This is a genomic window from Chloroflexota bacterium (assembly GCA_020850535.1).
Lineage (GTDB): Bacteria > Chloroflexota > UBA6077 > UBA6077 > JACCZL01 > JADZEM01.
This window is the reverse complement of the sequence record JADZEM010000022.1, coordinates 1-57,671: the sequence shown is the minus strand read 5'-3', so window position 1 is coordinate 57,671 and position 57,671 is coordinate 1. Positions and strand designations below refer to the sequence as shown.

Annotated in this window: 49 protein-coding genes (1 of these 49 running past the window's edge); 27 read left to right on the top strand and 22 right to left on the bottom strand. The window is 69.1% G+C overall.

Features of this window, described 5'->3' with window-relative positions; genetic code table 11:
- The 4 genes from IT306_04195 to IT306_04180 all read left to right on the top strand — a co-directional run.
- Positions 1-159 carry the 3' portion of a c-type cytochrome gene (locus IT306_04195; GenBank protein ID MCC7367598.1) on the top strand. The gene continues 288 nt to the left of window position 1, outside the view, so 159 of the gene's 447 nt are visible here — the last part of the coding sequence; the start codon falls outside the window, past its left edge; its stop codon occupies positions 157-159.
- 19 nt (positions 160-178) lie between these two features.
- On the top strand, positions 179-760 hold the full coding sequence (locus tag IT306_04190) for a DUF1802 family protein (GenBank protein MCC7367597.1): 582 nt from the start codon (positions 179-181) through the stop codon (positions 758-760).
- Positions 761-874: 114 nt separating this feature from the next.
- On the top strand, positions 875-1,864 hold the full coding sequence (locus IT306_04185) for an aldo/keto reductase (protein MCC7367596.1): 990 nt from the start codon (positions 875-877) through the stop codon (positions 1,862-1,864).
- 479 nt (positions 1,865-2,343) lie between these two features.
- Entirely contained in the window at positions 2,344-3,327 is a 984-nt protein-coding gene (locus IT306_04180) for a glycosyltransferase family 2 protein (GenBank protein ID MCC7367595.1), read from the top strand.
- Positions 3,328-3,379: 52 nt separating this feature from the next.
- On the opposite strand, the gene IT306_04175 is transcribed toward IT306_04180, so the two are convergent.
- From IT306_04175 to IT306_04145, 7 genes are all read right to left on the bottom strand, one after another.
- A complete protein-coding gene (locus tag IT306_04175; protein MCC7367594.1) occupies positions 3,380-4,660 on the bottom strand; it encodes a glycosyltransferase family 4 protein in 1,281 nt (426 codons plus the stop codon).
- 285 nt (positions 4,661-4,945) lie between these two features.
- Positions 4,946-5,857 carry a transglutaminase family protein gene (locus IT306_04170; GenBank protein ID MCC7367593.1) on the bottom strand — a complete coding sequence of 304 codons (912 nt, stop codon included), beginning with the start codon at positions 5,855-5,857 and terminating at the stop codon, positions 4,946-4,948.
- A gap of 10 nt (positions 5,858-5,867) precedes the next feature.
- On the bottom strand, positions 5,868-6,893 hold the full coding sequence (locus IT306_04165; protein ID MCC7367592.1) for an alpha-E domain-containing protein: 1,026 nt from the start codon (positions 6,891-6,893) through the stop codon (positions 5,868-5,870).
- Positions 6,893-8,389 carry a circularly permuted type 2 ATP-grasp protein gene (locus IT306_04160; protein ID MCC7367591.1) on the bottom strand — a complete coding sequence of 499 codons (1,497 nt, stop codon included), beginning with the start codon at positions 8,387-8,389 and terminating at the stop codon, positions 6,893-6,895. The genes IT306_04165 and IT306_04160 overlap by 1 nt, the downstream gene beginning before the upstream one ends.
- 61 nt (positions 8,390-8,450) lie before the next feature.
- Positions 8,451-9,368 carry a transglutaminase family protein gene (locus IT306_04155; GenBank protein MCC7367590.1) on the bottom strand — a complete coding sequence of 306 codons (918 nt, stop codon included), beginning with the start codon at positions 9,366-9,368 and terminating at the stop codon, positions 8,451-8,453.
- 69 nt (positions 9,369-9,437) lie between these two features.
- Complete coding sequence (locus tag IT306_04150; protein ID MCC7367589.1) at positions 9,438-10,448, bottom strand: transglutaminase family protein; 1,011 nt, start codon at positions 10,446-10,448, stop codon at positions 9,438-9,440.
- 187 nt (positions 10,449-10,635) lie between these two features.
- The gene (locus IT306_04145; GenBank protein MCC7367588.1) at positions 10,636-11,265 is read right to left on the bottom strand and encodes a DUF47 domain-containing protein; all 630 of its coding nucleotides are present in this window, start codon (positions 11,263-11,265) and stop codon (positions 10,636-10,638) included.
- Between the two features lie 612 nt (positions 11,266-11,877).
- Between IT306_04145 and IT306_04140 the strand changes: the two genes are divergently transcribed.
- The 5 genes from IT306_04140 (at position 11,878) to speB (ending at position 16,363) form a co-directional block, all read left to right on the top strand.
- Positions 11,878-13,353: an NCS2 family permease gene (locus tag IT306_04140; protein MCC7367587.1), complete on the top strand. Its 1,476-nt coding sequence runs from the start codon at positions 11,878-11,880 to the stop codon at positions 13,351-13,353.
- Between the two features lie 440 nt (positions 13,354-13,793).
- Positions 13,794-14,273, top strand: coding sequence for an arginine decarboxylase, pyruvoyl-dependent (locus tag IT306_04135; protein ID MCC7367586.1), 480 nt, complete (start codon positions 13,794-13,796; stop codon positions 14,271-14,273).
- Between the two features lie 6 nt (positions 14,274-14,279).
- Positions 14,280-14,627, top strand: a complete 348-nt coding sequence (gene speD, locus IT306_04130) for an adenosylmethionine decarboxylase (protein ID MCC7367585.1) — start codon at positions 14,280-14,282, stop codon at positions 14,625-14,627.
- A complete protein-coding gene (gene speE, locus IT306_04125) occupies positions 14,620-15,552 on the top strand; it encodes a polyamine aminopropyltransferase (GenBank protein ID MCC7367584.1) in 933 nt (310 codons plus the stop codon). Before speD ends, speE begins: the two co-directional genes overlap by 8 nt.
- The gene (gene speB / locus IT306_04120; protein MCC7367583.1) at positions 15,509-16,363 is read left to right on the top strand and encodes an agmatinase; all 855 of its coding nucleotides are present in this window, start codon (positions 15,509-15,511) and stop codon (positions 16,361-16,363) included. Before speE ends, speB begins: the two co-directional genes overlap by 44 nt.
- A 200-nt stretch (positions 16,364-16,563) precedes the next feature.
- On the opposite strand, the gene IT306_04115 is transcribed toward speB, so the two are convergent.
- Together IT306_04115 and IT306_04110 are read right to left on the bottom strand one after the other, a co-directional pair.
- The gene (locus IT306_04115) at positions 16,564-17,574 is read right to left on the bottom strand and encodes a methyltransferase domain-containing protein (protein MCC7367582.1); all 1,011 of its coding nucleotides are present in this window, start codon (positions 17,572-17,574) and stop codon (positions 16,564-16,566) included.
- A 92-nt stretch (positions 17,575-17,666) separates the two neighbouring features.
- A complete protein-coding gene (locus IT306_04110; GenBank protein ID MCC7367581.1) occupies positions 17,667-18,086 on the bottom strand; it encodes a response regulator in 420 nt (139 codons plus the stop codon).
- A 273-nt stretch (positions 18,087-18,359) separates the two neighbouring features.
- On the opposite strand from IT306_04110, the gene IT306_04105 reads away from it, so the two are divergent.
- From IT306_04105 to IT306_04080, 6 genes are all read left to right on the top strand, one after another.
- The gene (locus tag IT306_04105; GenBank protein ID MCC7367580.1) at positions 18,360-19,565 is read left to right on the top strand and encodes an amidohydrolase family protein; all 1,206 of its coding nucleotides are present in this window, start codon (positions 18,360-18,362) and stop codon (positions 19,563-19,565) included.
- A gap of 17 nt (positions 19,566-19,582) precedes the next feature.
- Entirely contained in the window at positions 19,583-20,110 is a 528-nt protein-coding gene (locus IT306_04100; GenBank protein ID MCC7367579.1) for a GNAT family N-acetyltransferase, read from the top strand.
- A gap of 74 nt (positions 20,111-20,184) precedes the next feature.
- Positions 20,185-20,691 carry a VOC family protein gene (locus tag IT306_04095; protein MCC7367578.1) on the top strand — a complete coding sequence of 169 codons (507 nt, stop codon included), beginning with the start codon at positions 20,185-20,187 and terminating at the stop codon, positions 20,689-20,691.
- Positions 20,692-20,814: 123 nt separating this feature from the next.
- Positions 20,815-21,885 carry a hypothetical protein gene (locus IT306_04090; GenBank protein ID MCC7367577.1) on the top strand — a complete coding sequence of 357 codons (1,071 nt, stop codon included), beginning with the start codon at positions 20,815-20,817 and terminating at the stop codon, positions 21,883-21,885.
- A 122-nt stretch (positions 21,886-22,007) separates the two neighbouring features.
- Positions 22,008-24,161 carry a methylmalonyl-CoA epimerase gene (gene mce, locus IT306_04085; GenBank protein ID MCC7367576.1) on the top strand — a complete coding sequence of 718 codons (2,154 nt, stop codon included), beginning with the start codon at positions 22,008-22,010 and terminating at the stop codon, positions 24,159-24,161.
- Positions 24,162-24,184: 23 nt separating this feature from the next.
- Complete coding sequence (locus IT306_04080; protein MCC7367575.1) at positions 24,185-24,592, top strand: cobalamin B12-binding domain-containing protein; 408 nt, start codon at positions 24,185-24,187, stop codon at positions 24,590-24,592.
- A 325-nt stretch (positions 24,593-24,917) separates the two neighbouring features.
- On the opposite strand, the gene aqpZ is transcribed toward IT306_04080, so the two are convergent.
- The 8 genes from aqpZ to IT306_04040 all read right to left on the bottom strand — a co-directional run bounded on the left by aqpZ (position 24,918) and on the right by IT306_04040 (position 35,086).
- Positions 24,918-25,679, bottom strand: a complete 762-nt coding sequence (aqpZ, locus tag IT306_04075; protein MCC7367574.1) for an aquaporin Z — start codon at positions 25,677-25,679, stop codon at positions 24,918-24,920.
- Between the two features lie 292 nt (positions 25,680-25,971).
- Positions 25,972-27,192, bottom strand: coding sequence for an MFS transporter (locus IT306_04070; GenBank protein MCC7367573.1), 1,221 nt, complete (start codon positions 27,190-27,192; stop codon positions 25,972-25,974).
- 323 nt (positions 27,193-27,515) lie between these two features.
- Complete coding sequence (locus tag IT306_04065) at positions 27,516-28,697, bottom strand: MFS transporter (protein MCC7367572.1); 1,182 nt, start codon at positions 28,695-28,697, stop codon at positions 27,516-27,518.
- Between the two features lie 216 nt (positions 28,698-28,913).
- Positions 28,914-30,110: a glycosyltransferase family 4 protein gene (locus tag IT306_04060; GenBank protein MCC7367571.1), complete on the bottom strand. Its 1,197-nt coding sequence runs from the start codon at positions 30,108-30,110 to the stop codon at positions 28,914-28,916.
- A gap of 9 nt (positions 30,111-30,119) precedes the next feature.
- A complete protein-coding gene (locus IT306_04055) occupies positions 30,120-31,232 on the bottom strand; it encodes a flippase-like domain-containing protein (GenBank protein ID MCC7367570.1) in 1,113 nt (370 codons plus the stop codon).
- A complete protein-coding gene (locus IT306_04050; protein MCC7367569.1) occupies positions 31,229-32,716 on the bottom strand; it encodes an O-antigen ligase family protein in 1,488 nt (495 codons plus the stop codon). The genes IT306_04055 and IT306_04050 overlap by 4 nt, the downstream gene beginning before the upstream one ends.
- Before the next feature lie 394 nt (positions 32,717-33,110).
- A complete protein-coding gene (locus IT306_04045; GenBank protein ID MCC7367568.1) occupies positions 33,111-34,397 on the bottom strand; it encodes an O-antigen ligase family protein in 1,287 nt (428 codons plus the stop codon).
- Between the two features lie 20 nt (positions 34,398-34,417).
- Positions 34,418-35,086, bottom strand: coding sequence for a cyclase family protein (locus IT306_04040; protein ID MCC7367567.1), 669 nt, complete (start codon positions 35,084-35,086; stop codon positions 34,418-34,420).
- Positions 35,087-35,312: 226 nt separating this feature from the next.
- On the opposite strand from IT306_04040, the gene IT306_04035 reads away from it, so the two are divergent.
- Entirely contained in the window at positions 35,313-35,855 is a 543-nt protein-coding gene (locus IT306_04035) for a zinc ribbon domain-containing protein (GenBank protein ID MCC7367566.1), read from the top strand.
- 23 nt (positions 35,856-35,878) lie between these two features.
- Here the strand turns inward: IT306_04035 and mfd are convergent, their stop codons facing one another.
- From mfd to IT306_04020, 3 genes are all read right to left on the bottom strand, one after another.
- Positions 35,879-38,659 (bottom strand): transcription-repair coupling factor, encoded by a 2,781-nt coding sequence (mfd, locus tag IT306_04030; GenBank protein ID MCC7367565.1) that lies wholly within the window; start codon positions 38,657-38,659, stop codon positions 35,879-35,881.
- A 686-nt stretch (positions 38,660-39,345) separates the two neighbouring features.
- On the bottom strand, positions 39,346-39,915 hold the full coding sequence (locus IT306_04025) for an aminoacyl-tRNA hydrolase (protein ID MCC7367564.1): 570 nt from the start codon (positions 39,913-39,915) through the stop codon (positions 39,346-39,348).
- A 212-nt stretch (positions 39,916-40,127) separates the two neighbouring features.
- Entirely contained in the window at positions 40,128-40,991 is an 864-nt protein-coding gene (locus IT306_04020) for a TetR/AcrR family transcriptional regulator (GenBank protein MCC7367563.1), read from the bottom strand.
- 72 nt (positions 40,992-41,063) lie between these two features.
- Here IT306_04020 and IT306_04015 point away from each other — a divergent pair, with 72 nt between their 5' ends.
- On the top strand, positions 41,064-41,618 hold the full coding sequence (locus IT306_04015) for a DUF1707 domain-containing protein (protein MCC7367562.1): 555 nt from the start codon (positions 41,064-41,066) through the stop codon (positions 41,616-41,618).
- A 332-nt stretch (positions 41,619-41,950) separates the two neighbouring features.
- Here IT306_04015 and IT306_04010 read toward each other — a convergent pair whose 3' ends face one another.
- The gene (locus tag IT306_04010; GenBank protein ID MCC7367561.1) at positions 41,951-42,751 is read right to left on the bottom strand and encodes a hypothetical protein; all 801 of its coding nucleotides are present in this window, start codon (positions 42,749-42,751) and stop codon (positions 41,951-41,953) included.
- A 96-nt stretch (positions 42,752-42,847) separates the two neighbouring features.
- On the opposite strand from IT306_04010, the gene IT306_04005 reads away from it, so the two are divergent.
- From IT306_04005 to IT306_03970, 8 genes are all read left to right on the top strand, one after another.
- On the top strand, positions 42,848-43,306 hold the full coding sequence (locus tag IT306_04005; protein ID MCC7367560.1) for a hypothetical protein: 459 nt from the start codon (positions 42,848-42,850) through the stop codon (positions 43,304-43,306).
- A gap of 387 nt (positions 43,307-43,693) precedes the next feature.
- Positions 43,694-44,626, top strand: a complete 933-nt coding sequence (locus IT306_04000; GenBank protein MCC7367559.1) for a thiamine pyrophosphate-dependent dehydrogenase E1 component subunit alpha — start codon at positions 43,694-43,696, stop codon at positions 44,624-44,626.
- Between the two features lie 14 nt (positions 44,627-44,640).
- Positions 44,641-45,675, top strand: a complete 1,035-nt coding sequence (locus IT306_03995) for an alpha-ketoacid dehydrogenase subunit beta (GenBank protein ID MCC7367558.1) — start codon at positions 44,641-44,643, stop codon at positions 45,673-45,675.
- 85 nt (positions 45,676-45,760) lie between these two features.
- The gene (locus IT306_03990) at positions 45,761-46,780 is read left to right on the top strand and encodes an SDR family oxidoreductase (GenBank protein ID MCC7367557.1); all 1,020 of its coding nucleotides are present in this window, start codon (positions 45,761-45,763) and stop codon (positions 46,778-46,780) included.
- Positions 46,781-46,881: 101 nt separating this feature from the next.
- Entirely contained in the window at positions 46,882-47,874 is a 993-nt protein-coding gene (locus IT306_03985; GenBank protein ID MCC7367556.1) for an SDR family oxidoreductase, read from the top strand.
- The gene (locus IT306_03980; protein MCC7367555.1) at positions 47,859-49,418 is read left to right on the top strand and encodes an adenylyltransferase/cytidyltransferase family protein; all 1,560 of its coding nucleotides are present in this window, start codon (positions 47,859-47,861) and stop codon (positions 49,416-49,418) included. Before IT306_03985 ends, IT306_03980 begins: the two co-directional genes overlap by 16 nt.
- Before the next feature lie 47 nt (positions 49,419-49,465).
- The gene (locus IT306_03975; GenBank protein ID MCC7367554.1) at positions 49,466-50,422 is read left to right on the top strand and encodes a Gfo/Idh/MocA family oxidoreductase; all 957 of its coding nucleotides are present in this window, start codon (positions 49,466-49,468) and stop codon (positions 50,420-50,422) included.
- Between the two features lie 28 nt (positions 50,423-50,450).
- Complete coding sequence (locus tag IT306_03970) at positions 50,451-51,770, top strand: nucleotide sugar dehydrogenase (protein MCC7367553.1); 1,320 nt, start codon at positions 50,451-50,453, stop codon at positions 51,768-51,770.
- 36 nt (positions 51,771-51,806) lie between these two features.
- On the opposite strand, the gene IT306_03965 is transcribed toward IT306_03970, so the two are convergent.
- Positions 51,807-54,146 (bottom strand): xanthine dehydrogenase family protein molybdopterin-binding subunit, encoded by a 2,340-nt coding sequence (locus tag IT306_03965; GenBank protein ID MCC7367552.1) that lies wholly within the window; start codon positions 54,144-54,146, stop codon positions 51,807-51,809.
- A gap of 274 nt (positions 54,147-54,420) precedes the next feature.
- On the opposite strand from IT306_03965, the gene IT306_03960 reads away from it, so the two are divergent.
- Positions 54,421-55,830 carry an extracellular solute-binding protein gene (locus IT306_03960; protein MCC7367551.1) on the top strand — a complete coding sequence of 470 codons (1,410 nt, stop codon included), beginning with the start codon at positions 54,421-54,423 and terminating at the stop codon, positions 55,828-55,830.
- Positions 55,831-56,098: 268 nt separating this feature from the next.
- Positions 56,099-57,553 carry a hypothetical protein gene (locus IT306_03955; GenBank protein MCC7367550.1) on the top strand — a complete coding sequence of 485 codons (1,455 nt, stop codon included), beginning with the start codon at positions 56,099-56,101 and terminating at the stop codon, positions 57,551-57,553.
- Positions 57,554-57,671: the final 118 nt, after the last annotated feature.

The window sequence follows — 57,671 nt, the reverse complement described above, 5'->3', positions numbered from 1 at the left end:
CGGCCGAAGCTGGCGGATGGCGCGTCGAACTCGCCGGAGCACGTCCGCGAGTGGATCAAGGATCCGCAGAAGCTGAAGCCCGGCACGATGATGCCGAACCTCCAGTTGACCGACAAGGAAGCAGACGACCTGACGGCGCTGCTGATGACGCTCAAGTAGGCGTCGGGGAGGCACCCGCATGGCGATCACAGCACTCAAAGAGTGGGCCGTTGCCGTCAAGGCGCTCCGCGAGGGGCGTCAGGTGCTGCTGGTCCGCAAGGGCGGCATCAGCGAGGAGACGCGCCACTTCCGCATCAGCGCCGAGCGCTTCCTGCTCTTCCCCACCCGCGAGCACCAGCGCGCCGATCTGCTCCAGCCCGCGTTCCAGGACGATCTGGCGGCCGTCCTGGCCGCGCCGAGCGATCCGAGCGTCGTGCGCTTCGACACCTGGGGCGAGATGACCGACCTCTGGGAGATCACCGAGCCGGCCCAGGTCGAGGCGTTGGCCCCGTTCTACTGCTTCTCGACGGGCTACGCCGAGGAGCGGCTGCGCTGGAAGCCCCGGCATCCGCTGCTGGTGATGGCGGTGCGCGCCTACCGGCTGGACACCCCGCTGACCCTGCCGATGCGGAAGGAGTTTGGCGGCTGCAAGTCCTGGCTGACCCTGGACGACGATCTGGCGGTCGGCGGCCTGACGGCAGCCCTGGACGACGCCACCTACGCCGAGCAGATCGCAGCCGTCCGGGCCGCGCTGGAGCGGGCGACGCCCGCCGCCGTCTGATTCACGAGGTCGAGGTCGCGCCCAGCCCCGAGACCGGTGGCTGGGCGTGGGTTTCGTGCTGGCTCGCTCTCAACCGTGGAGAGGGTGGAGGCAGCGGATGAGGGAAAGTTGCAGATGCGATACCGCAAGCTCGCCGATACCGACGTCACCCTGAGCGAAGTCGGCTTTGGCGTCTGGACCGTCTCCGCCGGCTGGTGGGGGGACTTCTCCGACGACCAGGCCGCCGACCTGCTGCGGCGGGCGCTTGACCTGGGCGTCACCTTCTTCGATACCGGCGATACCTACGGCAACGGTCGCGGCGAGACGGTCATGGCGAAGGCCTTCGGGGGCCAGCGCGACAAGATCGTCATCGGCACCAAGTTTGGCTACGACTTCTACTCCGACCCAGACCAGCGCCGGGGCCAGCGCGAGCGCCCGCACGACTGGTCGCCGAAGTTCATCCGGTTTGCCCTGGAGCAGAGCCTCAAGCGGCTGGAGACGGACTATATCGACCTCTGGATGCTCCACAACCCGCGTCTGGACGCCATTCAGAAGGACGACGTCTTCGCACTGCTGGAAGACCTGAAGGCCCAGGGCAAGATCCGGGCGTACGGCGCATCGCTGGGGCCGGCCATTGGCGGCACCGAGCACGGCGACGACGTGCTGAAGGCGCGCAACATGGACGCGCTCCAGATCATCTACAACCTCTTGGAGCAGGATCCTGGCCGCCGCTTCCTGCCGGTGGCGCGCGAGAAGAACGTCGGCCTCCTGGTACGCGTGCCGCACTCCTCGGGGATGCTGGAGGGCAAGTACACGCCCGAGACGACGTTCCCGAAGAACGACCACCGCAACCACCGCCCGCGCTCGTGGCTGATCGAGGGGCTGCAGAAGGTCGAGACGCTGAAGTTCCTCCACGAGGGCCGCAATATGACGCTGGGGCAGGCGGCGCTGAAGTGGGTGTTGGCCGACCCGATCATCACCTCGGCCCAGCCGAACATCTACAACGTCGAGCAGCTCGAAGAGTTCGCGGCGGCCCCAGACCTGCCGGACCTGACGGCGGCCGAGCTGGTTCGGGTGGCGGAGCTGTACGCGCGCAACTTCGACGTGCAGCCCGTCGCCGTCTGACCGTCGACGCCGGGCAGGCCCTCACCCCGCTTCCGCACGCAGGCTGAGGGCGGATAGGTTCCGGCTGACGTGTACCGCAACCCCATGTACTGCGTGCAAGATGCACTCTCATCCTGAGCTTGCGAAGGATCTCTCCTGCTGGGCGCCAACTGTCGCGTCAGCGGGTGAGATCCTTCGCTTTGCTCGCAGGCCCGCTCTGCTCAGGATGACATGAGGAGTCGAGCGCGGCATGCTGCGTCCGTGACGTGTCGTGACGTGACGTGTCGTGTCGTGTCGTGTCGTGTCGTGTCGTTGCAGGTGTTCCTCCCCCTCTCCCGCGCACCGGCCCGGTGGCCCGACTGGGCTGGGGGGTGAGGGCCTTTCCCGCCGATGCAGGCGCAGCCGGCCGCCAGATCCTCATTCGGCGGGGCCTGACAACGCGGCAGCCGCCCCAGTACACTGCGTCTCGCAGCATGGATGACACACACGGCGAGACCACGATGGTGACGAGGGCGTCACCCGCGTCCGCGGGTGACGCTCGACAGGCCGAGGGTCCGCCATCGATCTCCGTCGTCATCTGCACGAACCGACCGGGTCACCTGCACGACGCAGTCGCCAGCGTCCTGGCCATGCATGAGCCGCCCTTCGATCTTACGGTGATCGCGCAGGGTGGACGGCCCGGCTGGGTGCATGACGATCTCCGCGACTTCGCGGGGGATGCCCGTCTGCGGGTGGTCGAGGACGATGGGTGCGGCCTGTCACGCGCGCGGAACATCGGGATCCGTGCGACGACGGGCAGCCTGATCCTCTTCACCGACGACGACTGTGAGGCCGCGCCAGACTGGATCGCCGCGCACGCCGCCATCTTCATGCAGCAGCCAGCGGTGGGCGTGATCTTCGGGAAGGTCGCGCCGCCCCGCGGGTACGTCGAGTCGGATGGTATGGTCCCGACCTTCGATCCGGTCCAGGAGCGTGGCACGGCGCGCCTGCGCGGGCGGATCGCATTCGGCATCGGGGCCAATATGGCGGTCCGCCGGTCAGCGCTGGAGCGCATCGGCCTGTACGACGAGCAGCTCGGTCCTGGCGGGCCGCTCCAGAGCGGCGACGATTTCGACTTCGCGCTGCGGGCCTCGGCAGCGGGCGTGCGGGTCATCGCCGACGAGCGGCCGGTCATCATCCATGCGGGCGGCGTGCGCCCGGCCGGGGACAGCTCGACGACGCTGTGGCAGCGCGACGGCTTCGCCATCGGCGTGGTGATCGCCAAGCAGGTCCGCATCCGGCATCGCGACGGGGCGATCGCCCTGGTCGGCTTTCTGGGCGGCATCGTGTGGCGCGCGATCCGCCGCGTGCTGCGCCGCAAACGGCCCTACGGACTGAGTATGGCCCTGACCCTGGTCCGGAGTGGCCTGCCGGGGCTGATGGCTGGCTTGCGCCGTCCGCTGTACGGCCAGGGCGCACACGCAACCTACGCCCACCCTGGGTGACCCTGCCCCCCTCGCCGCGCCGGAGAGGGGGTTGGGGGTGAGATCTCCCGGCCTACGAGATGCAGCCGGCCGAGCCGGGGCACCCGCCCGGACGCGGGTTCGGGGGGCCATCGGCGCGGAGCCGGCTGGGAACAGGTCCGTGGCGCACCGCCGCGTACAGCTCCAGGTGATCGCTGGCCGCCCGCGCGATGGAGAAGTGCGTCCGGACGTGCAAGGCCGCCGTCCGCCCCAGGTGTTCCCGCAGCGCGCCATCGGCCACCAGCCGCCCGAGCGCGCGGGCCAGGGCTGGCGGATCGTTCGGCGGGGCGCAGAGGCCGGTCTGGTCGTTGATGACGGCCTCCTCCGGTCCACAGAAGGTGATGACCGGCGTCAGGCCGCGCGCCATCGCCTCCAGCAGCGCGATCGACATCGAGCCGGCCGGGACGGCCAGCGCGAAGATGTCCATCGCGTCCATGAAGGGGAACGGATCGGGGTGAAAGCCGGCGAAGACCACCGAATCGGCGATGCCGAGGTCGGCCGCGCGCCGCTCCAGGCCCGCGCGCAGTGGCCCCTCGCCCACCAGCAGGAGGGTCGCCTGCTGCTCGGCGCGGACCAGCGCGAAGGCGTCGAGCAGCGTCTCCAGCCCCTTCCCCTCGACCAGCCGCACCACGCAGCCGACGACCGGCGCGTCGGTTGGGATGCCAAGCTGCTGGCGCGTCGTGGCGCGATTGGCGGCCTGCTCCCCCGGCTTCGGCTCGACGATGGGGATGCCGTTGAGGATCGAGGCGAACCGGTCCTCGACGGCACCCAGCTTGGTGTAGCGAAGATGGGCGTTGCGTCGCGAGACGGCCACGATGCCGTGGACGATGTGGTCCGTGATCCAGGTGCCGATCTGGTGACGCCGCTTCAGGCCGGGGAAGGGGACGTCGTGATCGGTGTACAGCACCGAGGCGTCGGTCAGCAGGCGCGCCAGCCCGAGCATCGGCATGCCGCCGATGACGTTACCACGGTGCAGGTGCACCACGTCTGGCTGCCAGGAGCGCAGCAAGGGGATGTAACGGGTCAGCAGCCCGCGCCAGTAGCCCAGGCTCGGATACCGTTGTCCACCCGTCCGGTCAGCGTACACGTCGATGCGGTGGACTTTCGCACCGCCGGCCGTGAGGCGGCGCTCCAACACGTCGAAGCGCTTCGCCACTGGTACGATGATCCGCACCTCGATGCCGCGCCCGGCCAGATCGTGCGCCATGTCGCCGCAGAACGACTCCATGCCGCCGATGGCGGTGCTCTGCAAAATGTAGAGTACGCGACGGATCGGCGAGGCGCTGGTGGTGCTGGCAGGCTGTTGGCGGTTCATATACGCTCGGAGTGGAGGGTTCGCTGATGATGCGGGCGACCGGATGATGGTCGCCGTGGGCGCCTGGGCACAACCCCGCGCGCGGCGCGACGCTGCTTCCGGTAGATGAAAACGGGGCAGGATGCTCCGAAGGGTTGCCGGGACAGCACAGTCATGAAACGATTGGCAGCTGCGCCAGGCACCTGCACGGACCGCACGGTCCAGGTCAGCAGACCGTCAAGCACGAGCGCCGACTCCCCGCCAGTCACCTGGACGTCAGTCACCTGGACGTCAGTCACCTGGACGTCAGTCGAGGATGCGCGCCACAACCTCGACGGTCAGCTTCTCCTCGGCCAGCCCCCGGAAGGTGCCCCGGGTGGGCGGGACGTCATTGTAGTCCCGCCCGATGCCCATCTTGACGTGGTAGGTGCTCGCCAGCAGGTTGTTGGTCGGGTCGAAGCCGCGCCAGCCGTGCGTCGGCGTGAACGCCTCGATCCAGGCGTGCGACGCGCCGGCCCCTCGGCTTGGCCCGTGGGCGTCGCCATAGGTCTGTGAGCCGTAGCCCTGTGACTGGGTCATCGTGCCGAGCGCCTGTGTCTGCTGCTGGCCCGAGCGGGACGGCACGATGTACCCGCTGACGTAGCGTGCAGGGATCCCGATGGCTCGGCACAGCCCGATGAGGACGTGCGCGAAGTCCTGGCAGACGCCCGTCCGCCCCTTCAGCACCTCTGGCACGGTGGTGGCGACGGTGGTGACGTGCTGCTCGTACTGGAAGCCGTCGTAGACGAGCGCCATCAGCCCCTGGACGGCCTCGAAGGTTGCATCGGGAGAGACTGGGCGGAACGGCTCGGCCAGCCGCCTCGTTTCGGGGTCGCTCGGCACGATGACCGACGGCGAGAGGTAGTCCGCCAGCTCGGACGGCCCCAGCGCGACGGGACGGTAGTCCGGCAGCGCGAACGGGTCCGTCAGCAGGGTGTCGATGACGCCCCGCGAGACCAGCTCCACGGACTCGTGCGGCCGGGCGATGGTGACGAGGTGCGCGGCGTTCCCGAAGCCGTCGTAGTAGCGACGGATGGCGGCGCTCGGCGTGGCGCGGAGATCGTACTCCTGCCACCGCTGATCGTGGTCGGAACGCGGCCCGAGCCGCACATCCATGACCCCTTCCACGACATGCGTGCCGTAGCTGAGGTGGGTCGTGTGGACGACAGAGACGCGCATCAGACGGCGCTCACTGCTGCTGCTGCTGCGTGGCCATGATCATCGCTGCGCGGGCCACGGCGACCAGCCGCCCGGGCTGCGGCTCGTCCCGGAGGTAGCCGGCCGTCACGTGCTCGGAGACGGTCCGTACGCGCTGCTGGATGTCGTCGAGGAACGGCTCCAGGCCCTCTTCCAGCACCTCGTCCACGGCGGTGTGCCGCAAGCGGGCTTCGAGCAGGCCCAGCGCCCGCACGGCAAGGTCGCCCTTGCCGACCCCCGGCATCCCGACCGTCACCGGCCCGGCGATGGCCTCCAGGGCGGTCATCGCCGATTCCAGGCAGAAGCGGATCGACTGCGGGAACAGCGGGTTCAGCAGCAGGAACTCGATAACGCGAGCCGGCTCGATGCGGAGGGCGTAGTAGTGGCTGTAGGCCTCGGCAGCGCCACAGGAGCGCAGCACGGCGAGCCACCGCACGACGTCATCCTGGCTGGCCGTGGCCGCCTCCTGCAACAGGGGCGCCTGCAGCGTCAGGATGCGCGCCAGCGAGTCGGCCCGCTCCAGCGAGCGGCCCAGGCAGAAGAACAGCCAGGACTCGTTTCGCAGCAGGGTGCTGTCTGCCAGGCCCTGTACGAACCACATGCCGTCTCGGATGCGGCGGTAGAAGGCGTAGGGGTCGTCTTCGGCCTCGGCCATGATGCGGGCCGAGTTGAGGGACAGGTAGACGGTGTTGAGCTGCTCCCACATCTCGGAGGAGATCGACTCACGCACGCCCTGGGCGGCGGCGCGGGCCTTGCGGATGCAGGAGACCAGCGAGCTGCCGTTCTCGGGGGCCAGCGCGAGGTAGTGGCGCACATCGCGCGGGGTCGGCTTTCCGCCTCGCAGGTACGGGCGGCTGCCCTCCGTCCCGAGCAGCGGCAGCCAGAACGCGCCGTCGTCGTCCTGCTCGCCGGCGTCAAGCTCGAAGTGCCAGACCACGTCGATCAGCCGCCCCACGGCGATGGCCCGCTCGACGTAGCGGCTCATCCAGAAGATGTCGTCGGCCACGCGACAGAGCATCAGGCGTCCTCTCTTCTCTCAGCGGCGCCAGCCACGTCCGGTCGGCCAGCCTGCCCGGCAGGCGTCGGCAGGCTCCCCAGCACCCAGGTATCCTTGCCGCCGCCGCCCTGCGACGAGTTGACCACCAGCGAGCCGCGCCGCAGCGCGACGCGTGTCAGCCCGCCCGGCGTGACCTTGACCTCTTTCCCGAACAGCACGAACGGCCGCAGATCGACATGGCGCCCCTCGAAGTGGTCATCGACCCAGCAGGGGTGCCGTGACAGCGCCAGCGTCGGCTGCGCGATGTAGGAACGCGGGTTGGCGAGGATCTGCTGGCGGAACTGCTCGCGCTCGGCGGCGGTCGAGTGGGGCCCGATCAGCATGCCGTAGCCGCCGCTCTCGTTGACGGACTTGACCACCAGCTCGCCCAGGTGCTCCAGGATGTACTGGCGCTCGTCGTCCTCCGAGGCGAGGTACGTCTTGACGTTCGGGATGATCGGGTCTTCGCCCAGGTAGTACTGGATGATGCGGGGAACGTAGGCGTAGATCGCCTTGTCGTCCGCCACGCCGGTGCCGATGCCGTTGGCAAGGCTGACGCGCCCGAGGCGGTAGGTTGCCACCAGCCCGGCCACCCCGAGCAGCGAGTCCGGCTTGAACGTGAGCGGGTCCAGGAAGTCGTCGTCCACGCGGCGGTAGATCACGTCCACGCGCCGCCGGCCGCGCGTGGTGCGCATGTAGATGGTGGCGTCGTCCACGAACAGGTCGGAGCCGTGCACCAGCTCGACGCCCATCGCCTTCGCCAGGAAGACGTGCTCGTAGTAGGCCGAGTTGAAGACGCCCGGCGTCAGCACCACCACGTTCGGCTCGTCGACGACGGGCGGCGCGATCGCCAGCAGCACTTCGAGCAGGTCCTGGGGGTACTGCTCGACGGGCCGCACGTCGTACGTCTGGAAGATCTGCGGCCAGGTGCGCTTGAGCACGCGGCGGTTCTCGACGAGGTACGAGACACCCGAGGGGGTGCGGAGGTTGTCCTCCAGCACGTAGAACGCGCCGCTGGCGTCCCGCACGAGGTCGCTGCCGACGACGTGGGTGTAGACGCCGAGAGGTGGATCGACGCCTCGGAACTCACGGCGGTAGCCGGATGCGCCGAGCACCAGCTCCCACGGCACCACGCCGTGTTCGAGGATGTGCTGGTCGTGGTAGATGTCGTGCAGGAAGAGGTTGAGGGCGCGAACCCGCTGCTCAAGCCCGCGCTCGATCTGTGACCACTCGTCCGGGGTGATCATGCGGGGCACAAGGTCGAACGGCATGATCTTCTCGATGCCCTCGGCCCCCTGGTTCACCGCGAAGGTGATGCCCCGCGCCTGGAACGAGCGGTCCGCCGCCTGCTGTCGCCGCGCCACATCGGCCGGCCCGAGCGTCGCGAGCCGGCGGGCCAGCGCCGTGTAGTGCGGCCGGACGCGGCCCGGCCCGGCGAACATCTCGTCCCAGAAGCCGCTCGGGTCGTAGGGCGGCATCTCGGGAGACATGCCGTCGGTCTGACGGGGATCAGCGGGAACCGAGGTCATCGCGCCAGCCTCAAGCAGCAGATTCCTTCCCGGCCGCCGCAGCCCGTGCGGCCGTCCAGACCGTGCCGTCCTCGTACTCGACCTCGATGATCTCGGCCTGCTTGCTGGGAGAGAGCCGCCCGGTGGCCGGCCCGACGAACGTGCCGGAGGTCGGCGCAATGTCGGCGTAGTCCCGCCCCACGGCCACCGTGATGTAGTTCAGGCCGGCCCGCCGATGGTGCGTCGGATCGAACGCGAGCACCTCGGGGATGCCGTGCTCGTTGGCATCGTCCACCAGCGCCTCGACCCAGGCGTGCGGCGCACCCTCTCCGAGCAGGTGCCCTGAGACGTAGCGGGCGGGGATGCCGACCAGCCGCAGGACCGCCAGCATCATGTGGGCGTAGTCCTGGCAGACGCCCCGCCCCAGGTGGAGCGCCATCGCGGCCGGTGTCTGCACGCCGGTCACGCCGATCTGGTAGGTGATCGCCTGGGCGGCCCAGGTGTGTACCCGTTCGGCCAGATCGACCTGCCGCAGCCCGCGCTCATCCATGCGCGCGGCCACGTTCCGCAGACTGATGTCCGGGGCCGTCAGGGCGGTCGGATCGAGGTAGACGCCGTCTTCCCAGGACTGGGCCAGCAGGATGCCGGGGTGCTGGCGCGGATCGGCCTGCCGCTCGACGCGGTACGCTGCCGTGAACGCCAGCGACTCCTCGACGCGCGTGGCCCGCATGCGGCCGACGCGGTTCCCGAAGACGTCTTCCTGCCAGGTCAGCACGGCGCCCTCGGCCCCGGCGACGGTCAGCTCCTGTTCGAGCAGCCGCTGATCGCCGTGGCGCTCGCGGGGGACCATCACCAGCCGCTGGCGGATCGAGGAGACGGGCGCGCTGTAGGCGTAGGTGTAGCGCTGATGGACGGCGTAGACGGCCCGGCGGGCTCGTGGCCAGTCCACCGACCGCCAGTCGAGCTCCTGTCCTCTGGGCACGCCCGCGCCTTCCGATGTCCGCATCCTGCGCCTCGCTCAGCCCCGAGCCGGCCCGGAGGCCAGCGCAACCTCTGGGCTGCTCTCGTCATGATGGGCATGCTCGGCGGCCACGCCGCCGGACGACATCCCGTTGAACCGTGATACTGTCTCAACGGAGACCGTGCCCGGTGGCGGGACGGGGATCGGCGGCAGGTCGAGCGCCATCTCGGCCACCACCGGCGGCTGGTTGGTCGGCTGGCCCTGCTCGTCGATCTCGTCGGCCCAGACTACCATACTCGTCAACGCGGCGGAGCCGTAGGCCGTCGAGAGGGCCACGTCCACGGCGTCCCGCCCATGCGCGATCTTGACCCGTCCGATGCGGGGCGTGTTGTGGCGCGCGTCGAAGGTGTACCAGCGGTCGCCCAGGTACGCCTCGAACCAGGCGTGGAAGTCCATCGGGATGTCTGGCGGCTCGACGGCGATATCGGGGAAGTAGCCGAACGTGTAGCGGGCAGGGATGTTGAGCGTGCGGCAGAACGCAACGCTGAGTTGTGCGAAGTCGCGGCAGACGCCCTTCCGCTGTTGGTAGACGTCCAGCGCCGTCGTGGTGGGGCCGCTGCTGCCGTAGCCGTACTCGATGTGCTGGTGGACCCAGTCGCAGACCGCCTGGACGCGCGCCCAGGTCGGCGGGGTGTCTCCGAACAGCCTCCAGGCGTCATCCAGCAGCAGGTCGGACTCGATGCAGCGGCTGGGCAGCGTGAACGCCAGCGTCTCGTCCGGCAGCGCCTGCACGGGCACGAGCGGCGCGTCTGGCCTCACGAGATCCGGCTCCGAGCTGACCTCGACCACGGCATCGTACCGAATGAGCGAGCCGCCGGCCGGCAGCATCAGCCGCCAGCAGGGGTTGCCGAAGCTGTCCTGGTACTCGCGCAGCCGGAACTGTGGCTCCGTCCACTGGGATTCGTACAGCGTCCGGTGCTCGGCATCAGGACGGGCCCGCACCAGCACCAGCATGGGCACGGGCGCCGGGGTCTGGTAGCGAAACTCGCAGCCTACTCGTACACGCATCGTGGTTCTCACCGGTTCCTGGCAGGAGGATCCCCAGGTCTGCCGGGCAACGGCGATCCTGGACACCAGGGTACAAAGCAACCGGCGTGCCGAACACGGTCAGGCCGCACAAAACGCTGCGCGGTTTTGTAGACGATGTGTGCAGACGAGCAGGCAGAGCGCTCTTGCTGGCTGTCGCCTGGTTGCGTCAGGCGTTCTTGACGACCACCGCTTCGAGGATGTCGGCGGCGTCCTCACACTTGTCCGTCGCCTCCTCGATCTTCTCGAGGATCTCCTTCCAGCGCATGAACTCGAACCAGTCGTCGCGCTCGCGGACGAGCCGGGTCAATGCGTTGCGAAGGACGCGGTCGGCCTCGTTTTCCAGGCGGTTGATCTCGACGGTGTACGCCTTGATGCGTGGGTAGTGCTTCTTGTCCCGGAGCAGCGGCATCGCCTCGACCATCTGCTCGGCGGACTGCACCAGCAGCTTGGCCAGCAACTGCACCTCCGGGATGGGGGTCTGCACCTCGTAGAGGAGCAGGGCGTCCGCCGCGTCCTCGATCCAGTCCGTGACGTCGTCGATGGCGCTGACCAGGGCGCGGATCTCGTCGCCTTCGAGCGGCGTGATGAACGTGCGTGAGAGCAGGTTCAGCGTCTCGTGCACGATAAAGTCGCCCTGGTGCTCCAGCTCGGTGATGTTGAGGACGCGGCCCTCGGCATCCCGGTAGTCGTGTAAGAGGTCGGACAGGGCGCGCGCGGCGTCGCGGGCCGTGACAGCCCCCTTCTCGAACCAATCAAAGAAGCCGCGTTCGGCCGGGAGTATCTGGAACGGCGACATGCCCGCCTCCGGTGCAATGCTTGCCAGCAGGGAGAGTGTACCGGCCGGTGGACACCGTTGATCGAACCGGGCGATACACCAGTATCACCAGACGGTGGACATCGCTACCAGGGGCGGCCGGCGACGTGCAGACTGCCTGGGGAGCGCGCATGATGAAGCTTGACGAACGACCGCGGTAAGGGCCCTCACCCCCCGCCCCCCTCTCCCGCGCACAGGGAGAGGGGGAGGCCCACGAGACTGTCGTTCCTCCCCCTCTCCCGCGCACAGGGAGAGGGGGGCGGGGGGTGAGGGCCTCCCGGCTGGCGCATGGACTACCTGGTTATTTCTTCAAACGCCATTGAGCCCCGACCGCTCGCTTGACCGCGTTTCGGGAACACCAATGAACATGCACGTGCCCTGCCAGGGGCCAGCCTGCGCCGCCGCGTCTGACCCTGTCCTCATGGGACGCTCGCAGGAGCGGATGGCCGCGGGGCACTTGCCAGGAGCCGTGCTTCCGAGTACAAGAGAGCGACGCGCCCCCGCCCCACGCGCGGACGCGGCAGCCGGGCTCCGTCAGCGGCGACACCTGACCGGCGACGTGACCCAGATCGCACCACGCTTAGGAGGGACTGCATGGCGCGTCAGAAGCGATCCGGTTCCACACGGCAGCGGCGTGGAGAGGCCGCGGCGCCGAGCCGTCCGGTCGGCCCGGACACGCTGCTCGAACGGCTCTTCAAGCTGACGGCACGCGGCACCGACGTGGCCACCGAAGTGCGTGCGGGCCTGACCACCTTCATGGTGATGAGCTACATCATCGTCGTGAATGCCGGCATCATCAGCACCGGCGCCGCCATCGCCGGGCAGAACGTGACGTTTTCCGCGCTGGTCACCAGCACCTGCCTCGTGGCTGGCTTGATGTGCGCCGCGATGGGGCTGGTGGCGAACCTGCCCTTTGCGATGGCCCCGGGGATGGGCCTCAACGCCGTGGTGGCGTTTCAGCTCATGGTCGGCATGCAGTACAGCTTCTCGGAGGCGATGGGGGTCATCGCTCTCGAAGGCATCATCATCACGATCCTTGTGCTGACCGGGCTGCGTCAGGCGATCATCCGTGCGCTGCCGGTGCCGCTCAAGCTCGCCATCGGGGCGGGCATCGGGCTGTTCCTGTTCGCCATCGGGGCGTACGAAGCGGGCCTGTTCGTCGTGCCGCTCGGGGCGACCCAGGGCGGGACCGTGCCACCGCCAACGGCCGGCGCGCTTGGCAACTTCCTGGCGCCGCCGACGCTCTACGCCGTGTTCGGCCTGGTGCTGACGGCGGTGTTGATGCACCAGCGGGTGCATGGCGCGCTGCTGATCGGCATCCTGCTGACGACGGCCGTCGGGATCGTGGTGCACCTGACGCTGAGGGTGCCGCTTTCGGTGATCCCTGACAAGCTGCAGCTTCCGTCCCAACTGATCAGCGTGCCGGACCTCAGCAACTTCGGGAGCGGCATCGTCGGGTTGAGCTTCCTGGGGCGTGGCGGGGCGAACGCGCTGCTGGCCGGCCTGCTGGCGACGCTCTCGATCATGCTGAGCGACTTCTTCGACACGGCGGGGACGTTCACCGCGCTCGGGACCGAGGCCGGGCTGGTGGACGACAACGGCAACCTGCGCGAGAACGAGGACAAGGCGTACCTGATCGACTCCATCGGGGCGCTGGCGGGGGGCGTCTTCGGCTCCTCCAGCGCGACGACGTACATCGAGAGCGGCGCGGGCATCGCCGAGGGGGGCCGGACCGGCCTGACGACGGTGGTCGTGGCGATCCCGTTCCTGCTGGCGATGCTGCTCAGCCCGATCTTCGCGGTGGTGCCGCAGGAGGCGACGGCCGGCGCGCTGATGATCGTGGGGCTGCTGATGATGGCGGCGACGGCCGCCGAGATCCCCTGGAAGAACCTGGCAGTGGGGCTGCCGGCGCTCTTTGCGCTGATGATGATGCCGCTGACCTGGAGCATCACGAACGGCATCGGGGCGGGGGTGATCCTGTACACGCTGCTGAACGCGCGGGCGGCGGCGCTGCCGTTGTGGATCGTGTCGGCAGCGTTCGTGGTGTACTTCGTGATCGGCACCAGGTAGCGGCGAGGGTTCTGGGTGTCGGGTTTCAGGTGTCAGGGTTCGAGTTTTGGGGCGGGGTAGGAGCATCGCCGCCGCGATCCCTGAAACCCTGAAACCCAGAACCTGAAACCGGGCGCGCAGTGGGCAGTTGGCGTGTTTGCCTGCTATACTCCTGGGTTGTTCGCGCTGCTCGTGGTTGGGGCTGCAAGCGCCGCCCAGGATCGCGAAAGAACCACATACCAGCACCATTAGCTGGGGCCGGCTGACCACCAGTGCTGCCTGAAGAGTTTCAGGCGGGGCCGCCTTGGGGTGGTGCTTTTTCGTTGCCCGTTTTCAGGCCGGGGTCTGCCGTCTGAGCATGCGGGCATGCGACACGGGCGGGAGTGACTGAGAATCTCGATGATCGGGCTGATGAGGATGCACGTGAAGCAGCAGGGTGCGGCCGGCACGGAGGCGGGCCAATGAGTCGTCCGTTGAATCCGTGGCCGACGCCGAACCGGCTCTGGCTGTCAGCGGGGGCTGCCGAGGGCACGACCGAGCTGAACGCCTTTGACAACGCCTTGCTTGACGCGGGCATCGGCAATCTGAACCTGATCAAGGTCAGCAGCATCGTGCCGGAAGGGGCGGAGTTTCTGGAGATCCCCCCGAAGATCACGCCTGGATCGCTGGTCCCGTGCGTGTACTCGGTGATGCACAGTGATACGGCAGGCGAGACGGTCTGCGCGGCGTTGGGTATTGGAATCGGGAGAGACAGCCACGGGATGATCTTCGAGTATCACGCCAACTCGCGCGAAGTCGCGGAACGCGTCGTGCGGGGGATGGTCGAAGAGGGATTCGCGCGGCGAGGTCTTCCGCTGGAGCGGGTGACGGTCACGCTCGCCGAGCACCGAGTCGAACGACTCGGCTGCGCGGTTGCGGCTGTCGTTCTCTGGTGGGGGTAACTGAACGTGAAGAGTGTCGGTCGGCATCTGGTCCTCGAGCTGTGGGGTTGTGAGAATCTCAATTCCCCAGAGATCGTCGAACGGGCCTTGTTGGATATCGTGGAAGCGCTCAGCCTGACGCTCCTCAGCCTCAACGTGCATCCGTTCAGTCCAATTGGCGTGACTGGCGTGGCGATTGTGTCCGAGTCCCATGTGGTGATCCACACCTGGCCGGAGCTGGGCTACGCTGCCGTGGACGTGTTCACCTGCGGCGAGCAGCGCGATCCTGATGATGCTGTGCCGATCCTGCGGGAGCACTTCTCGCCGGAGCGCATCCAGATCATGGAGATGACGCGGGGGCTGGTCGGTGTCTGAGGCCACCCCATCATCAGGCCAGCCGTTCGCCAGCACGACCCGTGTTGGCGACGGGCTGGTCTTCGCGGAAGTCTCGCGGAGCGGCTTCCAGCAGCGCTTTCACCTGAAGGCCCACCTCTGGGAGGGCCGCTCCGAGTACCAGCACGTCGAGATCGTCGACACGGTGGCGTTTGGCAAGGCGCTCGTCCTGGACGACGCGATGCAGACCACCGAGGCTGACGAGTTCCTGTACCACGAGCCGCTGGTGCACATCCCGCTGCTGGCCCACCCGAACCCGCGCCGGGTGCTGGTGGTCGGCGGGGGCGACGGCGGCGCGTTGCGGCACGTCCTGCTGCATGCGTCCATCGAGAAGGCCGTGATGGTCGAGATCGACGAGCTGGTGGTGCGGGCCTGCCAGGAGTGGCTGCCGTCGCTGGCAGGCGGGGCGTTCGAGCACCCGCGCGCCGAGCTGATTATCGGGGATGGCCTCGCGTACATGCGGGACGTGTCGGAGCCGTTCGACGTGATCCTGGTGGACTCGACGGACCCGGTCGGGCCGGCCGAGGGGCTGATCTCCGAGGAGTTCTACCGTCTGGCGTTCGGGGCGCTGTCGGAGCACGGCATCTTCGCGATGCAGACCGGCTCGCCGCTGCTGATGCGAGATGAGCTGGAGAGCGCGGCCGGGCGGATGAGCAACGTCTTCCCGATCGTGCGGACCTACCTGGGGCATGTACCGGCCTACCCGGGCGTGCTCTGGAGCTGGACGGCCGGCTCCAAGTCGCTCGACCCGAGCGAGCCGCGTCGGACGCCGCCGGCCGGGCTGCGCTTCTACACGCCAGACGTGCACCGCGGCGCGTTCGCGCTGCCGCCGTACCTTGCCGCGTCCTCCGAGGGAGCCGACCATGCCGCTGCAGGCGCCGCCACCCGAGGCCCGATTCTGGGGTAGCGGCTCCGAGCAGGGCGCACGCTCCTTCCTGTTTGGGGCGCCGCTCGACCTGACCGGTTCCGGACGCCTCGGGACCGGCCAGGCGCCGTCGGCCGTCCGCCGGGCCTCCCACAACATCGAGAGCTACAGCCCGCGCCAGGACGCCGACCTCGCGGACTGTGGCTTCGCTGACCTGGGCGATCTCCGATTGGACGGCCTCGCGATGGAGGCTGCGCTCACGGAGATCGAGCGGCAGGCGGCCCTGGTGCTGGCAAACGGTGTGCCGATCGTGGTCGGTGGCGAGCACACCATCGCGCTGGCGATTGGCCGCGCCGTCAAGCAGCGCCATCCCGATGCGCTGATCGTCTCGCTGGATGCCCACCTCGACCTTGCCGACGAGCTGAACGACCTCAAGGTGGCGCACGGCACCTGGGTCTGTCGGCTGGGCGAGGAGCTGGGCGACTACGAGGATTTCATCATGCTCGGGATGCGCTCCGGCACGCGCGACGAGTGGCAGCGCTCGCTGGGGTGCCGGTGGGTCTCGCCTGAGGTCATCCTGCCCGATCACCTTCGGGCCGTTGTCGCTGACCGCCCGATCTACCTGAGCGTGGACATCGACGTGCTGGACCCGTCGGCCGCGCCCGGAACGGGCACGCCGGAGCCGCCGGGGATCACCTCGCGGGAGCTGTTCAGCTTTCTGTACAGCCTGCGCGGGCTGAACGTGGTCGCGATGGACGTGAACGAGATCCTGCCGGAGGTCGACCCGGCCGGTATCACGGCGATCACCGGGGCAAAGCTGATCCGCGAGGCGGCGATCCAGCTCGGGCGGTGAGGGCCGTCACCGCCTGGTGAGGGGCGGCTGGCGCCTCATGCTGTTCAGCTTGGCACGCGTCGCGCTTCGGTGCCACGAGCGTCAGCGAGTGGACCCGAATGGCGAAGGTTTGACTCGCTGACGCTCGCGGTGAGGATGGCGTCCTCTCTGAACGGCACTGGCGGCTCATTGGCGGCTAACGTCCGGGCCGTCTCGTGGAGTTACTCTCCGCTCCAGGCGGCGCCCCAGGCCGCCTTGCGCGCCAGCCGGAAGCCTTCGCGGTCAGACTTCGTGACAACGCGAGTGTCCAGGCCGTCGGGCGTGCAGAGCGAGAGCTCGATCAGGCGGGGGCGCACCCGCGGATGACGGATGATCCGTGCAGGCGCCGGGGCGACGGGCGTGTGCGAGACGGCGATGTAGGCGTACTTCTCGTCCTCGTAGCCGAGCGCACCGCCTTTGGCCGCCCGGTGCCCGGCCGTGCGTGCGAGCCGCGCCGAGAAGTGGCACCAGTCGCCCGTGACGACGGGGCAGGGAGCGTCGTGGGGGCACGGCGCAACCACATGGCCGCCCTCGCCGACGAGCAGGGCGCGGGCGTCGCGGACCCGGGCGAAGCCGGCCGGGGTGCCCGGCTCGATGATGAGGGTGACGCCGCCCGGTGTGGTGGCCTCGTGGGCCAGCGCGACGGCCTCCGTGAGACGCTCCGGCGGCAGCTCGCCCAGGACGTAAGCCAGCATGACGAGGTCGAACGGCGCGCCGGCCTCGGCAAGCAGGCCATCAGACACCGCCGCGAGGTCGGCGTGGAGCCACGCGGCGTCTCGCATGGCGGGTGCTGGCGCTGAGGCGGCGAGTCGTCTGCCCAGCGCCAGCATCCGCGGCTCGGCTTCCAGCGCCACGGTCCGTTCGACAGAAGACCAGCGTGCGACGGCAGCCCAGAGGGCCGTGCCCGGCCCGGTGCCGAGATCGAGCAGCGTTCGGGGCTGCCAGCCTGGCCGCTGCTCCCCCACCGCGGCGAGGGCGGCGCCGACGGCGGCGAACGTGGCCGGCAACCGGGCAGCGAGATAGGCCAGCACGTCGGCCTGCGTCCGAGCGACGGGTCCACCTCGTGATCGCGGATGAGGATCGCGATAGCGCGCCGTCAGGGCTGCCCTTGCGCGCGCAAGGTCTGGCGGCGAGACCTCGGCCAGGAGCGCATCGACGGCGTCCGCCAGGGCCGGCGGCAGGGCTGCGCTCATCTCCCTGCTGACCGTTGCGGCGGGCATGCAGGGGATCGGTCAAGCTCAGGTGGTGTCAGGCGCGATGGCATCGGCGGATGCTACCACGCCTGTCAGTGCCGATTCCCCCGTGCCAGCGCGGATGCGACCTTTTCCAGCAGGGCGTCGAGGTCGAACGGCTTGGTCAGCACCTCGATGCCGTAGCGTTCCAGCAGCTCCTCGTGGGCCTGCAGCTCGCGGATCGCCGCCGAGCAGACGATCAGCGGGATCTGCGCGGTCTTCGGATCGAGCGTCAGACACTCCAGAATCGCCCAGCCGACGTCCTGCCCTTCGATGCGGATGTCGAGGATCACGAGGTCCGGCTGCCGCTCCTTCACGAACTGGTAGGCGTGGTTGCCTTCGCGGCAGACCTCGACGTTGTACCCCTCGATGTCGGTGAGCAGCTCGCTCATCAACGACAGGAAGTCCGTATCGTCGTTGATGACGATGACGCGGGGCCGGCCCTCGGTCCTGGTGCTCCCGCTGCGTGTCATGCTGGTGCTTCTCCGTGTCAGGCTCCGACAGCTCGTCAGGCGTGCGTGGTCCGGCGCGACACTCGGACAATGCAGCGCGACGCCGGGGCGACCTACCCCCAGACCTGCGCTGCCAGACCCGGGCCTATACTGCGTGTGCGTCCTGCCGGGCCGAGATGCAGCCCCACGGACACATGACGCCCACAACGCACGAATCGGACCCAGCGTGTGCAGCCGGTTCTTTGGTGACGTACAGAATCGGCTGCCGCGCAACGTGGCGCGCTCGGAGGCGACATGGCCTTGCTTTTCCTCAACGGCACGGTGATCGACGGCCAGGGTGGCCTGATCGAGGATGGGGCGCTGCTGGCCGGGGGCGGCCGGATCGAGGCGGTCGGGCCGACGACGGCGCTCGAAGCGCGGCGCAGCGACGATGGCGTGCAGGTCATCGACCTCGACGGCCGGACGCTGCTGCCAGGGCTGATTGACACACACGTCCACCTGGCTGGCGGCGACTTCGCGCCGAATCGTGAGTCGGACCCTATCGGGCTGGCGGCGCTGCGGACGGCGCCGGTGGCACACCGCACCTTGATGGCTGGCTTCACGACGATCCGCGTGGCCGGCTCGCGCGACTTCCTGGATGTCGATCTGCGGGACGCCATCAACGAGGGCGCGATCCTCGGCCCCAGGATCCTGGCGAGCGGGCGCGGCCTGACCACGACCGGGGGCCACTACTACAACTGGTGCGCCGTCGAGGTGGATGGGGTTGACGCCGTGCGGAAGGAAGTTCGCCAGCACATCAAGCGTGGCGTGGACAGCATCAAGCTGATGCTCTCGCCGGGCATCGCCACCGAGGGTGCGGACGTCAGCACCGAGCAGTTCGCGCTCGACGAGGTCCAGGCGGCGGTCTACGAGGCCCACAAAGTGGGCAGGAGTGTCCTGAGTCACGCCATCGGGATCGGTGGCATCCGCAACGGCGTCGAAGCCGGCGTGGACTCCATCGATCACGGGCACTACCTGGACGAGGAGCAGGCTCACAGAATGAAGGCAAAGGGCATCTACCTGGTGCCGACCTTCGGGCCGACCCACTACTACGTGCACAAGCGGCAGGCTGAGCCGTGGCGCATCGCGCGGGCCGAGCAGGTCGAGCCGATCCACGCGGCAGCGTTCAAGCTCGCACTCGACATCGGAGTGCCGATAGCGCTGGGGTGTGACTGCGGGGCGCAGTCCAGGATGCCGAACGGCGAGAACGCGCTGGAGATCGAGTTGATGGTGCAGAACGGGATGACGCCGATGGCAGCGATCCTGGCGGCGACCCGTGAGGCGGCTCGGCTGACCAGAATCCTGCCAGCGGTCGGCACGCTGGAGCCGGGCAAGGCGGCCGACCTGATCGTCGTGGAGGGCAGCCCGCTTGACGATATCAGCCGGCTGCGGACGGGCATCCGGATGGTGGTGCAGGGCGGACAGGTGCGCCGAGATGATCTCGGGCTGGCCAGGGGCTGACAGGGGTGGGAGCGGGCATGGGCGAGCGCGGCGGCGAATCGGGGATCCAGGTGCGGCGGATTCGTGCGGACGAGGTGGCCGACTTCAAGGCGTTCCGGCTGCGCGCGCTGGCCGATGCGCCAGACGCCTTCTCCACGACGCTCGCCCAGGCCGAGGCGATGCCCTGGAGCAGCTGGGTGGACCGGGTGACACGCGGGGCGGCCGGTGAGGAGTCCGTGCTGCTGGTGGCCGAGGACGCGGTGACTGGGGCGTGGCTGGGGATCACCGGCAGCTACGTTGAGCCACACCAACCAGAGACGGCGCACGTCGTGTCGGTGTGGACGGCCCCCGAGGCCCGGCGGCGCGGCGTGGGGCTGGCGTTGCTGGCGGCGGCGCGAGAGTGGGCGCGGACGCGCGGGATGTCCGAGCAGCGGCTGTTCGTGTCGAATACCAACGACAGCGCTCGCATGCTGTACGAGCGGGCCGGGTTCCGCCTGACCGGCCGGACCGAGCCGTACCCGAACGATCCGGCCCTGCACGAGCAGGAGATGCAGGCGCCGGTGTAGCCTCCCCTGTGAGCGCGGTACACTCAGCGAGAGAGCGACAACGGCGTCTGAGTGACAGGACAGGGGAGCGCAGCATGACGGCCCAGCAGAGTGAGTTCGAGCAGAAGGCCGCACCGATCCGGGCCGCCTACCTGAGGCCGCGAGGTGAGAGGCCGGCCTCGACGGCGCGCGGCCTGCATCATATGGCGCTGATCTGCAGCGATGTCGAGCGGACCATTCAGTTCTACCAGGGCGTGCTCGGGTTTCCGCTGATCGAGCTGATGGAGAACCGCGACTACAAGGGATCGTCGCACCTGTTCTTCGACATCGGGAACGACAACCTCCTGGCGTTCTTCGACTTTCCCGGGCTGGGGCTCGCCCCGATTATTGAGACCATCGGGGCGGTGCAGCACATCGCGATCTCGGTGGCGCCGGAGCCGTTCGAGACGCTGAAGGCGAAGCTCGAAGAGCAGGAGATTCCGTACATCGGGCCAGATCGCGGCGCGGACAACTCGCTCTATTTCAAGGATCCGGACGGTATCCAGATCGAGTTGATCCGCGAGCCGCTGGTGGTCATGGAAGGGCGTCCGCTCGGCGAGTGAGCGGCGCGGAACGTTCGACGCCTGGCAGCCCGCCCTGTCACCATCATTGTCAGGAACCACCGGATGTTGGGATGGGGGCGACTGTTGCCGAGGCGGCTGGCGTATCTGGGTGTAGTGGCGTCCGTGCTCTTGACCGCGTGCAGCCTTCCTGGCCTGGGCGCCCGCCCGGCGCCGACCGTCGCGCCGCCACCGCCGACGATGACTGCGCCTGCCCCGCCGACCAGCCCGCCCGCGCCGACGGCGGCCCCAGCAAAGCCGACGTCGCCGCCGGCTCCCCCGACCACCGCGTCCGCACCGACTGCAGCGCCCGCCTCGCCGGCCGCTGCGAAGCCGGCCGCCACAGTCTCGCCGGGGGCGCTCGGCTGCCAGTACGCCCCCGCCCAACGGCTGGCCCAGGCCCAGGATCGGGCGATCAAGGAGGCCTCGGCGCTGGTGGCGAGTCAGCGCTGGCCGGGGGTCTACTGGACCCTCAACGACTCGGGGAACAGCCCGACGCTCTACGCCCTGGACGACGAGGGCCGGAATCGTGGCAGCTTCCGCGTCTCCGGCGCTGAGAATGAGGACTGGGAAGCGCTCCAGCTTGGGCCGGGCAAGGACGGCGCGCCAGCGCTGTACATCGGGGACATCGGGGACAACGACCGCAAGCGCAAGGAGATCACGATCTACCGCGTGTCCGAGCCAGAGCCGTTCCCGCTCAACGCGAAGGCCAGCAGCGGGCGGACCGACGACGCCGAGGCGTTCACCCTGACCTACCCTGACAGCGCCCACGACGCCGAAGCGCTGCTGATCCACCCGAGGACCGGCGAGCTGCTGATCGTGACCAAGGAGCACATCGGCCGAGCGATAGTCTATCGTCTGCCGGTCCCGCTGGAGCCACGCAAGAAACTGATGCTCGAACGGGTGGCGAACCTGGACATCAGTGATGCTGGCGTCAAGGTGGATGTGGTGAACGACGGCGCAGTGGCCCCGGACGCCAGTCGCGTCGTGATCCGCACCTACGGCAGCAGCCTGGAGTACGACGTTCCGCCAGACGCCACGCTGGCCAGTATCTGGAACAGCAAGCCGCGCGTCTCCAGGCTGAACGATGGCGTGCAGTCTGAAGGGGTGACCTACCGGGCGGACGGCAAGGCGCTGATCACCATTGGCGAGGGGACCCCCGCGCCGATGTTCCAGATGGTCTGGGGCTGCGGCTGACCCGTTCGCGGGTAGGGCTGATCGGTAGGTACGCAGCCCGGCACGCCGCCTGCTGCATCCGAGGCGGCGCTCTCCGGCAACTATAATCCTGGTGGCCGGGAAGCGGCCGACAGGAGGCACTGATGCACGTCTTGCTCACCGAGGAACAGGAGCTGTTCAGGCGCACGGTGCGCGAGTTCGCCGAGCGTGAGATCGCTCCCGTGGCCGCTGAGCACGACGAGCAGGAGACGTTTCCCACCGCGACCGTCCGGATGATGGGGAAGCTCGGACTGATGGGCCTCACCCTGCCCGAGGAGTACGGCGGCCAGGGCGGCGGCACAGTCGAGTACGCCCTGGCGATGGAAGAGATCGCCCGGGCCGACGCCTCGCACTCGGTGGTGCTGACGGTGCAGTCGTCGCTGGTCTGCGAGCCGATCCTCAAGTACGGCACCGACGAGCAGAAGAACGACTATCTGAAACGGCTTGCCAGCGGCGACCTGATCGGCTCGTTCTGCCTCAGCGAGCCGCAGTCCGGCAGCGACGCCCGCAACATGCAAACGACCGCCTCCCGGGACGGCGACTACTACGTGCTGAACGGGACCAAAAACTGGATCTCGAACGGCGGCGAGTCCGGCCTGTACCTGGTGTTCGCGCGGCTGACCGGCGAGGACGAGGACGGCACGCGGACGGCGGCGTTCCTGGTCGAGTACTGGCGCTTCGGCATCCGTTGCGGGCCGAAGGAGAAGAAGCTTGGGATTCGCGCCTCGGCCACGACCCAGGTCTTCCTGCAGGATTGCCGCGTGCCGGTCGGCAACATGCTGGGCGCGCCGGGCGACGGCTTCAAGATCGCGATGACCTCGCTCGATGGCGGGCGGATCGGCGTGGCGGCCCAGGCGCTCGGCATCGCGCAGGCGGCCTTCGACGCCGCCGTGGCTTACGCGCAGGAGCGGCAGGCGTTCGGGCAGCCGATCTCGGAGCTGCAGGCGATCCAGTTCATGCTGGCCGATATGCAGGTCCGCATCGAGCAGTCTCGCTCGCTGGTGTACCAGTCAGCCGTGCTCAAGGCGAAAGGGCAGGCGTACGCCAAAGCCTCGGCGATGGCGAAGCTCTCGGCGTCCGAGACGGCGATGTGGGTCACCACGAAGGCGATCCAGATCCACGGCGGCTACGGCTACAGCCGCGAGTACGCCGTCCAGCGCTACTTCCGCGACGCCAAGATCACCGAGATCTACGAGGGCACCTCGGAGATTCAGCGGCTGGTCATCGCACGCAGTATCCTGCGTGGCGAGCGTCCGCTGAAGGTGGCGGCGGATGCCGAGGAGACGGCGGCCGACGTGCCCGAGACGCTGGAGACGAAGACCCCGACCATCGTGCTGCCGCCGACGCCCGAAGAGGAGCGGCAGATGCGCGCGCCGCGGAAGCTGCATCACGTCGCGGTGGCCGTGGACAACCTGGACGAGGCGCTCAAGTATTACCGCGACATCCTGGGCCTGGACGAGATCACCACGATGACGCTGGATGATCGCGGGCTGAAGGTTGGGTTGATCAAGGCCGGGCCGTCCGAGATCGAATTGCTGGAGCCGCTCCACGACGATTCGACGGTTGCGCGGTTCCTGGACCGGCGCGGCCCGGGCCTGCACCACATCTGCTTCGAGGTCGAGGACGTCGAGAAGTCGATGCGGTACTACGAGGGCAAGGGGGCGACGTTCATCGACCCGGTGCCGCGTCCGGGAGCGGTCGGGCTGGTGTCGTTCATGCCGCCGGTGCTGGCGGATGGCGTGCTGGTGGAGCTGGCGCAGACGAGTGGCTACGAGCTGCCCACGCCCGAGGGCGAAGCTGAGGCCGTTGCTGAAGAGCAGCCGCCGGTCGTCATCACCAGGCCGATCATCCGAGGCGCGGGCGGGTACACGCGGGCCGGCCTGATGGCAGCGCAGCCGGTGCAGCCGAAGCCGGCCCCCGAGTCCGCGTCGGCCTCCGACGAGGCCGAGGCTGCAACGGTCATCACGCAGCCGATCGTTCGCGGAGCGGGCGGCTACACGCGGCCCGGACTGACGGCGCAGCAGCCGGTGGGCGCGCCGGTAGCTGCGCCCGCCGAAGCCGCCGTGCCCGCCGAAGCCGCTGCATCTGCTGAGACCGCGCCGAGCGCCGAAGCCGCTGCATCTGCTGAGACTGCGCCGAGCGCCGAGGCCGCTGCGAGCACTGAGGCCCCTGTGAGTGCTGAGGCCGTGGACGACGAGACGCCGACGGTCACGATCGCGCGTCCGCCCGTCGCCGAATCAGACAAGCCGACTGCCTAGCACCTCGACGCGGAGGGATCGTCATGACGCTGCGTATCCTGATCGCCAAGCCGGGGCTGGACGGCCACGACCGTGGCGCGAAGGTGGTGGCGCGCGCCCTCCGCGACGCGGGCTACGAGGTGATCTACACCGGCATCCGACAGACGCCCGAGATGATCGCGCAGACGGCGCTGCAGGAGGACGTGGACGCCATCGGCCTCTCGATCCTCAGCGGGGCGCACCTGACGCTGTTCCCGCGCATCTTCGCGGAGCTGCAGGCGCGCGGCGTGGACGACGTGGCCGTCTGGGCCGGCGGCATCATCCCCGACGACGACATGCCAGCCTTGAAATCGATGGGGGTGCGGGCGGTCTTCGGCCCTGGCAGCCCGACAACGGCCACCATCGAGTTCCTCAGGAGCCTGGAGGGCGAGCGCGCCACCGCCGACCGATAGTCGCCTGTCCGTCGTGAACGACCGGGCCGAGTCACTGCCGACGCTTCCCCCGTCATCCCGAGCGACGTGAGCGTGCGAACGCAGTCGAGGGATCTTCCTCACGCTACAGAAGGAGAAGATCCCTCCGCTCGTGCCTCGCCGCGGTCGGGATGATGAGAGGGGTGTGCTCGTGCCTCGCGTAGCTTGCCCTGAGCGTGCCGAATGGGGTCGGGATGACGGACGGGAGGGCGTTCCTCGCCGCGGTCGGGATGACGATGGGCACCGAGCGATCCTGCGATTGACGCCTGCCGAGCCACTCGCCGTGAAGCGTGCGATGTGGTTCGGGCTAGCGGCGGCGGCGCCGCTGGTTCGGGCGGGAGTTGGCGCCGGTGGAAGCGTCGCCGACGACCGGCTCCCCGACCTCGTAGGCCAGCCACGAGTAGGCGAAGCCCGCCCCGAGCGCGCCGACAATCGGGGCGACCCAGAACGCCCAGAGCTGTGCCAGCGCCCACCCGCCGACGATCAGCGCCGGGCCGGTGCTGCGAGCCGGGTTCACCGAGAGATTGGTGACCGGGATGCCGATCAGGTGGATCAGCGTCAACCCCAGGCCGATGGCGATCGGGGCGAACCCCTTCGGGGCGCGGCCGTCCGTGGCCCCCAGGATGATGATCAGAAACATGAAGGTCAGCACGACCTCAGCCACCAGGGCGGACACCAGCGAGTAGCCGCCCGGCGAGTGCTCGCCGTAGCCATTGGCCGCGAAGCCGCCCACCTCGAAGCCGGCCTTGCCGCTGGCGATGATGTACAGCACGCCGGCCGCGACGATCGCCCCGACGACCTGCGCGACGATGTACGGGGCCAGCTCCTTCGTCGGGAAGCGCTTGCCAGCCCAGAGGCCGAGCGACACGGCCGGGTTCAGGTGGCAGCCCGAGACGTGCCCGATGGCGTAGGCCATCGTCAGTACCGTCAGCCCGAATGCGAACGACACGCCGAGCAGGCCGATGCCCACCTGCGGGAACGCGGCGGCGAGCACGGCGCTCCCGCAGCCCCCAAACACGAGCCAGAACGTACCAAGCGCTTCGACCGAAATGCGACGGCTCAGCGGAATCATCGGTCATCTCCCACACCGGGTCGCCCGGACCGCGCGTCGAGCGACCTGACTACGGCGAACGTGGCGCCCCAGACAGTCTTCCGAGGCAACGGCTGGTGCGCCCCCGTCGATCCCAGCAACGGCATCGTACCCCGCGCGGAAGCGCACCTGCGACCGGGAGTACAGTGGCCGCGGCCAGGGCACGTGCGAGCTCCGCTGGTCGGCTCGCGTCGGCGGCTGGTGGCGCGGATCGGCGCTCCGGGCGGCTGGAGGGTGGGCGGTGCGAGTCTGCCGTGCCACGAGGGGTGTGCTACGACGCTGGCCGGGCGGCCGTCGCCTCTGCCGGCGTCGATCCGTCGTCCGATCCCGCACGACCGGGCCGCAGCCAGGACAGCGCGGCGGCGGCCACGACGTAGAGCGGCGTCATCGCCAGGAAGACGGCCTGCACGCCGAACCAGGCTGCCACCGAGCTGCCGCCGACCGGCCCCGCTCCGTTGCCGAACGAGCTGGCCGTGGTGATCCAACCGAATGCTGCGCCGCGCTTTGACGGCGGCGTGATGTCCACCAGGAGCGCCTGGAGCGCCGTCGCCATGCCGCCCTGGGTCAGCCCGACCACCGTCCGCAGCGCGATCAGCTGCCAGACCGAGCCGACGAAGGCGTGCAGCGGGCAGAGCAGCGCCGTCAGCAGGCAGCAACCGAGCAGGGCCGCCCGCCGACCGTACTGGTCGGCCAGCCGCCCGACGACGATGGCGCTCAGCGTCGAGGCGACCCCTGTCGCGGCCAGCATCAGCCCGACCGTCGACGCGAGATGCTCGGTGGATGGGACCAAGCTTTGCACGAACAGTGGCAGGATCGGGTTCGGGGCCACGTTCGCCAGCCGCACGATGGCCATCAGGCCGACGACGGTGAGCAACTGACGACGGAGGCGGCCAGCGTCGATCGGATCGCCGGCGGCGGCTGCCTCGTCGACCGGCTCGGCGGTGCGCTCCGGCTCGTGCACCACGAACGCGATCAGGATGCCGGACAGGCTCAGGACCAGCCCCGTCACGCCGAACGCCGCCCGCAGCCCGAACTGGTCTGCGAACACCCCGCCGAGCAGCGGCCCGAGCGCGATGCCCAGGAACAGTGCGGACTGCATGATGCCGAGGACTGTCCCCAGATGGTGCTGCGGCGTGGTCAGCGAGACCAGCGTCGCGATGCCCGTGAAGACGCCCGTCAGCGCGCCGTGCAGGATCCGCAGGACGATCATCTGCTCGGGAGTCTGCACGAAGGCGATGCAGCCGAGCGAGATGCCCGCGCCGAAGAACGCCCGCTGAATCATCAGCCGGTAGCCGAAGCGGTCTGCGAGATGGCCCCAGAGCGGGGCCATCAGGCCCATCGCGATGGCGAAGGAAGCCGCCGCAAAGCCGGCCCACAGGCCGGCCTCCTTCACGTCCGTGACGCCCAGTTGCTGCACGAACAGCGGCGTGAACGGCAGCGCGAAGCCGAAGCCGATCTCCGAGATGACCTGCGCCACCCAGAGAACGGCCACCGTTCGCACCCACGGCGTCGAAAGGCCGCGCCTGAACTTCTCGATTGGCGTCAGAATGGCTGTGCTGTCCTTCGTGGCCGGGCGGACCTGGACGCATCGCCAGGTGGCCGCCCGGCGGGAAAACCGTGGATCGGTCCGCCAGCCGACTGTCGCCGCACGAGGCAAACAGGCGAAGCGCACCATCGTAGCAGATGAGCGATCATACCCCAGGAATTCTGGGCGGTGGCCCGCCCTGCAGGGCGCGTGCCAGCGGTCCCGACCAGCGTGCTTTCATGAAGTGTCCATGACAGCGTCAAACCGTGCGCTTTCACAGCGCACACGTGTCAGCGGGCGGCAGCGGCCGCGGGCGTCGCCGTCTCCGAGCGGCCGGTCGGGCGCAGGCGGGCCGCCAGCCAGCCGGCGACGCCGAGCACCGGCGCAGTCGCCAGGAAGACGGCCGGGATGCTGAAGGCTGCCGCCACGAAGCTGCCGAGGATCGGGCCGCCACCGCTCCCGACAGCGTTGGCCGTGGTCAACACGCCGAACGCCGCCCCACGCTTGCCGGGAGGCGTCACATCGATCATCAGCGCCTGGATGGCAGGGCCACTGCCGCCCTGCGCCAGCCCCAGCGCGATGCGAAGCACCAGCAGCTGCCAGACCGTGCCGGCCAGCGCGTGGACCGCCGAGAGGCCAGCCGAGAGCAGGAGGCCGCACACCAGCACCGTGCGCGCACCGAACCTGTCGTTCAGGCGGCCGATCAGCAGCGCCGAGACAACCGATGCCGCGCCCGTCGCCGCCAGGAGGATGCCGACCGTCGTCGCCAACCCCTCCTCGGTGTGAACCAGCGTCTGGACGAACAGCGGCAGGAACGGCTGCGGTCCGTTCTGTGCCAGTCTGGTCAGCGCCATCAGCAGGATGACGGCCAGCAGTTCGCGCGTCATCAGCCTCTGGCGTCCCGCGCCGCCAGCGCCGGCCCGGCCCGCTTCAGTGCGGACCTGCTCCTTGCTGAGATCTGGCACCAGGAACGTCACCGCCAGCCCCAGCGAGACCAGCAACACGCCGGTGCAGCCGAACGACGCCCGCAGCCCGAAGTGGTCGGCAAAGGCCCCGCCGAGCAGCGGTCCGAGGGTGATCCCCAGGTAGATCGCCGCCTGGAGCAGCCCGAGCACCGTGCTGAGGTGCTGGCGCGGCGTCGTCAGCGAGACCATCGTGGCGATGGCCGTCACGACGCCGGTCATCGCGCCGTGCAGGATGCGCAGGACCAGCAACTGCTCGGGCGTCTGGACGAACGCCACCAACCCGATGACCGTGCCGGCCCCGAAGAGGGCGCGCTGGATCATCCGCCGATGCCCGAAGCGGTCTGCCAGGATGCCCCAGATCGGCGCCATCCCGCCCATCGCCACGGCGAAGCAGCCGGCCAGGACGCCGGCCCACAACCCCACCTCGGCCAGGTCGGTCACGCCGAGCTGCTGCAGATAGAGCGGGGTGAAGGGCATCGCGAAGCTGAACGCGATCTCAGAGACCACCTGAGCTGCGATCAGTACGGCGGCGATACGCACCCACGGCGTGGCCAGGGCGACGCGCAGCCGCCCGACGTCCGTCGGAATGGTCCCCTCCCTTGTGCAGCGCCCCGCGCACGGTCAGGGACGATGCCGAGTCCGCTGGCCGCGCGGCGTGTGTGCGCGTAGCTTAGCTCAGATGGTCTGGTGCGCGGCCAGCCCCGGCGCGCCCTGCCGAGGGCGCTACGGCAGTCCGGCGCCCACCCGGCGGTACACGTCGATCATGACGTCGGCGGCGGCTTCCCAGGTGAACGTCGCCGCGCGCTCCAGGCCGCGCGCGCTGAAGTCGGCGCGCATCTCCGGATTCAGGGCCAGCAGCTCCAGCGCCGAGGCCAGCCGCTCGGTGTCGTCCGGGTCCACCTGCATGCCGGCATCGCCGACGACCTCCGGCAGGGAGCTGGCCCGCGAGGCGACGACCGGCGTCCCGCAGGCCATCGCCTCCAGGACCGGCAGCCCGAAGCCCTCGTAGTGGGATGGGAACGCGAACGACTCGGCGGCTGAGTAGAGCGTGGCAAGCTCGCCGTCCGGGATGAAGCCTGGGAAGACGATGTCGTTGCGGTAGGGCGAGCGGTCCGCCCGCTGCATGGTGCCGTCCGAGAGCCAGCCACGCCGCCCGACCACCACCAGCTTGTGTGGCAACTGGCGGCGGGCCTTGAGCAGATCGAACGCCTCGATCAGCCCGACGAGGTTCTTGCGCGGCTCGATGACGCCGACGAACAGGATGTACGGCGTTGACTCGTCCAGGCCGATGCTCTGGCGGAACGCAGCGATGCGGGCCGGGTCGGTGACGGGCTGGAAGCTCGGATCGACGCCGCCCGGGACCACCGTCACCCGCTCGGCCGGCATGCCCAGCAGGCAGATCACGTCGTTGCGGGTGTTCTCGGAGTCTGCGACCACGTAGTCGGCCCGCTGGACCGAGCGCGGGACGGTGCGCTCAAGGTAGGCGCGCAGCCGGGCGTCGGCGCACTCCGGGTAGAGCAGGAAGGCCAGGTCGTGGACGGTCAGGATCGACTTCGCGGCGCGGACCGGCGGCATCACGAAGTCCGGCGAGTGGTAGATGTCGACCGGCCCGGTGAGCCAGTCCACCGGCAGCGGCACCTGGAGCCGGTGCCACAGGATGTTCATCCAGCGCTCGTTGACCCGCAGCACGCGCTTCGAGATGCGCTGGCCGGCCGGGTAGACGGCGGCCCGCCCGGGGTTCGGCGTGGCATGCATCAGCAGGAAACTGTCGGTCGTGTCCCGCGCGACGACGGACCTGACGAGGCTCCGCACGAACCGCCCGATGCCGGCGTTCTGGTTGATCGCCGAGGTGTAGTCGATGGCGATCTTCAGCGGCCGGGATGCCACCGGCGGGGAAGCGGTCGGAGTCGAGAGCACCATACGGAAAGGTTACCGTTTTTTCGTCAGGAGATAGACGACGACCCCGGTCACAATCAGGCTCCAGTAGCTGATGACCCGGTCGAGGATGGCGACCGACGCGGCCATGTTCTGGTCAACGCCCGGGGCCAGCCCGAAGTTGGCCGCCAGCAGCAGGATGCCGACGATGGCCGACTCGACGAAGCCGAGGCCGGCCGGCGTGATCGGGAGGGTCGTCAACAGCGCCGAGGCCAGTGCCACGAACAGGATGATGGCCGGCGAGAGGCTGGTCAGCCCGAGCGAGAGGCAGACGAGGTAGAGTCGCCCGGCTTCGATGGCCCAGCCGACGATCGAATAGGTCAGCACCAGGGGCATCGCGCGGAACGAGCCGAGGGTGCCCTGCTCGAACATGGCGTAGTGGCCCCGGAAGCGCCTCGGCACCAGCCGCGCGATGAACCCGCCCAGGTTCCGCATCACCATCAGGCCGCCGATGACCAGCGCCACCAGCACCAGGCCGGCCTGCATGATGCTGAGAATCTCCGGCGGCAGCGCGCCCGAGAACGCCAGCAGCACCGAGAGGGCCAGCAGCGAGAACAGCAGCAGCGTGTCGATGATGCGCTCGGCGAGGATGGTGCCGAACGTCTTCGAGAAGGAGACGCCAGACGTACTCTTGAGCAGGTAGGCGCGGTAGGCATCCCCGAGCTTGGCGGGCACGATGCAGTTCGCGAACCAGGAGAGCAGCACGATCTCCGCGAGGCCCATCATCGAGGGGAGGCGGAAAACGCGCCCGTTGTCGGCGCCGGTGCCGTCGTCGCCGTTGGTGTAGCCGACGTTCGCCAGCAGTTGCTGCCAGCGGAGCGCCCGGACCGGGAACGTCAGGTAGTAGAGCGCCATGGCAGCGGCGAACAGGCTGACATTCGTCTGGGCGAGCCGAGCCGTAATCTCCCCGACGTTCACGTCCACGCGTGAGAGCACGAAGCCGAGAATCGCGAGGCCGATGACGAACGATGCGGCAGTGCGGATGTTGAGGAAGCGCCGGGCGAGCGGGTCGGGCTCGGCGGCGGAAACCTCGGCGGTGGGCAGCGTGGGGTGTGCTGGGGCGGCGCTCAGGGGCGTCCGCACCTTGGTCAACGTCTCTTCAGTCACCGATGTGAAACGCCTCCGATGAGCCCGAGCAAGACGCCGATCTGGATGCCGACGCCGTGTACCAGCAGGTTGTCGAACAGGTTGTGGATGCAGAAGACCGCAAGACTGCCAAGCAGTCCCAGGGCCAGCGCACGGGTGAAGGCTGGCGCATATGGTGGATCCAGCGCGACATCCCCGCGTGCCAGCGCTGAGGGACTCGTCGCCTGGATCCGACGTTTCAGGCCTCGGAACGCCATGCCGAGCACCAGGAGCAGTGCGAGCATACCGGGTATGCCCGCCTCGGCTGCCATGTTGAGATAGTAGTTGTGGGCGTGGCCGAGTGCTTCGCGCCAGGGCGGGATGTAATACCGTTCATACGCGGTGGGGTAGTTGCCAGGGCCGACGCCGAGGAACGGGTAGTCTCGAAGGATGTACCAGCCGGCCTGCCAGTGCGCCATCCGCTCGACTACCGCGAAGTTGTCGGAGGTCGGCGGCACGTCGCGCACGTCGAAGATGCCGAAATTCTCGGTGACCGACGTAATGCGCGAGGCGATGGCCGGCGGCAGCAGCCCGAGGATCGAGAGCACCACCGTCAGGGCCAGGATGCCGATCAGCGGCGGCACCAGCCGGCGCGCCCGCGGACTCCAGACCAGCCCCATGATGCCGAGCGAGATCGCCAGGCCGAGCCAGGAGCCGCGCGAGAGGCTGAGGAAGATGCCCAGGCCGATCATCGCGGCGCAGCCGACGGCGATCCAGCGGAAGCGGCCAGGATGGGGGATCAGCACCATCGCCAGGGCGATGGGGAAGATCGTGCCGAGGTAGCCGGCAAACGGGTTCGGTTGGCCGAACATGCCGTGCGCCCGCATGAACGGCCCGATGGCGAACCCGGGCGGCCCCAGCGGCACCGCGAACTGCACCAGCCCCATGAAGGCTTGCCCGGCCCCGGCAAAGAAGAGGGCGGCCAGGACGGCCCGGGCCGCCTGCTCGTCGCGGATGGTGACGCGGGTGTAGACGTAGGCCAGCACCAGGAGCACCCATTTGAGGGTCTCCTTGAAGGCCAGCGGGAGGCTCTCCGCGAACCCGCCCGCCAGGAAGAGCAGGGCCAGGAGCAGGGCCATGCTGCCGAACAGCCCCTCGCGCGGCAGCTCGATCTGCTTGCGGGCCAGCCCCTGGAGCAGCCAGAACAGGATGACCAGCAGCAACAGCGGCTCGAAGGCCGAGATGCTGAAGGCGGCGTCCTCCAGGCCAAAGGTGGGCGAGAACGGGATCGCCGACAGGACGGCGTAGAGGCCGATCATCGGCGAGATCACCATGGCGATCAGCAGCACGAGCGCGCCGTAGACCGCCACCATCCACGGCAGCGGGATCACCCCGACGACCAGGACGAGGATCAGGCCAAGAAGCGCCTTGACGAGCGTCGGGCGGCTGAGCGGGCCGTTGACGACCGGCGGCGCCGCGCTGAACGTCAGCCCGTTCGTGGCGCGGTGGGATAGCGATGTGCTCAACGGGCGTCCACGGAGGCGTTGGTTGGCGCGGAGGCAGGACGATGGGCCGTCGTACACGGGGCCAGCCGGCCTGCAGGGCGACGGTCCTCCGGTGCCGCGCGGCGCATCAAAGCTCGCAAGCTGTCAGCCTCCCGCTGGGAGCGTGTGCGCGACACGCTGGACGAGCCCGAGCCGATAGGTATGGGCCAGCCGGGGTCACGCGAGCCGCTCGACCGCTGGTGGGCGCGGCGGGTGGAGATTGTACACGAGTTCCCTCTGTCGAGTCAGGGCGACGATCGGGTCAGGCAGGGCAATCGCATGGTGAGCGCGTCGTGCGGCATCGTCGAGGCTTGAAAGCCCCGACCGCTTGACGGCGTCTCGGGAATAGCAACGAACATGCCATCGCCTTGTCAGGTCAGGTCAGGTCCTGGGTGGACCGTGGAGCCGGGGGCGGCCGGCGTCCGGCCACGACGGCCACCGCGAGCGTCAGCCAGAAGATGACCGCCATGTCTGGCAGAAAGTAGCCGTTGTCCACGAGGCCGTGCGCCACGAAGTCGGTCATGCTGCCGAGCGCGCCGACGGCCAGCGCGTGTTGGATCGGCGATGATGCCGTACCGTCCTGGGCGGAACTGCCCTGGTCGGCCCGAGCTGCGCTCCAGGTCAGCCGGAGGAAGCGCCAGAGCAGCCAGATCAGCGCGATGAGACCGAGGACGCCGAGCTGCAGCCAGAACTGGAGCACCAGGTTGTGCGGGTGCGACAGGTTCGGCTCGAAGGACGCGCCGGGCGGCATCAGGGCGGGGTACCGGTAGAGGAAGTTGTCCAGGCCGATGCCGAGCAGCGGCGACTCCGCGACCAGCTGGGCGGCCGTCTGCCAGAGCTGGACCCGCACGAAACTGGTGCCCTGGCGCGGGTCGAGGCGGCCGGCCAGCCGCTCGACGGGCGCGGCCAGGAAGACGACCGCGCCGGCCACGATGCCGGCCAGCACGAGCGCAAGCAACAGCCGCCGGCCGCCGAGCAGCCCGACGACGACCAGCAGGGCCAGGCCGCTCGCCAGCCAGCCCCCCACCGAGAACGTCGCGCCGAGCGCCCCGGCGCAGAGCAGCCCGCCGGCGATGGCCCACGGTCGCCAGCGCGGGAGCTGCCACCCGAGCGCCAGCCAGAACGGCAGCGCCCGCCCGAGCAGCAGTGCGAAGTGGTTCGGCGAGGTGTAGGTTCCGAGCACTCGCCGGACACCTTGCACGTCGGTGACGGCCCCGCCAGCCACCAACTGCACCAGCCCGAGGATGGCGACGACGGTGGTGCTCACCAGCAGCGCCCCGACCAGCCAGAGCACGTCGCTGGCCGAGCGAACGGTCAGGCGGCAGAGGTACCAGAACAGCAGCGGCTCGACGATCAGGGTGCGCAGCTCGCGGAGGCTGAGGCGCAGGTACTCGGTTGCGAGCAGCGAGAGGAGGGCAGAGGCCAGCACGAGGACGATGGGGAGATTCATAGCCTCACCGCCCGGGAGGCCCTCACCCCCTGACCCCCTCCGCTGCGCCACCCACCGCGCACCGCGGACCGCCGCTGCCAGCAGGAGCAGCACCTCGTGGGGGGCGAGGCTCTGCCCGCCGAGGCTCAGCCCGAAGCGGTAGAACGGGAGCGCCGCCACCACCGCCGCCAGTATGGCCAGCAGGAGCCGCTGCCAGAGTCGCTGGACGGTCACCGCGCTGGTCTCCGCGGGCGTCACAGCTCCAGCGCGACCGCCCGCACCGGCGAGCCGTCGCCGCCGTCCACCTTGAGCGGCAGCGCCATGAAGATCGTGCGGGGCGTCGGGATGGCGCGCAGGTTGGCGAGGTACTCGATGACGGTGATGCCACGCGGGAAGAAGACATCGTGGGTGACGTGCTGGTCGCGCGGGATGCTGCCCGGGTGCTCGGGATTCATCCGCAGGGACGGATCGGGCGGGTAGTCGTAGCCGACGGCACGGACATCGCGGGCGGCCAGCCACTCGGCGGCCTCGCGAGTGGTCCAGGGCGCGGTTGTCCAGAACTCGCGGGTGTTGATAGCCGTCTTCTGGTCCCAGTCCGTCCGCAACAGCACGATGTCGCCGGCCTGGATATGCTGACCATGCTGGTCGAGGTCGGCGGCGGTGATGCCGTCGTCGGCTCCTCGGTGGGAGAGATCGACCACGGCGGCCGGGCCGCACCACTGGTCGAGCGGCATCTCGGTGATGGTCCGGGCGCCGGGCAGGAAGTGCGCGGGCGCATCGACGTGGGTGAACCCGTGCAGCGGCGTGTGCAGACGGCTGGAGGTGAACAGGTCGCCGTTCGCGTGGGAGGAGGTGATGTGCCGCTCCGGCTTCCAGCGCCAGTGCGGGAAGGTGATCGTGTGCGAGAGATCGATCAGGCGCATCGGCTGAGTCCCCTCCTGCCGCGTGTGGCCACGCAGGGCAGCGTGTCTGCAGGTTGCCAGATAGCGTGTCTGCAGGTTGCCAGATGTTGTGGGCCGTGCCGGGACGTGGTGCTGGAGTCTACCCGCTCACCGGTGTGCGCTGGGCGGCCGGCCAGGCACCCTGAGCAGCGGGACTCGTGATACGCTTAGGCCGCCCCAGACCATTTGTTGCATTGAGAGCGTGAGTGTGGCGCGCCCAGAGACCGCCCTGCGACGGCTGGTATACGCTGCGACCTCGGCCGGCGACCTGTACGATCTGCTTCGGCTCGCCGGCTGCCTGACGACGCGCGGCCGGGTTAATCGCTCGACGGTCGTCACGCTGATGACCAGGACGCGTGACGCTCTTGAGGTACCGTACTCGGTGGGCACGCCGCCGCGGGACGAGCCGCACGACTGCCTGAATGTCTGGGCGTCGCTCGAGACGGCGCTGACGAACGCGGGCTACCTCCAGGTGCAGGCGTGGCCTGAGTCCTGGAAGTACACGTCATCGCCAGAGGTGGCGAAGCGCGTGGATACGCTCGTGGATGAGACGCGGGCGCTGCATCCGCTCCGCGACGAGGACGGCGGCGCCTGGATCGATCAGGCGGCCGAGCAGGTCCGTGCCGAGCGGCGGGCGTCAGGAGAGCCGGGACCCATTCGTTGCAGCGACTGCGAGCGGGCGCTGCCGGACGGCGCGCAGTTCTGCGTCTGGTGCGGGGCGGCGCAGGCGTTCCGGTGCTCGTGTGCCTAACCTCGCCCCGGGGTGAGGTCGCTTCAGACGGCCGGCAGCAGGTCGATGAGCCGCTGGAGCGTCACCAGCCACGCTTCGCCCTTGCCGCGCGCCAGCCGTAGCTGATTCGAGCCGGCCCGCAGCGTCATGCCAATCTCCCGGCTGAGCCGGCTGACGTCGGCGGGCGGCCGGCCGTGCAGCTTGACCACGATCTCATTCTCGGTGGCGGTGATCTGGCTGACGCCTGCCCGCTGGGCCTCCAGGCGCAGCCCCACCTGATAGACGAGGTTCTGGGCCTGGGCCGGCAGCGGCCCGAAGCGGTCCTCCAGCTCGCCGATCAGCCCGCCGACCTGCTCGCCGCTGGTGGCCGTCGCGAACCGCTGGTAGAGGTTCAAGCGGGCCGCTTCGTCAGACACGTAGTCGGCCGGCAGGAAGGCGTCGAGCGGCAGGTCGAGCGACGGCCGCCGGTCCGGACCCGCGGCGTCGTGCAGCGGCGGCGGAGCGCCGGTCTGGGCGGCGCTCATCAGGTCCACGGCCTCCCCGAGCAGGCGGGTGTACAGGTCGAACCCGACCGCCGCGATCTGGCCTGACTGCTCCGCCCCCAGCAGGTTGCCGGCCCCACGGATCTCCAGGTCTTTCATGGCGATGCGGAAGCCGGCGCCAAGCTCGGTCGCCTCGTAGATGGTGCGAAGACGCGCCTCGGCCTGCTCGTTGAGCTGGGTGTCGCGAGCGTACAGGAAGTAGGCGTAGGCGCGGACCGGGCCGCGCCCGACCCGCCCCCGCAGCTGATAGAGCTGCGCCAGCCCGAGCCGATGGGCGTTGTCGATGATGATCGTGTTGGCGTTCGAGATGTCCAGGCCAGACTCGATGATGGTGGTGCAGAGCAGCACGTCGGCCTTGCCCTCTGAGAAGGCGAGCATCACCTTTTCGAGCTGATCCTCGTGCATCTGGCCGTGCCCGACGATGAAGCGAGCCTCCGGCACCAGCTCACGCAGGCGTCGCTGCACGATCTCGATGCTCTGGACGCGGTTGTGCACGTAGTAGACCTGACCGCCCCGGTCCAGCTCGCGGAGGATCGCCTCACGCACCAGGCCGTCGTCGTACTCGGCCACGTAGGTGCGGATCGGCAGGCGCTCCTCGGGCGGCGTCTCCATGACGCTCATGTCGCGGACGCCCGCCAGCGACATGTGAAGGGTGCGTGGGATCGGGGTGGCCGTCAGCGTCAGGACGTCCACCTCCTTGCGAAGCTGCTTCAGCCGCTCCTTGTGCGCCACGCCGAAGCGCTGCTCCTCGTCCACGATCAAGAGCCCGAGATCCTTGAAGCGCACGTCCTTCGAGACCAGCCGATGGGTGCCGATCACCACGTCCACGCCGCCCATGCTGCACGCCTCGACGACTGCCTGCTGCTCCTTTGGGGAGCGGAAGCGGGAGAGCACCTCGACTTTGACGGGGAACGCCCCGAAGCGCTCCTTGAATGTGGTGAAGTGCTGCTGGGCGAGCACCGTCGTGGGGACGAGGACGGCCACCTGCTTGCCGTCCATGACCGCCTTGAAGGCAGCGCGCAGGGCGACCTCGGTCTTGCCGTAGCCGACATCCCCGACCAGCAGTCGGTCCATCGGAATGGCCTGCTCCATGTCGCCCTTGACCTCGGTGATGGCCGTCAACTGGTCCGGCGTCTCGGCGTAGGGGAAGCTGTCCTCCAGCTCGTTCTGCCAGACCGAGTCCGGGGCGAAGGCGTGCCCCTGCGCCAGCTTGCGGGCCGCGTACAGCTCCACCAGATCCTTGGCGATGTCGCGGACGGCGCGGCGGGCGCGGGCCTTGGCACGGCTCCACTCCTGGGTGCCGAGGCGCGTCAGGCTGGGCGCGTCGTCGCCGCCGCCGACATAGCGAGTGACACGGTCGGCCTGCTCGCTGGGGACGTACAGGCGGTCTGCGCCGTCGTACTCGATCAGCAGGAACTCGCGGACCGAGTTCGTCGCACCGTTCGGCGCGTCTGAGCCGCCGGTGCGGTAGAGTCCCCGGAACTTGCCGATGCCGTGATCGACGTGCACCACCAGCTCGCCGGGCTGAAGATCGCTGAGGAAGGCGTCGCGGGCGGCGGTGCGCGTCTGCCGGACAGGACGGCGGACCTTGCGCCAGCCGAACAGCTCGCCATCCGTGTAGACGGCGATGCCCAGGTCTTCCGAGCGCCAGCCCTCCGGCAGCGAGCCGTGGATCAGCGCCAGCCGGCCATGCTCGCCGGCCGCCAGCGGACGCTCCCACTCGGCGGGCAGGCGCATGGTCGCCGCGACCTCGACATTCCGCTCGGCCAGCAGCTCCCGCAGGCGGGCCGTCTGCTGCGAGACGACGACGATCGACTCGCCGCCGCGCATCGCCGGGCGGGCCACGCGGTCGAGGAACGCTTTGAGGCGGCCGGCAAAGGCGGGAGGATGCCCGAACTGGAGCAGCTCGCGGTTGGCATCGTGGGTCAGGTCGACCACCGCGCGCGGCGTCACCGTGTTCAGCGACGAGCGCAGCTCCGGCCAGGTCAGGTAGGCTTTCTCGACCTCGTCCGACAGCTCCCCAAGCGATTGCAGCCGCATCCGGACCTCTTCGGCCTGGGCCTCCAGATCGCGGGAGATCATCTCCAACTGGTACGCCTCGTCCACCAGGATGACGGCGTCCTCGGGGAGATGGTCGAAGAAGGTGGCGGTCTGGCCGCCCGGCGCGCCGGACGGTCGCTCGCGGGCCGGGGTGACGCGTAGCTCCCTGATCCGCTCGGAGGACCGCTGCGTCTCCACGTCGAAGATGCGGATCGACTCGATCTCGTCGCCGAACAGCTCGATGCGGCAGGGCGGCCCGGACGGCGGGTAGACATCCAGGATGCCGCCGCGCCGGCTGACCTGCCCGGGGCCATCGACGAGTGGCCCTGGCTCGTAGCCGGCCTCGACCCAGGAGGCCAGCAGGGCGCTCATCCCGACGCGGTCGCCCACCTTCAGCGTGCGCGACGCGGCGCGGAAGTGGGCCGGCGGGTCAAGCTGATCCATGACGGCGCGCAGGCAGGCCACCACCAGCGGCGGCCGGCCGCCCTGGACGGTGTCCGCCAGGCGCGCCAGCACGTCCACCCGCCGGGCGACCATCGTCGGGTCTTCGGTCAGCTTCTCGTAGGGGAGGGCGTCCGGGGCCGGGAAGTGGAGCACGTCGGCCGGCTGGCGCGCCCAGACCAGGAGATCGTCCCACGACTGGCGGGCGTTGCCCGGCCGGGCGGTGAGCAGCACGACCGTGCGACCCAGCGCCTCGTGGAGGGCGGCGACGGTGTACGGTTTGGCCGGATCGGCCAGCGAGAGGCGGATCGGGTCGGAGGTCGGCGCGGCGGCCAGGATCGCCCGGGCGGCCTCGGCGAAGGCCGGCTGGCGCTGGACGGCCGGCAGCAGCGCGGCGAGACTCGCCAGACCACTACTTCCCCGTTCCGCGCCGGAAAGGGGGCTGGGGGATGGGGCTGCCCCGGCGGCGGGCGGCTTCGTCTGGACGCTCACTTGTTGCACTGGTTCATGGCTGCACCGATTCCCCGCCGCGCGACGATCTCGATGGCCTCGACGGCTCGATCGATGGCCGCATCGAGCTCGGTCCGCTCTTCGGGGGAGGGGAGACCTAACACGTAGTCCGCAAGACGCTGGCCATCGGTTGGGGCGCCGACGCCGATACGCAGCCGGGCGAAGTCCGTCGAGTCCAGCTCGTCCACCAGCGAGCGCATGCCATTGTGGGTGCCCGGGCCGCCGCGCTCGCGGAGCCGGACGGTCCCGACCGGCAGGTCAACGTCGTCGTAGACCACCAGGAGGGAGGTGACGGGCAGCTTGTAGATGCGAAGCAGCTCGCGGGCGGCCTCGCCGGAGAGGTTCATGTAGGTCTGCGGCTTGGCGAGGGCCACGTCGTGGCTGTTGATCGCGCCGCGCGCCAGCAGGCTCTTGCCCTTCTTGCCCGTGAAGCGGAGGCGGTGTTTGGTGGCCAGCCGGTCCAGGCAGAGAAACCCGACGTTGTGGCGCGTCGCGGAGTACTCCAGCCCGGGATTGCCCAGCCCGACGATCAGCGTGCTCGGTCCCATACCGTCTTCAGACTCTTCCTTCTCGGCAGACAGCGCAGGATCGAGCGGGCCGGTGGTGCGGCCCCGCAGTTGGTCGAGCCAGCGTTGAAACGTCGACATCTCATCCCCGGGGGACGCACACACGGGCGTTCCGAAGGTAGCGGGCATGCAAAACAAGGGCTGGTCGATGGGACCACCCCCTGCGTCGTCGCTTGACAGGAGAAGTATACCGACTATTCGGCCGGTTCCTCGGGTTGGGCGCGTTGGGCGGGCGCGGCTGTCACGCGACTGTGAGGCGTGCCGCGCAGTTCGAGGCCGACCAGTCCGCGCAGCACGTCGTCCACCTGCTCGTCGAGGGGCGGCCAGGGGAACGCGCCGACCGAGCCGCGCAGCGCAACGATCCCGTGCAGGGCTGTCCAGACGCCGATGGCCGCGCGGAACGGATCTGACGGCGGGGCGGCCCCGGCGTCGATGCAGGCGGCGATGCCCTCGGCGAGGAAGCCGAACGCCTCCGCACCGACCGGGATCGGCGGAACCGAGTCTGCTCGCTCCCTAGAGAGAGCCTCGTCTCCCTGTTCCCCCTCTGCCGCACGCGGGGGCGGGGAAGGGGGTTGGGGGGTGGGGGGCGTTCCGAAGCCGCTGTTCAGGACTGCCGGGGAGGGCGCGGCTGGCCGGCGGCCGAAGAGGACGCGGTAGGCGTTCGGGTGCTCGGTGGCGAAGCGGCAGTAGGCGAGGCAGCCGGCGCGGAGCATCTCGGCGGGTGCGTCTGGCTGCATGGCGGCCTCGCGGACAGCGGCCCCAAGCTGGGCGAAGCGGCGGCCCAGCACGGCGTGGAGCAACGCGTACTTGTCCGGGAAGTGCAGGTAGATCGAGGGAGCGGCGACGCCGGCCGCCCGCGCGACGCCCCGCAGCGACATCGCCTCAAGGTCGCCGGTCTCGGCCAGGATGCGGTCGGCCGCCGCGATCAGCTCCTCGCGCAGGCGAGCGCCCTGCCCGTGGGGATTGCGGCTTCGCCGGGCGGTGGGCGGCGCATCGGGAGCGGTCGTGGAATCAGATGCATCCGCCGCGCCAGAAAGTGCCGGCCGCTTGACAGACATCCTAACACCTGTTAGCTTATGATTGTGAACGCGTGTAAGTATATCGCCGTTCGCGGCCTCCGGAGCGACAGCATGATGCAGCACGACTCTTCGAACACGACGGTCCTTCGCCCGACGTCGCTCACCCAGTCCACGTCGTCACCGACGCCGCGGCCGTCGACGCGCACCTACCGCGCCAGCAACGAGGATCGGCAGCGGGTGGTGGACAGCTTGCAGGCGCACTACGTGGCCGGTCGGCTGGACACGACGGAGCTTGAGGCCCGGGTGGAGCGGGCACTGGCGGCGGTGACCCTGGCCGACCTCGACGCCGTGCAGGCCGATCTGCCGCCACTGGCTCCGCTGCCGCCCACCTCCTCTACGTCAACGCCTGCGCCCTCGTCGCGGGCGGGGCGTCGGGAGGCTCGCAAGCTGGCGCGGGCTGGCCGGTGCACGGCGCGCGGCGAGAGGCCGTTCCGCGCGCACCTGACCTCCTACGTGCTGGTGATCGGGCTGCTGGTGGTGATCTGGGCGCTCACGTCGCCGGGCGGCTACTTCTGGCCGATCTGGCCGGCGCTCGGGTGGGGGATCGGGCTGGCAGCGCACGGCCTGGGCGCCCGAAAGGATGCGCCAGCGCTGCCGACGGCGTAGCGCACACGATGCCTTGTCGTCCTGAGCTTGCGCTTGTCGCCCTGAGCTTGCGCTTGTCGTCCTGAGCTTGCGCTTGTCGTCCTGAGCTTGCGAAGGACCTCACCCGCTGACCGTCAACAGAAGATCCCACTCCGCTCGTTCCTCGCGTCGGTCGGGATGACAGGGGGAGTCGAGGGCGGCATGCTACAGCGATGCACCTGTCGTCCTGAGCTTGCGAAGGACCTCACCCGCTGACGCGAGCGTTGACGGTCAGCGGGTGAGGTCCTTCACGCCCCTTGCAAGCTCGGTCCGTTCAGGATGACACGGATGTCTGGGCGACCGTTCCGAAGGTCTCACTCGGGCGTAGCCTGCTCGATCCGGGCGGCGCGCTGGCGGTAGCGATCCTCGTCGGCGTAGACGCCGGTGGCCGCGATGAACCGCGCCACGACGGGCGGCACGCGCTCATGCATTCCGGACGGCAGGCTGCCGTCAGCCAGGTCTGTCCGCACGCTGCTCGACGCGACGTCCCTGAGCGCCGGCGGGAGATCGAGTGGCTGGACGGCGTGCGCGAACCGGCGATTCTCCGGCTGATCCAGCAGGGCGGCCAGGGCTGGCCCCTCGCCGTCGCCGCGCGGCGCGACCATGAACGTGGACAACTCGAAGAGCGCTGCCAGGGCGGCGTCGCGGTCGTCGTAGTAGCGCGGATCGAAGATCTGCACGATCTTGTCGTGGCCGACCAGGAAGACCAGCGCGCCGATGTCTGGATAGGCGGCGCGCAGGATGCGGGCTTGATCCACGTACAGCCCGCGATTCAGGCCCACCGTTCCCAGGCGCGCGTTCTCGTCCACCAGCAGGTCGAGCAGCAGCAGGCGGTCCTCCAACAGCGCGCCGCTGACGACCTCCTTGTCCACGGTGCGCGTGCTCAGCGAGAACCAGACGCGGTCGAGTGCGCCGCTCGCCAGCCCGGCCTCGGCGAGCGATGTGTGAGCGAGCGTCGGCGGGTTGAACGAGCCGGCCAGCAGGCCCAGGCGCTCGCCGGGCGCAGGCGGGGGGCCAGCCAGCAGGCGCAGGCTCGGGGCAGGATCGCTGGCCAGCGACCGCAGCGCCCGCCCGTGCTCGGCCAGCCGCATGAAATCGTCGAATCGCTCGCGCACGGCGCCCTCACCCCCCCAACCCCGATGCGACCACTGTAGCCGCCCCGCTTGCACACTGCCACGTACAATCTCGTAGCGTCCACGCGGGGGTGATCTGTGTCTGAGGAGCAGCGCGGCCGGATGCTGCGCTCCGAGCGCGACGTGCCGCCGGATGGCGAGCTGGTGCGCGTGCGCCGTGACGGGAAGATCGCGGCGTCGCCGGTCGGGAGCCGCGAAGAGCTTGCCGAGCACACGGCGCGCCTGGCGAAGGCGGCCCAGAAGACGGAGCCGCCGCGCCGGTTCGAGGTCCGCCGGCGCACCGACAACGAGCTGATCCTCTTCGTGGCGGACCGCCGTGAGAGCTGGATCGTGTACCCGCCGCGCTCGCAGTACGAGTTTCTGGAGCGGCCGAGCGTCCGCACGGTGCTGGTGGAGCACCACCCGTGGGAGCCGTACACCGAGAGCGTCATGCACGAGGTCGAGGCGACGCAGGGCTGCAGCGAGCATGGCCTGGCCTGCGGCGCCAGCGCGGCGATCCAGGCCGGCATTCGCCTCGGCTGGAATCCGTTCGCCTGAGCGTGCCGGGCCTGGCCCGTCCCCTGGCTCCGTTACGTGAGAGAGAAGCACAGTGCTTGTGGCCGCTGTTCTTGTGGCCGCGGACGCTGAGGCTGCTGGCCTTGACGGGGCACACAGGTTGACGGGGCACACAGGCTGCCGGCGGGCAGATGACGCAGGCATGACTTCCGAGCAAGACGTGACAGAATAGCGTGCCCGCGGCGCGCACGATCGTGCAGTCAAGCGGTGCAGACGGCCTCGGGTGTGAGGCATTCGGATATACTCCCGCCCGCTTATCGGACCCCCTGAACGGTCATGTGGCCGCCGAGGCCGGACGGGCGCTCCAGCGGTACCAGGAACATGTGAGGACGTATGACCGCGAGAGATGCGAAGACGCTGCTGCGGGAGATGATCCGCATCAGAGTGGCGGAAGAGACGGTTGGCCGCTACTACCCCGAGCAGGAGATGCGGACGCCAACGCACTTCTCGATCGGTCAGGAAGCGATCTCGGTCGGCGTGTGTCAGGCGCTGGAGCAGACGGATGCGGCCTTCAGCGGCCACCGCTGCCATGCGGAGTACCTGGCGAAGGGCGGCAGCCTGCTGGGGATGTTTGCCGAGCTGTATGGCCGCGTTGACGGCTGCTGCAAGGGCCGTGGCGGCTCCGTCCACCTGAACGACCCGTCGGTCGGGATGATCGCCTCGTCCGCGATTCTCGGCGAGATGATCGCGGCCGGGGTGGGTGCGGCCTGGGCCTTCAAGATGGACGGCTCCGACCGGGTGGCAGTGACCTTCTTCGGGGACGGCGTCACCGAAGAAGGCATCATGCACGAGTCGCTGAATTTCGCCTCGGTCATGAACGTGCCGGTGCTCTTCGTGTGCGCCAACAACGGCCTCTCGACGAACACGCCCCTCTCGGTGCGCCAGCCCAGGGGCCACCAGATCTGGAAGTGGGCGGCCGGCTACAACATCGCCTCGGAGCACGTGGACGGCAGCGATGTGTTCGCGGTGCACAAGGCCGCGCTGCGGGCCGTGGCGCACCTGCGTGCGGGCAAGGGGCCATACTTCATCGAAGCGCCGTACTATCGCACCCGCGTCCACGTCGGCTACGAGACCGACGAGATGAAGAACTACCTCTTCCGCTCGAAGGAGACCGTCGAGGCGGGCAAGGCGCTGGACCCGGTCCTGAAGGCGACCCGGAAGATGATCGCGGACGGCATCTGCACCCAGGCCGAGGTTGACGAGTGGACGGCGGCGATGGTGCGCGAGGTTGAGGACGTGGTCGTCCAGGCCAAGGCGAGCCCGTTCCCAACGGTCGATCAGCTGCTCGTCGGCGCGTACTAGGAGAGCACTGCACGATGCGAACACTGAAGTACAACCAGGCGATCAGCGAAGCCACCGTTCAGTGCATGAAGAACGACCCGAACGTCTTCGTGGCCGGCATCGGCGTGAAGGACCCGGGCGGCATCTTCGGCACGACCGAGGAAGCGAACGAGCTGTTTCCGGATCGGGTCTTCGACATCCCAAACTGTGAGAACGCCTTCGCCGGCATCACTATCGGCGCGGCGGCCGTCGGGAAGCGCCCGTTGATCGTCCACCCCCGCAACGACTTCATGTTCCTGTCCACAGACATGCTGATCAACCTGGCGGCCAAGTGGAAGTACATGTACCAGAATGGCACCAGCGTGCCGGTCGTCACGCGGGCCGTCGTGGGGCGTGGCTGGGGCCAGGGCGCGACCCACTCCCAGAGCACGCACGCGCTGTTCGCGCACTTCCCGGGCCTGTACGTTGCCACGCCGGCCTTCCCCTCCGACATCAAGGGCCTGATGGTGACGGCGCTGACCGGCGATGTGCCGGTGGTGATCCTGGAGAGCCGGGCGGTGTACGGGCTGGAGGACGAGGTTCCGGAGGAGCCCGTCGCGATCCCGTTCGGCAAGGGACGGATCATCCGCGAGGGCACGGACGTGACCATCGTCGGGGCGTCGCTGATGGCGTACGAGGCGCTGCGGGCCGCCGCGATCCTCTCCGAGCAGCACGGCATCAGCGCGGAGGTCATCGACCCGCGCAGCATCCGCCCGCTGGACGAGGAGATCATCCTCAAGTCGATCGCCAAGACGCGGCACCTTGTGGTGGCGGACACCAGTTGGGCGACCTACGGCTTCGCGGCCGAGGTTGCGGCGGTGGCTTCGGAGAAGGGCTTTGCGGACCTGCAAGCGCCCGTCCGCCGCGTGACGCTGCCGGACTCGCCGGCCCCGGTCTCCAAGCCACTGGAGGACGCCTTCCACCCCACCCCGATGTCGATTGCCCAGGCCTGCCTCGGCGTGCTGCGTCAGGAGGTCCAGGTCACCTCGCACGTGCGGGATGTCCAGGAAGCGTTCGCGGGACCATACTAAGGACGAGTTGTCGGTTATCAGTCGTCAGTTCTCAGAGGTGGACGCTGCTGACGGGCAATCTCTGACGACTGATCACTGACGACTGATGACTGATGGAGTGACCATGCAGAACATCCTGGTGATCGGCGGGGCCGGCTACGTCGGCGCTGTTCTGGTACCCAAGCTGCTCGACCAGGGGTACGCCGTTCGCGTGCTGGACCTGATGCTCTTCGGCGAGGACGTGCTCCCGCGGCACCCGAAGCTGGACGTCATCAAGGGCGACATGCGCGACAAGGACGTGCTGGCGGCGGCGAACAAGAACATGGACGCCGTGATTCAGCTCGCCTGTATCTCGAACGATCCGAGCTTCGAGCTCGACCCTGAGCTGAGCAAGTCGATCAACTTCGACGCCATCGAGCCGACCGTGGCCTTCGCCCGTGAGTTCGGTGCGAGCCGCTACGTCTACGCCTCGACCTCCAGCGTGTACGGCGTCAGCGAGGCCCCCGAGGTGACGGAGGATCATCCGCTGATCCCCCTGACCGACTACAACAAGTACAAGGGGCTCAGCGAGCCGCACGTGCTCAAGTACCAGTCGGACGACTTCACGCCGGTGATCATCCGCCCGGCGACGGTCTGCGGCTACTCGCCGCGCCTGCGGCTGGATCTGACGGTCAACATCCTGACCGCCAAGGCCGTGACGACGAAGGAAGTGACGGTCTTCGGCGGCAGCCAGAAGCGCCCGAACATCCACGTTGACGACATCGCCGAGCTGTACATCGACCTGCTGACCCGCCCGAAGGAGCAGATCAGCGGCGAGACCTTCAACGCGGCGTATGAGAACCACACCGTCGCGCAGCTGGCCGAGATCGTGCGGAGCACGGTCATGCGCGAGATGCCGGACCTCGGCGAGATCTCGATCACGACGACGCCGAGCAACGATCTCCGCAGCTATCACGTCTCCTCCGCCAAGATCAAGAACAAGCTGGGCTGGGAGCCGAAGCGGACCATCGACGATGCGGTGGTCGGGCTGTGCCAGGCGTTCAAGGACGGCCGCATCCCGATGGACGCCCTGGCCGACACGAAGTACATCAACGTGAAGACGGTCCAGGCGGCAGGCCTGAAGTAAGTTGCGAGTTGTCAGCTTTCAGTTGTCAGAGGTAGGCCGCATCTGGAGATTCCCCTCTGATACCTGAAGGCTGATCACCGACAACTCGCCAGGGAGCGACAGTGACCCAGCGCGCAATTGTCACCGGTGGGGCCGGGTTCATCGGCAGCCACATGGTGGATCTGCTGATCGAGCGCGGCTTCCACGTCGCCGTGATCGACAACCTGAGTCGGGGCGACCTCCGGAAGCTGGCCCACCATAAAGATGAGCCTCGGCTCGAGATCCACCAGATTGACATGGCGACGCTGCCCGCTGACTCGCCGATCTTCGCGGGCGTCGACTACGTCTTCCACTTCGGCGGCCTCGGGGACATCGTCCCGTCTATCGAGCACCCGCTAGAGTACACTCACGCGAACATCACCGGCACGCTGAGCGTCCTCGAAGCGGCTCGGCACCATCAGGTCAAGAAGTTCGTGTACGCCGCCTCGTCGTCGTGCTACGGGGCCAACCCGGTCGTGCCGACACCTGAATCGGCCACCATCCAGCCGGAGTACCCGTACGCCTTCAGCAAGTGGGCCGGCGAGGAAGCGGTGTTCCACTGGGGCAAAGTCTACGGCTTGCCGGTGGCCTCGATCCGGATGTTCAATGTGTACGGGCCGCGCGTCCGCACCACCGGCGTCTACGGCGCGGTCTTCGGCGTCTTCCTGGCGCAGAAGCTCGACGGCAAACCGTTCACGGTGGTGGGCGACGGCACGCAGACGCGCGACTTCGTGTACGTCACGGACGTCGCCCGGGCGTTCCTGCTGGCGGCAGAATCAGATGTGACCGGCGAGGTGTTCAACCTCGGTGCGGGAAACCCCCAGGCCGTCAACCGGCTGGTAGAGTTGATCGGCGGGGAGATCACGTACATCCCGAAGCGGCCCGGTGAGCCCGATTGCACGTGGGCAGACATTTCGAAGATTCAGCGGGTGCTCGGCTGGAAGCCCGTCGTCTCGTTCGAGGACGGCGTGGCGAACATGCTGCGGCACATTGACGATTGGAAGGATGCCCCGGTCTGGACCCCAGACTCAATCGAGAAGGCGACGGAGACGTGGTTCAAATTCCTGACGCGCTGAAGCTCAAGACGCAGTACGGACACAAGATCAAGAACCTGCAGGAGCTGCGCGAGGCAATCGGCCCGCGCCCTCGCAAGAAGTCCGTCATCATGTGCCATGGCACGTTCGACATCGTGCATCCGGGGCATCTTCGTCACCTGATGTACGCGAAGGAGAAGGCTGATCTCCTGATCGCGAGCGTGACGGCGGACGTGCACATCATGAAGGCGAACCACCGGCCGTATGTGCCGCAGGAGCTGCGCGCGGCGAACCTCGCGGCCCTGGAGATGGTCGACTTCGTCATCGTCGATCCGAACCCGACGCCCATCGAGCAGATGCGCTTCCTCCAGCCTGACTACTTCGCCAAGGGGTACGAGTACTTCGCGAACGGCGTCCCGCCGAAGACGCAGGAAGAGCTCGACACCCTGGCCGAGTACGGCGGCGAGATGGTGTTCACGCCGGGCGACGTGGTCTACTCGTCGTCGGCGCTGATCGAGTCGTCGCCGCCGAACCTGGGCATCGAGAAGCTGCTGGCGCTGATGGACTCCGAGGGCATCGGCTTCGACGACCTGCGGAACACGCTGCACGGTCTGACCGGCCTGAAGGTGCACGTCATCGGCGACACCATCGTGGACACCTACTCGTACTGCTCGTTGCTCGGGGCGACGGCCAAGTCGCCGACGTTCAGCGTCAAGCTGGATCAGAGCGAGCGGTTCGCGGGCGGCGCGGCGGTCGTGGCGCGCCACATGAAGACGGCCGGGGCCGACGTGACCTTCACGACGGTCCTCGGGAACGACGAGCTGCGCCAGTTCGTGCTGGACGATCTGGACCGGGCCGGCATCAAGGTCCACGCCTACATCGACCCGACCCGCCCCACAACCCACAAGGAGCGTTTCCTGACCGACGGCTACAAGATGCTCCAGGTGGACCGGGTGGACAACCGGAGCGTCGGGCCGCGCGCGATGGAGTCGCTGACGAAGTCGATTCGGGAGGCCGACAGCGACCTCGTCATCTTCAGCGACTTCCGCCACGGCATCTTCAACCGCCAGACCATCGGCGAGCTGACGGCGGCGATCCCTGAAGGGGTGCTCAAGGCTGCCGACAGCCAGGTGTCGAATCGCTGGGGCAACATCCTCGACTTTGTGGGCTTCGACCTGATCACTCCGAACGAGCGCGAGGCGCGCTTCGCCCTTGGAGACCAGGACTCGGTGGTCCGGCCGCTGGCGATGGAGCTGTTCCGGCGCTCGCAGTCGCGCTACCTGATCCTCAAGCTGGGCGAGCGCGGGCTGATCTCCTACCGCAGTCCCGGGCCGCAGCCGCGCGAGTTCTTCACCATCGACAACTTCGTGGAGCACCTCGAAGACCCCATCGGGGCCGGCGACGCGCTGCTCTCCTACGCGTCGATGGCGATTGCCCGCACCAACAACATCGTGATCGCGTCGATCCTCGGCGCGATTGGCGCGGCGGTGGTCTGCGAGCGGCAGGGGAACACGCCAGTCACCCCGCACGAGGTGGACGAGAAGATCTCGGCGCTGGAGCGGCGGGCGGCGTTCACGCACGCGTAGGGCCTCCCGCCCCGGCTCGCGAGGGCCTGCAAGAAGGACGGTGTCGATTGCGGTACCTCGTTGCCGGCCTGGGCAACATCGGGCAGCGGCGCACGGCGCTGCTTGGCGCGCGGTGCGTTGCGACGGCTGACCCGTTCAACCCGATTGCCGACTATCGCTCGGTGAAGGATGCGCCGCTCAACGCGTTTGACGCGGCGGTGCTGGCGATCCCTGACGACGACAAAATCGACCTGGTCACCTACTTGCTGGAGCACGGCAAGCACGTCCTGGTCGAGAAGCCGCTGCCGCTGCCAGATGCGGAGACGGTGGCTCGGCTGGAGTCGCTGGCGCACGGGCACGGCGTGGCCCTGTACACCGCGTACAACCATCGCTTCGAGCCGATGCTGGTCGCGTTCAAGGAGCAGATGGACGCCGGGGCGATCGGCGAGGTCTACCACGGGCGGCTGTTCTATGGGAACGGGACCGTCAAGCACGTCGCCGGCACCTGGCGGGACCAGGGCCTCGGCGCGATCCAGGACCTGAGCTGCCACCTGCTCGATCTGATGGCGTTCACGGGTATCGCCGAGGTCAGGCCGGGGGCTGGCACGGCCGGCGGCGAGGGCGGCCTGGGTATGCAGCTGGTCTCCGCGCTGAGCATCGAGACGGTCGCCCCAGACCGGGCGATCATCATGTCGTCGGACGGCCGGTTCGTGCTGGAGATGATGTACCACTCCTGGCGGAACAACTTCGCCTTCGAGCTGTACGGCCACGATGGCTCGATCCACTGCCTGGGCCTGCGAAAATGGGGCGGCAGCGAGCTGATCGTGCGGAAGCGGGTCTTCCCGAGCGGTCGGCCGGAGGAGACGCGGCAAACGGACCAGGGCGTTGATGTGACCTGGGAGCTTGAGGTCGAGTACTTCGAGCGGCTGTGCGCGGCCGGCGGCGCCACTACCGATCTGGCGACCGACTGGTGGATCGCGAAGACGCTGCGGAGCCTGGAAGCTGCTCTTGGCAGGTTGAGATAGGGACCCTCACTCCCCGGAAGGAACATCCATGTCAGCAGCCAGTACGCCGCCGCCCACCGGGGTGATCGGCCTGTCGCACCTGGGGATCGTGTATGGGACGGCCTGGGCCTCGTTCGGGCAGCCGGTCATCGCCGTGGACGCCGACCGGCAGGCCGTCGAGCGGCTCCGGTCCGGCGACCCGATAGTGCTGGAGCCGGGGCTGCCGGAGCTCCTGGAGAAGGCGCGCCCGTACGTCACCTACACCGACGATTTCTCGCGGCTGGCCGAATGCCCGCTGGTCATCGTGGCGCGCGACATCCCCACGGACGAGCAGAATCGCAGCGACATCGGCGCGGTGCAGCGGCTGATCGACATGGCGATCCCCCATCTGCGGCAAGACTCGGCGCTGGTGGTGATGTGCCAGGTGCCGCCCGGCTTCAACCGCAAGCTCGGCGAGCAGATCCGCGCCCAGCGGCCCGATCTGCGCGTCAAGAACTACTACTGGGTGGAGACGCTGGCGTTCGGGTGGGCCGTCGAGCGGGCGATGCAGCCGGAGCGGCTGATCGTGTCGGCGGAGGATCCGTCGGCGCCGCTGCCGCCACAGTTGCAGGCCGGGTTGGAGCAGTTCGGCTGTCCCATCGTCAAGATGGGCTTCGAGAGCGCCGAGCTGACGAAGACGGCCATCAACATCTACCTGATCGGCGCGGTGACGTACGCCAACGCGCTGGCCGACCTCTGCGAGGCGGTCGGTGCGGACTGGTCCGAGATGGTGCCGGCCCTGCGGCTCGACAGGCGGATCGGGCAGTCGGCGTACATCCGTCCGAGCCTCGGGGTGGCCGGCGGCAACCTCGAACGGGATCTGGTGACGCTCCGGCAGCTTGGCGCGACGCACGATGTCGAGACGTTGTACCTGGACGCCCTCCAGGCGGCGAACAACTCGCGCTTCGACTGGGTGCACCGCAAGCTGACCGAGCGGCTGCTGGCCCGAGGCGGCGCGACCGGCACGGTGGCGATCTGGGGCCTGACCTACAAGAAGGACACGAAATCCACCAAGAACTCGCCGGCGTTGCGGCTGCTCGCGGAGATCGATCCGCGCCTGACGCTCAAGGCCTGGGACCCGGCCGTCGGGCTGGACGAGGTCCGCGCGAACGGCATCAGCACGCCGCTGATGGTGGTGAAGTCGCGCGATGCCGCCCTCGACGACGCCGACTGCCTGGCGATCATGGCGGACTGGGACACGTTCGGGCAGGCGGACCTCGACGCGATCCGGACGCGGATGCGCCGTCCGCTGGTGATCGATACGGTCGGGGTGCTCCAGAAGCGCCGCGCCGAGATGGCCGGCATCGAGTACGTCGTGATGGGCCGGTAGATCGCCCGCACCCCGCAACGGGTGCAGGCGATCGCGCTACTTCTTCCCGGCGGCCTGGATCGCCTGCCAGACCCGGCCCGATGTTGCGGGCATGTCGAAGTCCCGGATGCCCAGCGGCAGCAGCGCGTCCAGCACGGCGCTCCGGAGGGTCGGCGTCGAGCCGATGGTGCCGGCCTCGCCGACCCCCTTCACGCCGAGCGGATTGCGGTCTGTCAGCGTCACCGTGCGGTGCAGTTCGAACGGGGGCAGCCCGTGGGCGGTGGGCATGGCGTAGTCGCCCATCGTGCCGGTGATCAGTTGCCCCTCATCGTCGTAGGCGACGCGCTCGCAGAACGCCTGCCCGTACCCCTGCACGATGCCACCGTGGCGCTGGCCGTCGAGCAGCAGCGGGTTGATGACGTTGCCGACGTCGTCCACGGCCAGGAAGCGCTGCCAGTCCACCCGGCCCGTCTCACGGTCGATCTCGACCACGGCGATGTGGACGCCGAACGGGTAGACCGAGCCGGTCGGCTTGAAGAAGCGGGTGGACTCCAGGCCCGGCTCGTCGCCGGCCGGGACGTTCCCCCCGTAGGCCGCCTGGGCGATCTCCCGCAGCGTGCGCGCGCGGTCGGTGCCGGCGACCGTCCACAGGCCGTCCTGCAGCTCGATGTCCTCGGCCGACGCCTCCAGCAGGTGGGCGGCGATCCTCAGCACCTTCTCGCGGAGGTGGCCGGCCGTGATCGCCATCGCGCCGCCGCCGACCGCCGCGCCACGGCTGCCGAACGTGCCGACGCCGGTGGCGGTCTTCGCCGTGTCGCCGTGCTCGACCACGATCCGGTCGATGGGCACGCCGAGCGTGTCGCCGACGATCTGCGCCAGCGACGTGGCGGTGCCCTGCCCGTGCGGCGAGAGGCCGGTGTAGATCGTGACGGTCCCGGTCGGCTCGACGCGGGCGGTGGCGCTCTCCCAGGGACCGGGGCCACAGACCTCGACGTAGGCCGCCAGCCCGATCCCGACCAGCCGGCCCCCGGCGCGGGCCTGCGCCTGCTCCTCCCGAAGCCTGGCGTAGCCGGCGGCGTCGAGCGCCGCGTTCAACGCCAGCTCATAATCGCCGGAGTCGTAGTCCGCGCCAAACGGCGTCTTGTGGGGGAAGCGATCCTTCGGGACGAAGTTGACGCGCCGGACCTCGGCCGGGTCCAGCCCCAGCTCGTGGGCGACGCGGTCCATCAGGCATTCGAGCAGGAACGTCGCTTCGGGGCGGCCGGCTCCCCGGTACGCCCCGACGGGCGTCTTGTTGGTCATGACGCTGCGTAGCTCGTAGCGGCAGTTGGGGATATCGTAGGTGCCGGGCAGCATCATGCCGGTCAGCATGCCCATGACCGGGTTGACGTACTGGTAGTAGCCGCCCAGGTCGCAGATGGCGGTGACGCTGAGCGCGGTCACCTTGCCGTTCGGCTCGACGGCCGCCTCAACAACGTCGATCTGGTCGCGGGCGTGCGCCGCTGCCAGGAAGTTCTCGGAGCGTGTCTCCGACCATTTGACGGGCCGGCCCAGCCGCATCGCGACGATGGACGCCGCGACTTCCTCGGGTGCGATGTCTACCTTGTTGCCGAACCCGCCGCCGACCTCTGGCGCAATCGCGCGGATCTTGTTCTCGGGCAGGTCCAGGATCACGGCGAGGCGGGTACGCAGGCCGTGCGGAATCTGGGTGGATGACCAGATCGTCAGCTCGCCCTCGTCGCCGGGCCGGGCCGGGCGCCAGTCTGCGAGACAGCCTCGACACTCCATGGCGGCCGGCAGGACGCGCTGGTTGTGGATCCGGAAACGGACGGCGCGGGGAGCGGCGGCGAACGCGCCGTCGGGATCCCCACAGGCGAGGCTCTGGGTCAGCCCGACGTTTGTGCCCCACGCGTCGTACAACAGGGGGGCGTCGGGGTCCATGGCGCGCTCGGGATCGACCACCACGGGCAGCGGTTCGTAGTCTACGGCGACGAGGTCGGCGGCGTCACGCGCGCCGTAGCGCGTCCCGGCGACCACGATGGCGACCGGGTCGCCCACGTAGCGCGCCCGGTCCGTGGCGAGCGGCCCGCGTTCCATGACGTGGACGTTGTCGAACGGGTCGAGGCTGATCTCCAGCGGGAGCGGGGCCTTGACGGCATCGGCGAAGTCTGCAGCGGTGTACACGGCTACCACGTCGGGCTGGGCCAGGGCTGCGGCGGGGTCGATGGACAGGATGCGCGCGTGGGCATACGGGCTGCGGACGACGTGCAGGTAGAGCATGCCCGGCAGCTGGAGATCGTCGACGTAGGTGGCGGTTCCGGTCAGCAGGCGGGCGTCCTCGCGGCGGCGCACGGGCTGCCCGAGGAGCTTCGGCAACGGCGCCGTGGTGGTCGTCATCGTGATCCTCGCACACGGATGCTGGCAGCACAGCGGCGGCGGAGCGCGCGAACGGCGTGCGGCTGCAATCCGGCCGGGGCCGGGGCAACGCATCGCCGGGAAGGCCGCCGAGCCATTGACAGCCAGAATTGAGTTCGGTAGCATTCTAATCGATTTGCGCCCGTCGCCAGAGGGAGCCAGCAGCCGTCTTTGGCGCTGACCGGCACGGGTGCGTCAGTCCCGCTGCGAGCCTTCGAGGACGGGGCTCCGGACGTGTACCGCGAGGGAGCGAGCGATGTCTGATCAGTTGTCGAGGCGGGTGAGCCGCCGCCAGGTTCTGCAAGTGATGTCCCTGTCGGCAGCCGGCGCGCTGCTGGCGGCCTGCGGCGGCGCCCAGCCGGCTGCCCCGGCCAAGCCGGCCGAGTCGAAGCCAGCAGAGTCCAAGCCGGCAGAGTCCAAGCCGGCAGCCCCGGCCGCGCAGCCGGCTGCCACCACTGCCGCCGCACCGGCTGCTGCCGCGCCCGCTGGCGCGCAGGCCCCGGCCGTCTCCAAGGCGCAGGCCGGCAAGACCATCAAGTTCGGTGCGCTGGCAAACTTCAAGGGCGATGCGCTCGAGAAGTCGATCCCGGCCTTCGAGCAGGCGTCGGGCATCAAGGTGCAGCTTGACAAGCTGCCGCTGGAGAACCTTGTCGACAAACTGACGGTGTCGCTGGCTGGCGGCAGCACCGACTACGACATCGCGATGATCGACGAGCCGTGGGTGGCGGGACTCTCGCCGTACCTGCAGCCGCTGGACGAGCTGGCCACGAAGGACAAGTTCGATACCGGCATGTTCGTGGCGAAGGCCCTGGGCGCCGGCACCTACAAGAACGCGAAGGTGGCGTTCCCGCTGGATCCGAACGTCCAGATGGTCTGGTACCGCAAGGATCTGCTGGACGCCAAGGGCCTGAAGCCGCCGACTAACCTGGACGACCTGATCGCGGCGGCCGAGAAGCTGCACGATCCGGCCAACGACGTCTCGGGCATCTCCATCTCGGCCAAGAAGGAAGCCCAGACGATGGTCGCGGCGATCACGCTGCTCTGGAAGGAGGGCGGCGAGGTCATCACGCCAGACGGGAAGTTCGGGTTCGACAGCCCGGCCGGCCTCAAGGCGTTCGAGACCTACCAGCGCATCCTGAAGGTGGCTCCACAGGGCTCGCTGGCCTACGGCGGCGCCGAGCAGCTTGACTCCTTTTACCAGGGCAAGGTCGCGACGATCCTCTACTGGGCGTCGGCTGGCCCGAACGCCATCGACCCGGCCAAGTCGAAGATTGCCGACAAGGTGGGCTGGACGAGCATCCCGAACGCCATGAGCGGCGTCTGGGTGCTGGGCATCCCGAAGTCGAGCAAGAACATCGAAGCGGCCTGGGAGTACATGAAGTGGCAGACCGGCCCGGCCGGCAGCCTGCCGTTCACGAACGCTGGCGGTGGCCACTCGGCGGCCACCGAGGTGCTCAAGAGTGCCGACTTCGTGAAGAAGTACCCGTGGGCGCCAGACCTGACCAAGGCGCTGGAAGGCTCGAAGGCCCGCCCGCAGACGCCGCACTGGACGGCCATCCAGACGGCCATCGTCGACATGTCGACGGCGATCCTGTCCGGGCAGCAGACGGCGGCGCAGGCCACGAAGGCGGCCGGCGAGCAATTGGCGACGTACCTCAAATCGTAGTCCTGGGTTCTGGGCTTCGGGTTCTGGGGGTGGCCACCGCCCCCAGAACCGATCGTGTAGTCGCGTGTGCGTGGCGCGCCGTAGCTAAATCCCCGCACCGGATCCACATCCAGCCGTATAGTCGCCGAGCGCCCCGCCGTCCGTGGGCGTGTGCGAGACGCCGCGCGGCTCGCTCCCGCGCACTGGATGTGCCTTGATGATCCCCTGGTCCGAACGCGCAGGAGGCCGCCGCGCCGCCTTTCCAACGCCGCGGGGTGTGGGCGCTGCCATGCGCGCCACCATCTCCCTGCTGCTCCTCCTGACCCTCGCGCTGCCTGCCGTGTCCCCGCCCCCGGCCCTGGCCGAGCCCGCTGAAGCGCCCGGAGCGCCGGTCAACCCGCTGCGGGCCTGGTACTTCGCGGAGGGGAACAGCCGCAACGGCTTCGAGACCTACTTCACCCTCCGAAACCTTGCCGACGAGCCGGCCGCCGTCACGGCCCTGTACAGCCGCGACGATGGCATTCGGCTCACCCAGTGGATCGGGATCGAGCCACGTGCCCGGCTGAGCCTGAACGCCAACGACATCGTCGGGGCGCGGGCGTTCGGCGCGACGTTCCTGGCAGACCAGGATATCGTGGTGGAGCGGACCACCATCTGGGGGCCGGGCCAGAACGGCGAGACGACGGTCGGGTTTGCGCCGGACGGCGGCCAGCGCTGGTACTTCGCGGAGGGGACCACGCGCGGCAGGGCCACCACCTACTTCGTGACCCAGAACCTGACCGACCTGCCGGCCGTGGTGACCGCCGCCTTCATGCGCGACGATGGCAAGCCGGCCCAGCGGCAGTTCTGGCTCGCGCCCCGCGCCCGTGACGCCTTCCGGGTGAACGACCTGCTGCCGGATGCCGCGTTCAGCGCCAGCTTCACGGCGGACCAGGACATCGTCGTTGAGCGCACCATCATGACCGAGGGTGAGCGTCCGCCGACGGCTCGCCGCTCACGCGAGGACAAGGGGCCGAACGTCCAGACGAACGGCCAGACCGACGACAACTTCGCGATGGCCCGCAACGCGACCGGTATCTACGGCGGTCTGGGCTACCTCGGGAGCAGCGCCGAGCCGGGCCTCCGGACCTGGGAGTTCGCGGAGGGCAGCACGCGCGCGCCGTATTCGACCAACTTTGTGCTGTTCAATCCAGGGCAGCAGCCGACCACCGTGCGGCTGATCTTCCGCCTGGAGCCGGGCGGCGTCCGCGAGCACACCGTGCAGGCGCCGGCACAGAGTCGCGTGGCGGTGGATCCGCGCGACATCGTGCCGGCCGCCGACTTCGCCACGACCATCCTGGCGGACCGGCCGATTGTCGCCGAGCGGGCCTACCTCTCCAGCGGCGACGGGGTCTACGGCGCGCTGGGGCACACCGTTCGGACGGCGAGCAAGGACGCGCGCGACTGGTACTTCGCCGAGGGCAACACGACGAGCCAGATTCAGCAGTATTTCGTGCTGTTCAACCTGAGTGAGCGCGACACCCAGGTTCGGGGCACCTACTACGTGGAGGGGGCCGGCACGCGCGAGCAGACCCTGACCCTGCCGGCCGGCCAGCGGCTGGCCGTGCGCGCCAACGACACCGTTGGCGAAGGGGTGTTCGCGGCGCGCTTCTCGGCTGACCAGAACGTGGTGGTGGAGCGGACGGCGTACCTGCCGGGCGGGTCTGGCTACACGACGCTCGGGAGCGGCGCCGGCCGCCCCTGAGCAGGCCGTGGGCCGTGGGCCGTGGGCCGTGGGCCGTGGGCCGTGGGCCGTGGGCCGTGGGCCGTGGGCCGTGGGCCGTGGGCCGTGGGCCGTGGGCCGTGGGCCGTGGGCCGTGGGC

Excerpts from the sequence above, each read along its gene's own strand:
- IT306_04095 (MCC7367578.1), top strand. The coding sequence starts at position 20,185 with ATGACGGCCCAGCAGAGTGAGTTCGAGCAGAAGGCCGCACCGATCCGG.
- IT306_04080 (MCC7367575.1), top strand. The coding sequence starts at position 24,185 with ATGACGCTGCGTATCCTGATCGCCAAGCCGGGGCTGGACGGCCACGAC.
- IT306_04135 (MCC7367586.1), top strand. The coding sequence starts at position 13,794 with ATGAGTCGTCCGTTGAATCCGTGGCCGACGCCGAACCGGCTCTGGCTG.
- IT306_04115 (MCC7367582.1), bottom strand. The coding sequence starts at position 17,574 with ATGAGCGCAGCCCTGCCGCCGGCCCTGGCGGACGCCGTCGATGCGCTC.
- IT306_04185 (MCC7367596.1), top strand. The coding sequence starts at position 875 with ATGCGATACCGCAAGCTCGCCGATACCGACGTCACCCTGAGCGAAGTC.
- IT306_04110 (MCC7367581.1), bottom strand. The coding sequence starts at position 18,086 with ATGACACGCAGCGGGAGCACCAGGACCGAGGGCCGGCCCCGCGTCATC.
- IT306_03995 (MCC7367558.1), top strand. The coding sequence starts at position 44,641 with ATGCGAACACTGAAGTACAACCAGGCGATCAGCGAAGCCACCGTTCAG.
- IT306_04025 (MCC7367564.1), bottom strand. The coding sequence starts at position 39,915 with ATGGGACCGAGCACGCTGATCGTCGGGCTGGGCAATCCCGGGCTGGAG.
- IT306_04020 (MCC7367563.1), bottom strand. The coding sequence starts at position 40,991 with ATGTCTGTCAAGCGGCCGGCACTTTCTGGCGCGGCGGATGCATCTGAT.
- IT306_03970 (MCC7367553.1), top strand. The coding sequence starts at position 50,451 with ATGTCAGCAGCCAGTACGCCGCCGCCCACCGGGGTGATCGGCCTGTCG.
- IT306_04145 (MCC7367588.1), bottom strand. The coding sequence starts at position 11,265 with ATGTCGCCGTTCCAGATACTCCCGGCCGAACGCGGCTTCTTTGATTGG.
- IT306_03960 (MCC7367551.1), top strand. The coding sequence starts at position 54,421 with ATGTCTGATCAGTTGTCGAGGCGGGTGAGCCGCCGCCAGGTTCTGCAA.
- IT306_04190 (MCC7367597.1), top strand. The coding sequence starts at position 179 with ATGGCGATCACAGCACTCAAAGAGTGGGCCGTTGCCGTCAAGGCGCTC.
- IT306_04100 (MCC7367579.1), top strand. The coding sequence starts at position 19,583 with ATGGGCGAGCGCGGCGGCGAATCGGGGATCCAGGTGCGGCGGATTCGT.
- IT306_04105 (MCC7367580.1), top strand. The coding sequence starts at position 18,360 with ATGGCCTTGCTTTTCCTCAACGGCACGGTGATCGACGGCCAGGGTGGC.
- IT306_04180 (MCC7367595.1), top strand. The coding sequence starts at position 2,344 with ATGGTGACGAGGGCGTCACCCGCGTCCGCGGGTGACGCTCGACAGGCC.
- IT306_04000 (MCC7367559.1), top strand. The coding sequence starts at position 43,694 with ATGATCCGCATCAGAGTGGCGGAAGAGACGGTTGGCCGCTACTACCCC.
- IT306_04140 (MCC7367587.1), top strand. The coding sequence starts at position 11,878 with ATGGCGCGTCAGAAGCGATCCGGTTCCACACGGCAGCGGCGTGGAGAG.
- IT306_04040 (MCC7367567.1), bottom strand. The coding sequence starts at position 35,086 with ATGCGCCTGATCGATCTCTCGCACACGATCACCTTCCCGCACTGGCGC.
- mce (MCC7367576.1), top strand. The coding sequence starts at position 22,008 with ATGCACGTCTTGCTCACCGAGGAACAGGAGCTGTTCAGGCGCACGGTG.
- IT306_04015 (MCC7367562.1), top strand. The coding sequence starts at position 41,064 with ATGATGCAGCACGACTCTTCGAACACGACGGTCCTTCGCCCGACGTCG.
- IT306_03965 (MCC7367552.1), bottom strand. The coding sequence starts at position 54,146 with ATGACGACCACCACGGCGCCGTTGCCGAAGCTCCTCGGGCAGCCCGTG.
- IT306_04170 (MCC7367593.1), bottom strand. The coding sequence starts at position 5,857 with ATGCGCGTCTCTGTCGTCCACACGACCCACCTCAGCTACGGCACGCAT.
- IT306_03990 (MCC7367557.1), top strand. The coding sequence starts at position 45,761 with ATGACTGATGGAGTGACCATGCAGAACATCCTGGTGATCGGCGGGGCC.
- IT306_04165 (MCC7367592.1), bottom strand. The coding sequence starts at position 6,893 with ATGCTCTGTCGCGTGGCCGACGACATCTTCTGGATGAGCCGCTACGTC.
- IT306_03955 (MCC7367550.1), top strand. The coding sequence starts at position 56,099 with ATGCGCGCCACCATCTCCCTGCTGCTCCTCCTGACCCTCGCGCTGCCT.
- IT306_04175 (MCC7367594.1), bottom strand. The coding sequence starts at position 4,660 with ATGAACCGCCAACAGCCTGCCAGCACCACCAGCGCCTCGCCGATCCGT.
- speB (MCC7367583.1), top strand. The coding sequence starts at position 15,509 with ATGCCGCTGCAGGCGCCGCCACCCGAGGCCCGATTCTGGGGTAGCGGC.
- IT306_04150 (MCC7367589.1), bottom strand. The coding sequence starts at position 10,448 with ATGCGTGTACGAGTAGGCTGCGAGTTTCGCTACCAGACCCCGGCGCCC.
- IT306_04060 (MCC7367571.1), bottom strand. The coding sequence starts at position 30,110 with ATGGTGCTCTCGACTCCGACCGCTTCCCCGCCGGTGGCATCCCGGCCG.
- IT306_04160 (MCC7367591.1), bottom strand. The coding sequence starts at position 8,389 with ATGCCGCCCTACGACCCGAGCGGCTTCTGGGACGAGATGTTCGCCGGG.